53 protein-coding genes (2 of these 53 cut by a window edge) are annotated in these 55499 nt (G+C 62.1%); 31 read left to right on the forward strand and 22 right to left on the reverse strand.

From position 1 onward, the window contains the following. The 3 genes from fecA to ydfG all read left to right on the forward strand — a co-directional run. Positions 1-1997: the 3' portion of a TonB-dependent Fe(3+) dicitrate receptor FecA gene (gene fecA / locus AC4PR2_RS08580; protein ID WP_492175027.1), read on the forward strand. It extends 355 nt beyond the left edge of the window; only the last 1997 of its 2352 coding nucleotides appear in the window; the start codon falls outside the window, past its left edge; it ends in the stop codon at positions 1995-1997. Between the two features lie 199 nt (positions 1998-2196). Beyond that, a complete protein-coding gene (locus tag AC4PR2_RS08585) occupies positions 2197-2718 on the forward strand; it encodes a GNAT family N-acetyltransferase (protein WP_141959119.1) in 522 nt (173 codons plus the stop codon). 125 nt (positions 2719-2843) lie between these two features. Beyond that, positions 2844-3593, forward strand: a complete 750-nt coding sequence (ydfG, locus tag AC4PR2_RS08590) for a bifunctional NADP-dependent 3-hydroxy acid dehydrogenase/3-hydroxypropionate dehydrogenase YdfG (RefSeq protein ID WP_016927858.1) — start codon at positions 2844-2846, stop codon at positions 3591-3593. Between the two features lie 36 nt (positions 3594-3629). On the opposite strand, the gene AC4PR2_RS08595 is transcribed toward ydfG, so the two are convergent. After that, complete coding sequence (locus AC4PR2_RS08595) at positions 3630-3956, reverse strand: YnfA family protein (RefSeq protein WP_025302721.1); 327 nt, start codon at positions 3954-3956, stop codon at positions 3630-3632. Between the two features lie 148 nt (positions 3957-4104). Between AC4PR2_RS08595 and AC4PR2_RS08600 the strand changes: the two genes are divergently transcribed. Beyond that, positions 4105-4473, forward strand: coding sequence for a DUF1283 family protein (locus AC4PR2_RS08600; protein WP_038873959.1), 369 nt, complete (start codon positions 4105-4107; stop codon positions 4471-4473). Between the two features lie 89 nt (positions 4474-4562). Further along, positions 4563-4862 carry a DUF1161 domain-containing protein gene (locus AC4PR2_RS08605; protein WP_049199199.1) on the forward strand — a complete coding sequence of 100 codons (300 nt, stop codon included), beginning with the start codon at positions 4563-4565 and terminating at the stop codon, positions 4860-4862. A gap of 50 nt (positions 4863-4912) precedes the next feature. Here AC4PR2_RS08605 and AC4PR2_RS08610 read toward each other — a convergent pair whose 3' ends face one another. Further along, entirely contained in the window at positions 4913-6400 is a 1488-nt protein-coding gene (locus AC4PR2_RS08610) for an MDR family MFS transporter (RefSeq protein WP_055312384.1), read from the reverse strand. 509 nt (positions 6401-6909) lie between these two features. Between AC4PR2_RS08610 and AC4PR2_RS08615 the strand changes: the two genes are divergently transcribed. The 5 genes from AC4PR2_RS08615 to clcB all read left to right on the forward strand — a co-directional run bounded on the left by AC4PR2_RS08615 (position 6910) and on the right by clcB (position 11773). After that, a complete protein-coding gene (locus AC4PR2_RS08615) occupies positions 6910-7626 on the forward strand; it encodes an ABC transporter permease (RefSeq protein WP_004938551.1) in 717 nt (238 codons plus the stop codon). A gap of 64 nt (positions 7627-7690) precedes the next feature. Next, positions 7691-8548, forward strand: coding sequence for a glycine betaine ABC transporter substrate-binding protein (locus tag AC4PR2_RS08620; protein ID WP_204275976.1), 858 nt, complete (start codon positions 7691-7693; stop codon positions 8546-8548). Positions 8549-8559: 11 nt separating this feature from the next. Continuing rightward, complete coding sequence (gene osmW, locus AC4PR2_RS08625; protein ID WP_049199194.1) at positions 8560-9210, forward strand: osmoprotectant ABC transporter permease OsmW; 651 nt, start codon at positions 8560-8562, stop codon at positions 9208-9210. Next, a complete protein-coding gene (osmV, locus tag AC4PR2_RS08630; RefSeq protein WP_047727625.1) occupies positions 9207-10346 on the forward strand; it encodes an osmoprotectant ABC transporter ATP-binding protein OsmV in 1140 nt (379 codons plus the stop codon). Before osmW ends, osmV begins: the two co-directional genes overlap by 4 nt. A 125-nt stretch (positions 10347-10471) precedes the next feature. Further along, on the forward strand, positions 10472-11773 hold the full coding sequence (gene clcB / locus AC4PR2_RS08635) for a voltage-gated ClC-type chloride channel ClcB (protein ID WP_038873948.1): 1302 nt from the start codon (positions 10472-10474) through the stop codon (positions 11771-11773). Here clcB and AC4PR2_RS08640 read toward each other — a convergent pair. After that, positions 11770-12162 carry a helix-turn-helix domain-containing protein gene (locus AC4PR2_RS08640; protein WP_087763471.1) on the reverse strand — a complete coding sequence of 131 codons (393 nt, stop codon included), beginning with the start codon at positions 12160-12162 and terminating at the stop codon, positions 11770-11772. The two genes, clcB and AC4PR2_RS08640, sit on opposite strands and share 4 nt — an antisense overlap. 69 nt (positions 12163-12231) lie before the next feature. Here AC4PR2_RS08640 and AC4PR2_RS08645 point away from each other — a divergent pair, with 69 nt between their 5' ends. Continuing rightward, complete coding sequence (locus AC4PR2_RS08645; RefSeq protein WP_060419099.1) at positions 12232-12726, forward strand: DUF2938 family protein; 495 nt, start codon at positions 12232-12234, stop codon at positions 12724-12726. 6 nt (positions 12727-12732) lie between these two features. Here the strand turns inward: AC4PR2_RS08645 and bioD are convergent, their stop codons facing one another. From bioD to AC4PR2_RS08660, 3 genes are all read right to left on the reverse strand, one after another. Beyond that, entirely contained in the window at positions 12733-13398 is a 666-nt protein-coding gene (gene bioD, locus AC4PR2_RS08650) for a dethiobiotin synthase (RefSeq protein ID WP_197804098.1), read from the reverse strand. A 144-nt stretch (positions 13399-13542) separates the two neighbouring features. Continuing rightward, complete coding sequence (gene mlc, locus AC4PR2_RS08655) at positions 13543-14760, reverse strand: sugar metabolism global transcriptional regulator Mlc (RefSeq protein WP_102984748.1); 1218 nt, start codon at positions 14758-14760, stop codon at positions 13543-13545. Positions 14761-14919: 159 nt separating this feature from the next. Next, positions 14920-15810 (reverse strand): LysR family transcriptional regulator, encoded by an 891-nt coding sequence (locus tag AC4PR2_RS08660; RefSeq protein ID WP_047727629.1) that lies wholly within the window; start codon positions 15808-15810, stop codon positions 14920-14922. Between the two features lie 147 nt (positions 15811-15957). Here AC4PR2_RS08660 and AC4PR2_RS08665 point away from each other — a divergent pair, with 147 nt between their 5' ends. Continuing rightward, positions 15958-17226, forward strand: a complete 1269-nt coding sequence (locus AC4PR2_RS08665; protein WP_492175067.1) for an MFS transporter — start codon at positions 15958-15960, stop codon at positions 17224-17226. A gap of 51 nt (positions 17227-17277) precedes the next feature. On the opposite strand, the gene AC4PR2_RS08670 is transcribed toward AC4PR2_RS08665, so the two are convergent. Together AC4PR2_RS08670 and AC4PR2_RS08675 are read right to left on the reverse strand one after the other, a co-directional pair. Continuing rightward, on the reverse strand, positions 17278-18564 hold the full coding sequence (locus tag AC4PR2_RS08670; protein ID WP_197804096.1) for a glycoside hydrolase family 10-like protein: 1287 nt from the start codon (positions 18562-18564) through the stop codon (positions 17278-17280). A gap of 129 nt (positions 18565-18693) precedes the next feature. Then, on the reverse strand, positions 18694-20490 hold the full coding sequence (locus AC4PR2_RS08675; protein WP_197804095.1) for a glycoside hydrolase family 3 N-terminal domain-containing protein: 1797 nt from the start codon (positions 20488-20490) through the stop codon (positions 18694-18696). Positions 20491-20821: 331 nt separating this feature from the next. Between AC4PR2_RS08675 and tus the strand changes: the two genes are divergently transcribed. After that, positions 20822-21760, forward strand: coding sequence for a DNA replication terminus site-binding protein (gene tus, locus AC4PR2_RS08680; RefSeq protein ID WP_337046719.1), 939 nt, complete (start codon positions 20822-20824; stop codon positions 21758-21760). Here tus and AC4PR2_RS08685 read toward each other — a convergent pair. From AC4PR2_RS08685 to AC4PR2_RS08705, 5 genes are all read right to left on the reverse strand, one after another. After that, on the reverse strand, positions 21750-22118 hold the full coding sequence (locus tag AC4PR2_RS08685) for a VOC family protein (RefSeq protein ID WP_060419106.1): 369 nt from the start codon (positions 22116-22118) through the stop codon (positions 21750-21752). The genes tus and AC4PR2_RS08685 overlap by 11 nt on opposite strands. Before the next feature lie 90 nt (positions 22119-22208). After that, positions 22209-22898, reverse strand: coding sequence for a helix-turn-helix transcriptional regulator (locus AC4PR2_RS08690; protein WP_197804093.1), 690 nt, complete (start codon positions 22896-22898; stop codon positions 22209-22211). A gap of 61 nt (positions 22899-22959) precedes the next feature. After that, positions 22960-24357, reverse strand: a complete 1398-nt coding sequence (fumC, locus tag AC4PR2_RS08695; RefSeq protein ID WP_492175029.1) for a class II fumarate hydratase — start codon at positions 24355-24357, stop codon at positions 22960-22962. 229 nt (positions 24358-24586) lie between these two features. Continuing rightward, a complete protein-coding gene (locus AC4PR2_RS08700; protein ID WP_102984751.1) occupies positions 24587-24919 on the reverse strand; it encodes a hypothetical protein in 333 nt (110 codons plus the stop codon). A gap of 237 nt (positions 24920-25156) precedes the next feature. Next, positions 25157-25279, reverse strand: a complete 123-nt coding sequence (locus tag AC4PR2_RS08705; RefSeq protein WP_337046720.1) for a hypothetical protein — start codon at positions 25277-25279, stop codon at positions 25157-25159. Positions 25280-25396: 117 nt separating this feature from the next. On the opposite strand from AC4PR2_RS08705, the gene manA reads away from it, so the two are divergent. Next, positions 25397-26575 carry a mannose-6-phosphate isomerase gene (gene manA, locus AC4PR2_RS08710; RefSeq protein ID WP_060419119.1) on the forward strand — a complete coding sequence of 393 codons (1179 nt, stop codon included), beginning with the start codon at positions 25397-25399 and terminating at the stop codon, positions 26573-26575. Positions 26576-26715: 140 nt separating this feature from the next. Continuing rightward, positions 26716-28248 (forward strand): YdgA family protein, encoded by a 1533-nt coding sequence (locus AC4PR2_RS08715; protein WP_443014469.1) that lies wholly within the window; start codon positions 26716-26718, stop codon positions 28246-28248. A gap of 44 nt (positions 28249-28292) precedes the next feature. On the opposite strand, the gene AC4PR2_RS08720 is transcribed toward AC4PR2_RS08715, so the two are convergent. Then, complete coding sequence (locus AC4PR2_RS08720; RefSeq protein WP_492175031.1) at positions 28293-29447, reverse strand: serine hydrolase domain-containing protein; 1155 nt, start codon at positions 29445-29447, stop codon at positions 28293-28295. Between the two features lie 102 nt (positions 29448-29549). Between AC4PR2_RS08720 and AC4PR2_RS08725 the strand changes: the two genes are divergently transcribed. Next, entirely contained in the window at positions 29550-30458 is a 909-nt protein-coding gene (locus AC4PR2_RS08725) for a LysR family transcriptional regulator (protein WP_100396350.1), read from the forward strand. Positions 30459-30484: 26 nt separating this feature from the next. Here the strand turns inward: AC4PR2_RS08725 and blaSRT are convergent, their stop codons facing one another. After that, complete coding sequence (gene blaSRT / locus AC4PR2_RS08730; protein ID WP_060440035.1) at positions 30485-31621, reverse strand: SRT/SST family class C beta-lactamase; 1137 nt, start codon at positions 31619-31621, stop codon at positions 30485-30487. Positions 31622-31827: 206 nt separating this feature from the next. Here blaSRT and AC4PR2_RS08735 point away from each other — a divergent pair, with 206 nt between their 5' ends. Continuing rightward, complete coding sequence (locus tag AC4PR2_RS08735; protein WP_492175032.1) at positions 31828-32709, forward strand: LysR substrate-binding domain-containing protein; 882 nt, start codon at positions 31828-31830, stop codon at positions 32707-32709. Here the strand turns inward: AC4PR2_RS08735 and AC4PR2_RS08740 are convergent. Beyond that, positions 32706-33737 (reverse strand): Mal regulon transcriptional regulator MalI, encoded by a 1032-nt coding sequence (locus AC4PR2_RS08740; protein WP_033648213.1) that lies wholly within the window; start codon positions 33735-33737, stop codon positions 32706-32708. The genes AC4PR2_RS08735 and AC4PR2_RS08740 overlap by 4 nt on opposite strands. 221 nt (positions 33738-33958) lie before the next feature. Between AC4PR2_RS08740 and malX the strand changes: the two genes are divergently transcribed. Continuing rightward, on the forward strand, positions 33959-35578 hold the full coding sequence (gene malX / locus AC4PR2_RS08745; protein ID WP_049201912.1) for a maltose/glucose-specific PTS transporter subunit IIBC: 1620 nt from the start codon (positions 33959-33961) through the stop codon (positions 35576-35578). Further along, positions 35571-36752, forward strand: a complete 1182-nt coding sequence (locus AC4PR2_RS08750; RefSeq protein WP_197804089.1) for a PatB family C-S lyase — start codon at positions 35571-35573, stop codon at positions 36750-36752. The genes malX and AC4PR2_RS08750 overlap by 8 nt, the downstream gene beginning before the upstream one ends. 32 nt (positions 36753-36784) lie before the next feature. On the opposite strand, the gene AC4PR2_RS08755 is transcribed toward AC4PR2_RS08750, so the two are convergent. Together AC4PR2_RS08755 and AC4PR2_RS08760 are read right to left on the reverse strand one after the other, a co-directional pair. Further along, positions 36785-37153, reverse strand: a complete 369-nt coding sequence (locus AC4PR2_RS08755) for a hypothetical protein (RefSeq protein ID WP_060419134.1) — start codon at positions 37151-37153, stop codon at positions 36785-36787. Beyond that, complete coding sequence (locus AC4PR2_RS08760; protein WP_492175033.1) at positions 37150-37746, reverse strand: GDP-mannose pyrophosphatase; 597 nt, start codon at positions 37744-37746, stop codon at positions 37150-37152. The genes AC4PR2_RS08755 and AC4PR2_RS08760 overlap by 4 nt, the downstream gene beginning before the upstream one ends. 97 nt (positions 37747-37843) lie before the next feature. On the opposite strand from AC4PR2_RS08760, the gene AC4PR2_RS08765 reads away from it, so the two are divergent. The 3 genes from AC4PR2_RS08765 to AC4PR2_RS08775 all read left to right on the forward strand — a co-directional run bounded on the left by AC4PR2_RS08765 (position 37844) and on the right by AC4PR2_RS08775 (position 40390). Then, positions 37844-38599 (forward strand): DeoR/GlpR family DNA-binding transcription regulator, encoded by a 756-nt coding sequence (locus tag AC4PR2_RS08765; RefSeq protein ID WP_049201919.1) that lies wholly within the window; start codon positions 37844-37846, stop codon positions 38597-38599. Between the two features lie 136 nt (positions 38600-38735). After that, positions 38736-39734, forward strand: a complete 999-nt coding sequence (add, locus tag AC4PR2_RS08770) for an adenosine deaminase (protein WP_492175035.1) — start codon at positions 38736-38738, stop codon at positions 39732-39734. Positions 39735-39844: 110 nt separating this feature from the next. Then, positions 39845-40390 (forward strand): AAA family ATPase, encoded by a 546-nt coding sequence (locus AC4PR2_RS08775; protein WP_070914928.1) that lies wholly within the window; start codon positions 39845-39847, stop codon positions 40388-40390. Between the two features lie 11 nt (positions 40391-40401). On the opposite strand, the gene AC4PR2_RS08780 is transcribed toward AC4PR2_RS08775, so the two are convergent. Then, positions 40402-41406: a bile acid:sodium symporter family protein gene (locus AC4PR2_RS08780; RefSeq protein WP_038873888.1), complete on the reverse strand. Its 1005-nt coding sequence runs from the start codon at positions 41404-41406 to the stop codon at positions 40402-40404. A gap of 74 nt (positions 41407-41480) precedes the next feature. Next, positions 41481-42521, reverse strand: coding sequence for an oxidoreductase (locus AC4PR2_RS08785; protein WP_060419140.1), 1041 nt, complete (start codon positions 42519-42521; stop codon positions 41481-41483). 231 nt (positions 42522-42752) lie between these two features. Between AC4PR2_RS08785 and AC4PR2_RS08790 the strand changes: the two genes are divergently transcribed. The 4 genes from AC4PR2_RS08790 (at position 42753) to rsxC (ending at position 46901) form a co-directional block, all read left to right on the forward strand. Beyond that, a complete protein-coding gene (locus tag AC4PR2_RS08790) occupies positions 42753-43193 on the forward strand; it encodes a DUF2569 domain-containing protein (protein WP_492175037.1) in 441 nt (146 codons plus the stop codon). A 135-nt stretch (positions 43194-43328) separates the two neighbouring features. Then, positions 43329-43910 (forward strand): electron transport complex subunit RsxA, encoded by a 582-nt coding sequence (rsxA, locus tag AC4PR2_RS08795; RefSeq protein WP_492175038.1) that lies wholly within the window; start codon positions 43329-43331, stop codon positions 43908-43910. Beyond that, positions 43910-44482 (forward strand): electron transport complex subunit RsxB, encoded by a 573-nt coding sequence (gene rsxB / locus AC4PR2_RS08800; protein ID WP_492175039.1) that lies wholly within the window; start codon positions 43910-43912, stop codon positions 44480-44482. Before rsxA ends, rsxB begins: the two co-directional genes overlap by 1 nt. Further along, entirely contained in the window at positions 44475-46901 is a 2427-nt protein-coding gene (gene rsxC, locus AC4PR2_RS08805) for an electron transport complex subunit RsxC (protein ID WP_337046721.1), read from the forward strand. The genes rsxB and rsxC overlap by 8 nt, the downstream gene beginning before the upstream one ends. A gap of 34 nt (positions 46902-46935) precedes the next feature. Here the strand turns inward: rsxC and AC4PR2_RS08810 are convergent, their stop codons facing one another. Then, positions 46936-47829 carry a helix-turn-helix domain-containing protein gene (locus tag AC4PR2_RS08810; protein WP_060419143.1) on the reverse strand — a complete coding sequence of 298 codons (894 nt, stop codon included), beginning with the start codon at positions 47827-47829 and terminating at the stop codon, positions 46936-46938. Positions 47830-48193: 364 nt separating this feature from the next. On the opposite strand from AC4PR2_RS08810, the gene rsxD reads away from it, so the two are divergent. From rsxD to dtpA, 5 genes are all read left to right on the forward strand, one after another. Continuing rightward, on the forward strand, positions 48194-49279 hold the full coding sequence (gene rsxD / locus AC4PR2_RS08815; RefSeq protein ID WP_048233608.1) for an electron transport complex subunit RsxD: 1086 nt from the start codon (positions 48194-48196) through the stop codon (positions 49277-49279). Positions 49280-49288: 9 nt separating this feature from the next. Beyond that, positions 49289-49918, forward strand: coding sequence for an electron transport complex subunit RsxG (rsxG, locus tag AC4PR2_RS08820; RefSeq protein WP_033652583.1), 630 nt, complete (start codon positions 49289-49291; stop codon positions 49916-49918). Continuing rightward, positions 49915-50613 (forward strand): electron transport complex subunit E, encoded by a 699-nt coding sequence (locus AC4PR2_RS08825; protein WP_038873082.1) that lies wholly within the window; start codon positions 49915-49917, stop codon positions 50611-50613. The genes rsxG and AC4PR2_RS08825 overlap by 4 nt, the downstream gene beginning before the upstream one ends. Continuing rightward, entirely contained in the window at positions 50613-51254 is a 642-nt protein-coding gene (gene nth, locus AC4PR2_RS08830; protein WP_019455952.1) for an endonuclease III, read from the forward strand. Before AC4PR2_RS08825 ends, nth begins: the two co-directional genes overlap by 1 nt. A 604-nt stretch (positions 51255-51858) precedes the next feature. Then, positions 51859-53373, forward strand: coding sequence for a dipeptide/tripeptide permease DtpA (gene dtpA / locus AC4PR2_RS08835; RefSeq protein ID WP_149572359.1), 1515 nt, complete (start codon positions 51859-51861; stop codon positions 53371-53373). A 76-nt stretch (positions 53374-53449) separates the two neighbouring features. Here the strand turns inward: dtpA and AC4PR2_RS08840 are convergent, their stop codons facing one another. After that, positions 53450-55499: the 3' portion of a prolyl oligopeptidase family serine peptidase gene (locus AC4PR2_RS08840; protein ID WP_084826311.1), read on the reverse strand. 44 nt of this gene lie beyond the right edge of the window; only the last 2050 of its 2094 coding nucleotides appear in the window; the start codon falls outside the window, past its right edge; its stop codon occupies positions 53450-53452.

Consider the following 55499-nt stretch of genomic DNA (forward strand, 5'->3'; position numbering starts at 1 on the left):
AGAAGGAAGAAGACATCACCGTGGTCGGTGACTGGCTGGCGGAAGGCCGTCAGGTAGACGTGTTCGAACATCCCGGCGCGCGCGACGTGGTGCGCCGCGAAGAATTCGCCAAAACCGGCACCACCACCGTGCGCGAAGCGTTGAACCGCGTGCCGGGCGTGGTGGCACCTGAGAACAACGGCACCGGCAGCCATGACATGGCGCTGAACTTCGGCATTCGCGGCCTCAACCCACGCCTCGCCAGCCGCTCCACCGTGTTGATGGACGGCATCCCGGTGCCCTTCGCCCCTTACGGCCAGCCGCAGCTGTCGCTGGCGCCGGTCTCGCTCGGCAATATGGATGCGATTGACGTGGTGCGCGGCGGCGGCGCGGTGCGTTACGGGCCACAGAGCGTCGGCGGCGTCGTCAACTTCGTCACCCGTGCCATCCCGAAAACCTTCGGCATGGAGGCCGGCATGCAGGGGCAGCTCAGCCCAACCTCGCGCCAGGATCACCCGAAAGGCACCGGTAACCTGATGATCGGCGGCACCGCCGACAACGGCCTCGGCGCGGCGCTGCTCTACTCCGGCACCCGCGGCAGCGACTGGCGCGAACACAGCGCGACCAAAATTGACGATGTGATGCTGAAAAGCCGTTACGCCCCGAACGAAGTGCACACCTTCAACAGCCTGCTGCAATACTACGAAGGCGAAGCGGACATGCCGGGCGGCCTGAGCCGGGCGGACTACAACGCCAACCCGTTCCAGTCGACGCGCCCGTACGACAAGTTCTGGGGCCGGCGCCAGCTGGCGAACTTCGGCTACCAGTATCAGCCGGATCAGCAGCACAAGTTCGACGTGCAGAGCTTCTACACCTACACCCTGCGCAGCGGCTATCTCGATCAGGGCAAAAACCTGACGCTGTCGCCGCGCGAATACTGGGTGCGCGGCGTGGAACCGCGCTACAGCCAGAGCTTCCGCTGGGGCGATTCGGCCCATGAAGTGGGCGTCGGCTACCGCTACGTCAGCGAATCCACCCACGAGCTGCGCTACACCAGCAAGGCCAGCACCGGCCGGCTGCCGTCCACCGCCAGCCCGTACGATCGCGACACCCAGTCCGGCACCGAGGCGCACGCCTTCTATATCGACGATCGCATCGATATCGGCGACTGGACCATTACGCCGGGCATGCGCTACGAGTACATCAAGTCGTATCCGAACAACTACATCAAGAACAACCGCCTCGACGTTAGCTATAACGCGCCGCTGCCGGCGTTGAACGTGATGTATCACCTGAACGAATACTGGAACCTGTACGCCAACACCGAAGGCTCCTTCGGCACCGTACAGTACAGCCAGATGGGCAAAGCGGTCGACAGCGGCAAGATTGAACCCGAGAAGGCGCGCACCTGGGAGCTGGGCACCCGCTACGCCGGCGATGCGCTGACCGGTGAGATCGGGCTGTTCCTGATCAACTTCAACAACCAGTACGACTCCAACCAGGTGACCGACAGCGTGACCGCGCGCGGCAAAACCCGCCACGCCGGGCTGGAAGGCAGCCTGCGTTACGATCTGTCGCAGCTGACGCCGAAACTGGACGACCTGACCGCCTACGCCAGCTACGCCTACGTCAACGCCACCATCCGTGAAGACGGCGGCTACAAGGGCAATCAGGTGCCGTTCTCGCCGAAGCATAAAGGCACGCTGGGGCTGGACTACACGCCGGGCAACTGGGCGTTTAACCTTAACGGCGAGTTCCAATCCAGCCAGTTCGCCGACAACGCCAACACCGTGGCGGAAAGCGCCGACGGCAGCACCGGCCGCATTCCCGGCTATATGCTGTGGGGCGTGCGCGCCGCCTATGATTTCGGCCCGGAAATGGCCGGTCTGAATCTGGGCGTCGGCGTGAAAAACCTGTTCAACCACGAGTATTTCACCCGCGCCTATGACGACAATAACAAAGGTCTGTACGTCGGCCAGCCGCGCACGATCTATCTGCAAGGCTCGGTGAAGTTCTGACCCCCGGCGGCGGGCGCACCTATCGCGCTCGCCGCCTCACTTATAGCGTGACATTGTCACCAAACCCGTTCTTTCCATCTTGCCCAAGCGACGAAAAATAAGTCGCTTCTGCCGCCAATGCGCGTAATATCGACGATCCGCCCTAATTTATAGGCGCGGATTTTTTGCCGTTCTGGCCTGAAAAGCGAGGGAAAATAAGATGAATCATAATGACCTTTCTCAGTGCCGCGTGGACACCGACCGTTTGTTGATTGCCCCCTTTACCGCAGCAGACGCCGACGATGTTTACCAGGCGATCACCCCCACTCTGACACGCTTTATGGCCTTTGAGCCGGAGGCGTCGCCGGAAGATTTCGCCAACGTCTGGCAAGGCTGGCTGCCGCTGATGCGCGAAGGCGAAGAAGTGATCTTCGTCGCCCGCCGGCGCGAAGACCGACAGTTCGTCGGCGTCGGCGGCGCGCACAACCTGCGCAGCCACACCCCGGAGCTGGGCATCTGGGTGAAAGAGGGCCTGCACGGCCAGGGCTACGGCCGCGAAATAGTGCAAGGTATCGCGCGTTGGGCCAGCGAACGCTTCCAGCCGCCGCACTTTCTCTACCCGGTGGCCGAACAGAATACCGCCAGCCGCCGCCTCGTCGAGTCGCTGGGCGGCGTGCTGGCCGGCCGCTGCGAACGCGTCAAGTACGACGCCGTGGTATACCACCTGCCGCCTCAGCGCTAATCAGCATCGGGCCGCCGGCCCGGTGTGACCTTTTTTGCTTTCCGCCGTGATAACCGCTGCCACTGCCTGCAGGTTTGTGCTAATGATAGAGACATGTAGGGTAAAAACAGTTGAGGAACAGCAACATGATTATTTTTGTTACCGGCGCCACCTCCGGTTTCGGCGAGGCCATTGCGCGCCGTTTTATCCGTGAAGGCCACCAGGTGATCGCCGCCGGGCGCCGCCTTGAGCGTCTCGAAGAGCTGCAGGAAGAACTCGGCCAAGCCCTGCACATCGTGCGGCTCGACGTGCGCAACCGCGCCGCCATTCAGCAGGCGATCGAAGCACTGCCGGCCGAGCTGCGCCAGATCGACGTGCTGGTGAACAACGCCGGGCTGGCGCTGGGGCTGGAGCCGGCGCACAAAGCCAACGCCGATGACTGGGAAACCATGATCGACACCAACGCCAAAGGGCTGGTGAACATGACGCGCGCGCTGCTGCCGGCCATGGTCGAGCGCAACGTCGGCCATGTGATCAACATCGGCTCCACCGCCGCCAACTGGCCTTACGCCGGCGGCAACGTGTACGGCGCCACCAAGGCGTTCGTCAAACAGTTTAGCCTGGGCCTGCGCGCCGATCTGCACGGCACGCGCATCCGCGTGACCGATATCGAGCCAGGCCTGGTGGGCGGCACCGAATTCTCCAACGTGCGCTTCAAGGGCGATGACGGCAAGGTCAACAAAACCTACGAAGGCGCCGATGCGCTGACGCCGGAAGACATCGCCGAGTCGGTGTTCTGGGTCGCAACGCTGCCGGCGCGCGTCAACATCAACACGCTGGAAATGATGCCGGTCAGCCAGTCCTTCGCCGGGCTGAACATCCACCGCGGCGCCTGATCTCCATCGGCGGGAGGCGACTCCCGCCCTGTTTCCTCAGGCCGCACGCCAGCCGGAAACGATGATCAGCATGCCCACCAGCGCCACCCCGGCGCCCACCCAGTCCAGCGCGGACAGCTTCACCCCGTCCACCACCCGCAGCCACAGCAGCGCCGTCGCTACATACACGCCGCCGTAGGCGGCGTAAACCCGCCCGCTGGCCGCCGGATGCAGCGTCAACAGCCAGACAAACAGCATCAGGCTCAATGCCGCCGGCAGCAATAGCCAGGCGCTGCCCTGCTTCTTGAGCCAGAGATAAGGCAGGAAACAGCCGATAATTTCGGCGAGCGCAGTGGCGAAAAACAACAGCGTGGTTTTTAACATCGGTCGCAGTTTTCTCTCGGTAAATTAAACGAATCGGCGCTTGGCTGGTGAATTCCAGGAACGCAGTGGTATATTTGTCACCACGCCTGCGGGCGAGGTAACGCCAGTGTCGCCATCATCAGGCGCACTCACTCATAAGGATGAAACGATGAAAACATTTTCGACCCAACGACTGCTACGCGGGATGCTGCCGGTCGCCATGCTGGCCGTCATGGGCGCCTGGCAGGCGCCGGCGCTGGCCGCCACCTGCACTCAGGGCAGCACCTGCGTCACCGTCGATGGCAAAGGCAGCGGCGCGATGAGCACCGAAGAAGCGCGCCAGAGCAAAGAGCAGTGGAATGATACCAAAACCCTGCGCCACAAGGTTAACACTCGCGTCGAGAAAGAGTTCGACAAGGCCGATCGCGCGGCGGATGACGAAGACCGCTGCAACGACAGCAACAACGTCAACGCGTACTGGGAGCCGGACACCCGTAAATGCCTGGATCGCCAGACCGGGCGTCGGATTATTCCTTAATCCGCCTGCGGCGGGCGGGCAAGCGTGAAACCCGGCCGCCGTTACTGCTATCCTGTTACAGGAAGTCCATTGTCTAAAAGGATGACGTGATGAAAAAAACGCTGATATTAACCGCTGTATTGCTGGCCGGCGCGCCGTTGGCGGCCCTGGCCTCCTGCGAAAGCGTGAAAGCGGACATTTCGCAAAAAATCATCAATAACGGCGTTCCGGAGTCCGGCTTCAAACTGGAGATCGTGCCTAACGATCAGGCCGATCAAGCCGGCGGCCAAGTGGTCGGCCACTGCGAAAACGACACCCAGAAGATCGTCTATACCCGCCTGAACAACGGCGACGATCGCGGTGACGCGGCGCAGACCGGCACCAGCCAGGACACCTCCAACACGCAGTAAGCCGCTTCGGCTACCCAGGGCGCGCAACAGCCGCGCCCTTTACTTTTCCCTTAAGCCTGTTCCGCCTCTTCCTCTTCGCCCTGCGGTCGACAACGCGCCGGGATCAGCATGGCTGCCGCCAGCGCCAGCAACGACACCAGCGCCGACACCAGGAACACCCAATGCAGCGAAGCCGCCACCTGCTGGATAAGCTGCGCCAGCGCTTCGCTCCCCATGCTCTGCCGCACCGCCGGCTCCATCAGCCGCTGCACCGGATCGTCGATTTCCGGCAAGCGCCACTGCAGGTTGAGGTTCAGCGTGGCGCCCAGAATGGCGGTGCCGATGGCCGACCCCACCATGCGGGTAAATACCGTACAGGCGGTGGCGATGCCGCGAATGCTGTAATGCGCCGCGTTCTGCACCGACACTAAAAACGTGGTGTTGCACAGCCCCATGCCGGCGCCGACCATAAACGCCGCCACCCGGCCCCACAGCAGGCCGCCGTTCGGCTGCAGCATCAGCAGGATCAGGCCGCCCGCCACCAACAGCAGCGCCCCCAGCAGCGCCGTCGCGCGATACGAGGTCATCAGCATCAAACGGCCGCTCAGCGTGCTGGCCAGCGGCCAACCGATCGACATCAGCGCCAGCGTGGTGCCCGCCTCCAGCGGCGAGCCGCCCATTACGCCCTGAATGAAAGTCGGCAGGAAGGCGCTGATGCCCATCATCGCCGCGCCGATCACCAGCCCGCCGATGTTACCGGCAACGATCACCCGGCTTTGCCACAGCGCCAGTGGGAACAGCGGTTCGACCGCGCGCCGCTCCTGGCGGACAAGCAAAGCCAGCGAAGCCGCCGCCAGCGCGAGCAACGGCGCCACCCACCATCCCAGGCTTTCCATCTGCAACAGCGCCAGCAGCAGCGCCGAAACGAACAGCGTCAGCCAGGCGGTGCCCGCCAGATCCAGCGCGTGCCGCCGCAGCTGCTGATGCGCAGGCAGATAGCGCCAGAGGAAGAACATCGCCAGCAGGCCGATCGGCAGGTTGACCCAGAACACCAGCGCCCACGGCAGATGCTGGACGATAAACGCGCCCAGCAGCGGGCCGATGATCGCCGACACGCCCCACACGCTCGACAGGTAGCCCATCACCTTCGGCCGCTCGGTGGCGCTGTAAATATCGCCGATGATGGTGGAGGCGATCGGCATGATGGCGCCGGCGCCCAACCCTTGCAGCAGACGGAAGCCGATCAGCCAATACATGTCGGGGGCGAAGCCGCACAGCACCGATCCCAGCAGGAACAGCGTAGCGCCGAAGAAGAACACCCGCTTGCGGCCGTAGAGATCCGCCAAGCGGCCGTAGATGGGAATGGTGATCGCCTGCGCCAGCAAATAGACCGCGAACACCCACCCCAGCAGCGAGAAGCCGCCGAGATCGCCGATGATGGTCGGCATGGCAGTGGCGACGATGGTGGCTTCGATCGCCGACATGAACATCGCCAGCATGCAGGCGATCAGAATCAATGGGCGGTGGGCGATGGGTGCGGGTGAAACGTTATTTGTCATGGCGTTATGCAGGTTTCCTGGCGTTTTTATTTTCCCTGAGTATATCAGCAAGCGCCTGCGCCAAGTCTATCCGCCCTCACATCCTGTCTTTGCCGGCGGCGAATCGCACCATTTGGACCTATTGTTACGGCGTAACGTTTTGCTGCGGATTTTTTTCACTTTCCGCGCATCCCAGCGCTGACGCGGGCTGAGGCGCCGATCCGCGTAATCTCAATCAACTGATTTTGTTCATAAAACTTGGCATGGCCAACGACAGGGTGCTATACCTTCCCTAGCCGGGGTCATTGGGCTTCGTGCTTTCTCTAGTTTAAATATCAGTATCTTATACTGATTAACTCACGTATTGAGCCACCGTTCAGCACGCTATGCCGAACACACCCTTCGCTCAATGTCGCTAACCTCATGCGAAACGCCCGTTTTGTACCGCCACGCCCGCCGGGCAGTGGGTAACAATCAGAGCGGAATGCGCCGTCTCGTCGGCCGCTCCGCGCAACGGAGGACGCAACATCATGCACAAGTCAGCGCCATACCGGCGCCTGCTCCTCGGGAGCCTGCTGTTTATCGCCGTCATCGCGCTGCTGGTTTACGGCATCGGTTGGGAAACCCTTAAGTCGCGCCGGGAAGATTTGATTTACCTCGGCCAGCAGCACATGTTCCTGGTGGTGTGTTCCATGCTGCTGTCGCTGCTGGTCGGCATTCCCAGCGGCATCCTGCTGAGCCGCCCCTTCGCCCGCCGCTGGGCGGAGCACGTGATGCAGATCTTTAACGTCGGCAACACCCTGCCGCCGCTGGCGGTGCTGGCGCTGGCGATGGTGATTATCGGCATCGGCGACCGGCCGGCGGTGGTGGCGCTGTTCCTCGCCTCGCTGCTGCCCATCGTGCGCAATACCTATGCCGGCCTGCGTTCGGTGCCGCCGGCGCTGGTCGAGGCCGCCAACGGTATTGGCATGACCGCCGGGCAGCGGCTGCGCCAGGTCGAACTGCCCAACGCGCTGCCGGTGATCTTCGCCGGGGTGCGCATCGCGATGGCGATCAACGTCGGCACCGCGCCGCTGGCGTTTTTGATCGGCGCCAGCAGCTACGGCGAGCTGATCTTCCCCGGCATCTACCTGAACGACTTCCCGACGCTGATCCTCGGCGCCGCCGCCACCGCGCTGATCGCCCTGCTGCTGGATCTGGCGCTGGCCGGTCTCGGCCGCCGGCTCAGCCCGCACACCGCATCCTGATGGGAGAAACGCGATGACTCGATGGTTACAACGCCTCCGCCACGCGCTGCTGTTCTCTTTGCTGATGACCGGCGCGGCCGCCTGGGCCGCCCCGCTCACGCTGGCGAGCAAGAACTTTACCGAACAGCGCATTCTGTCGGCGATCACCGTGCAATACCTGCGGGCCAAAGGTTTTCAGGTCGAACCCAAGACCAATCTGGCCACGGTGATCACCCGCAACGCCATGATCAACAAACAGATCGACATGACCTGGGAATACACCGGCACCTCGCTAATCATCTTTAACCACATCAATAAGCGCATGACGCCGCAGGAAACTTACGACACGGTGAAAAAGCTCGACGCCAAACTCGGCCTGGTGTGGCTGCAGCCGGCGGACATGAACAACACCTACGCCTTCGCCATGCAGCGCCAGCGCGCGGAAAAAGAGCAGATTCGCACCATGTCGCAGTTGGTGGCCAAAGTGGAACAGGTGCGTAAAACCGACCCAAAACACAACTGGCTACTGGGGCTGGATCTGGAGTTTGCCGGCCGCTCGGACGGCCTGAAGCCGATGCAGGCGCTGTACGACATGCCGCTCGATCGCCCGCAAATCCGCCAAATGGACCCCGGCCTGGTTTACAACGCCATCCGCGACGGCTTCGTCGATGCCGGGCTGGTGTACACCACCGACGGCCGGGTGAAAGGCTTCGATCTGCAGGTGCTCGAAGACGACAAGGGCTATTTCCCGAGCTATGCGGTCACGCCGGTGGTGCGTGCCGACGTGTTGCAAAACACGCCGGGGCTGGAAGCGGCGCTGAACACGCTGTCGAAACAGTTCAACAATCAGGTGATCACCGAGCTTAACGCCAGGGTGGATATCGACTACCAGACGCCGCAACAGGTCGCCGACGCGTTCCTCAAGCAGCGCGGCCTGATTTAGGGAGGCATGTGATGAATACTGTACTTTACGCCTGGCAAAACTGGGCCTATATCGCCGGATTGACGCTGGAGCACCTGCTGCTGGTCGGCGTCGCCGTCGGCCTGGCGATCCTGATCGGCGTACCGCTCGGCGTGCTGATCGTCCGCCACAAATGGCTGGCGACGCCGGTGCTGAGCCTGGCCACGCTGGTGCTGACCGTGCCCTCCATCGCCCTGTTCGGGCTGATGATCCCGCTGTTTTCCTTAATCGGCCACGGCATCGGCTACGTGCCGGCGATCACCGCGGTGTTCCTTTATTCGCTGCTGCCGATCGTGCGCAACACCCACACCGCGCTCGACAATCTGCCCGGTGGGCTGCGCGAAGCCGGCCGCGGCATCGGCATGACGTTCTGGCAACGCCTGCGCTGGGTAGAGATCCCGGTGGCGCTGCCGGTGATTTTCGGCGGCATTCGTACCGCCGTGGTGATGAATATCGGCGTGATGGCGATCGCCGCAGTGATCGGCGCCGGCGGCCTCGGCCTGCTGCTGCTCAACGGCATCAGCAGCAGCGACATCCGCCAGTTGATTACCGGCGCCGTGATGATCAGCCTGCTGGCGATCGTCCTCGATTGGTTATTGCACCGCTTGCAAATTGCGCTTACGCCCAAGGGGATCCGCTCATGATTAAATTGGAAAATCTGACCAAACAGTTCATGCAGAAGAACGGCACGCCGTTCAACGCCGTCGACAACATCAATCTGGACGTGCCGGAAGGCGAAATCTGCGTGCTGCTCGGCCCTTCCGGCTGCGGCAAAACCACCACGCTGAAGATGATCAACCGCCTGATCGAACCCACCGGCGGCACCATCCTGATCAACGGCGAAGATACCAGCGCGCTGGATACCGTCAGCCTGCGCCGCAAAATCGGCTACGTCATCCAGCAGATCGGTCTGTTCCCCAACATGACCATCGAAGAGAACATCACCGTGGTGCCGCGCATGCTGGGCTGGGACAAAAAACGCTGCCACGATCGCGCCGAGGAGCTGATGAGCATGGTGGCGCTGGATCCCAAGCGCTTTTTGCACCGCTACCCGAAAGAGATGTCCGGCGGGCAGCAGCAGCGCATCGGCGTGATCCGAGCGCTGGCGGCCGATCCGCCGGTGCTGCTGATGGATGAACCCTTCGGCGCGGTGGACCCGATCAACCGCGAAACCATCCAGAACGAGTTTCTCGACATGCAGCGCCAGCTGAAAAAGACCGTGATGCTGGTGAGCCACGACATCGATGAAGCGCTGAAGCTCGGCGATCGCATCGCGGTGTTCCGCCAGGGCAAAATCGTACAGAACGCCAGCGCCGATGAGCTGCTGGCGCGGCCGGCGAACGAGTTCGTCGCCTCCTTTGTCGGCCAGGACCGCACGCTGAAGCGCCTGCTGCTGGTGCAGGCCGGCGACGTAGCCGATCGGCAGGAAACGGTGACGGTGCGGCGGGAGACGCCGCTAGTGGAAGCGTTCGGGCTGATGGACGATATCGACGCCCGCTCGGTGACGGTGGTGGACGCCGACGGCAAGCCGCTGGGGTACGTCAAACGCCGTGAAGCGCGCGGCGCACCGGGCGTCTGCGCCGACAGTCTGCACCGTTTCCGCGTCACCGCGCGTGCGGAGGAGAACCTGCGCGTGGTGCTGTCGAAACTGTACGAGCACAACACCTCCTGGATGCCGATCGTCGATGAAGACGGCCGCTACAGCGGCGAAATCTCGCAGGATTACATCGCCGACTACCTCAGCTCCGGCCGCACGCGCCGGGTGCTGACGCCGCAATAACTCACTCAGGGGCGCTCACCGCCCCGCCCACGCCGCAGTTTGCTAAAGATTCACTGGTCATCGGCCGGAGCGCCAAGCACAATGCGCTGATGACCCTTTGATTTCTCTCACGACGCCGCCCACGCATGAAAAGATTGGTCCACCTGCACCACTATCGCGCCCTGTTGCGCAGCCTGTTTATCGCCGTGTTCATCGGCGTCGCCGCCGCTCTGGCGGTGTGGCTGTTCCACCGTTCGATGATTGGCCTCGAGTGGCTGCTGCTCGGCAATGCCGACGGCAGCCTGGTGGCCGCCGCCGCCGCGCTGCCCGGCTGGCGGCGCGCCCTCACTCCGGCGCTGGGCGGCCTGGCGGCAGGCCTGCTGCTGTATATTCACCAGCGCTACCGCCACCAGCGCCCGGCGGCGCCCACCGACTATATGGAAGCGATCGAGACCGGCAACGGCAAGCTGGACACCGGCGCCAGCCTGGTGAAGTGCCTGGCGTCGCTGCTGGTGGTGTCGAGCGGCAGCGCCATCGGCCGCGAAGGCGCGATGATCCTGCTGGCGGCGCTGGTGGGCTCGCTGTTCGCTCAGCGCTTTACGCACGAGAAAGAGTGGAAACTGTGGGTGGCCTGCGCCGCCGCCGCCGGGATGGCCAGCGCCTATCATGCGCCGCTGGCGGGCAGCCTGTTTATCGCCGAGATCCTGTTCGGCACCCTGATGCTGGCCTCGCTCGGCCCGGTGGTGATCGCCGCGGTCAGCGCTCTGCTGATGACCAACCTGCTCAACGGCGGCCAGGCGCCGCTCTATCTGGTGACGCCGCTCGCGGCTCCCTTGCCGACGCAATACCTGCTGATGGCGCTGGTCGGCGTGGTGGCCGGCGCCGGCGGGCCGCTGTTTTTATGGCTGATGACCGCCACCGGCCATGCCTTCCGCTCGCTGCGGTTGAAGCCGCCGTTGCAGCTGGCGCTGGGCGGCCTGATCGTCGGGCTGCTTTCGCTGCTGTTCCCGCAGGTATGGGGCAACGGTTACAGCGTGGTGCAGGCGCTGCTGATCGCGCCGCCGGGGGTGCTGCTGCTGGGGGCGATCCTGGTGTGCAAACTGTTGGCGATCCTTGCCAGCAGCGGGTCGGGCGCGCCGGGCGGGGTCTTCACCCCGACGCTGTTCGTCGGCGCCGCGCTCGGTTCGATCATCGGTCAGCTGTTTGGCCTGTGGCCGGGCATGGATACGGCGGTGCCGTTGCTGCTGGCGCTGACCGGCATGGCTACCCTGCTGGCCGCCACCACCCATGCGCCGATCATGGCGGCGCTGATGGTATTTGAAATGACCGGCGAATACGCGCTGCTGCCCGGCATTCTGCTCTCGTGCGTGATCGCCACCACCGTGTCGCGCGGCCTGCGGCCGGTGTCGGTGTATCATTCGGCGCCGCCGCCCAAACGCGAGGCTTAGAACTCGCCCTGCTGCAGGATTTTCCTGAACTGCGGGCACTGCAGGTGCTCGGGCTCAGGGCAATCAACCAGGTGGCGCAACCCGTCGCGCACCTGCACCAGGCGCTGGATATGGCTATCCAGCTCATCCGCTCGTGCAGCCAGCAGCCCGCGATCGAGCGCTATCTTGCCCCGTTCGTCAAACAAGGCGCTCATCTCGTCCAGCGTAAAACCGGCCAGGCGCGCCAGCGCGATCAGCCGCAGTTGGTCAAGCACGCCGGCGGCGTATTGGCGACGCAAACCGTGGCGGCCTATCGACGCGATCAGCCCTTTCTTCTCGTAATGCCGCAGCGCGGAAGGCGCGATCCCGCTCAGGCGCGCCACCGCGCCGATATCCAGTTCTTTTGCCATTGACTTGAAGCCGACTTTAAGTTGCACACTGTGCGCACATTATCACGTCACTGAGCCAAGGACACCCCAATGACCCCCGATCTGTTAGTGCGCATCCTGTTAACCGGCGTTGGCGCCACCCTCTGCATGGATCTGTGGGCGCTGCTGCTGAGGCGGCGCTTCGGCATCCCTTCCCTCAATTATGCGCTGGTGGGCCGCTGGTTTCTCGGCATGTTCGACGGCCGCTGGTTTCACGCCACCATCGTTACGGCGCCGCCGCGCCGGGGAGAGAGAGAAATCGGCTGGATATTGCATTACGCCATCGGCATCGCGTTTGCCTTTATCCCGATCGGTTTGGCGGGCATCGGGTGGTATGCGGCGCCGGAGCCGCTCATCGCGCTGTTGAGCGGCTGGCTGAGCCTGGCGGCGCCGTTTCTGGTGATGCAGCCCGCGCTGGGCTTTGGCGTGGCGGCGGCGAAAACCGCCTACCCGCGAAAAGCGCGGCTCCTTAGCCTGCTCACCCACACGGTGTATGGGCTGGGCCTGCTGATTGCCGCCCGGCTGTTGGCGGCGCTGTGCGCTTGAGCGAGCTTACAGCAGCGTGGAAATATCGAGGTAGTGCGCCAGCTCGCGCTGCTCTGCGCGTGGCAAATAGGGAATCTCACCCAGCAGCGGCGCGGGAATGCGCTGCTGCAGCGCCGCGATGGTTTCGGCATAGTGCGCCAACCCCGGGTTGATGCGGTTGGCCACCCAACCCAACAGCGGCAGGCCGTCGTTGATGATCGACTGCGCGGTCAGCAGTGCGTGGCTGACGCAGCCCAGCTTGATGCCCACCACCAGCACCACCGGCAGCTGTTCCTGCACCACCCACTCGGCGTAAGGCCGCAGATCGTTCATCAGCACCCGCCAACCGCCGCTGCCTTCCACCACCACCGTGTCGGCTTTGGCGGACAGATCCCGCAGACCGCTGCTCATCACGCCATAGTTGATGTCCTCGGTCGCATGCGCGTGAAACACCTCATCCAGGCAGGTGATGGGATTGATCTCCTCGTAGGACAGCGGCACGGTTGACGATGCCTGCAACACCAAAGCGTCTTTATTGCGGATGCCCTCGCTGGTTTCCTGGCAGCGTGCGGCGATCGGCTTGTAGCCGGCCACCGAACGGCCCTCGGCGGCCAGCGCCTGCATCAACCCGCGGGAAACCACGGTTTTACCGACGTCGGTATCCGTGCCTGTCACAAATAAACGCTTCAACATGAATAAAATGCCCCAGAATGCCCCGTTAACAATGTGTCGCCGCATCGGCGGCGAAGAAGTCTTTCGGAAAAATTCTAGGGGATGCGCCCCCATAGGGGCTTGAGGTAGCTCAATCTTTTGCGGAATTAATAAGAAGTTCTGATGTTAGCCCTGCAGCAGCTGTACCAGCAACGAACCGTTGTACAGCGCCTCTTTCACCAGCGCCGCGCCGGGCATGGTGCCCTTATTGAAGAACTGCGTGGATTCGACCTTGACCTGCTCGCTGTAGGCCGGCAGCGCCTGCTGGCGAATGCAGGAGGCGATGGCCGGGTGCAGGATCTCCGCCGCGCGGTTGAGCGGCGAGCCCACCAGGATCTTCTCCGGATTGAACAGATTGACCATGATTGCCAGAATGCGCCCCACGCTGTGCCCAACGCCGAGAATGATGTCCCGCGCCAGCTGATCGCCCGCCAGCGCGGCGTCGCACAGCGATTCGACGGTCAGCGGCGCGCCGTGCAGGCTGGAGCTCATCGAGCCGCTCAGCCGCTGCTGGGCGATCTCCAGCATGTTTTCGATGCTGGCCACGGTTTCGAGACAGCCGTGGTTGCCGCAGTAGCAGCGTTTGCCGTAGGGATCGACCTGGGTGTGGCCGATCTCCACCACGCTGTGGCTGCCGGCGTGCAGCACATGGCCGCCGGTGATCACCCCGGCACCGACGTTGTGGTCGATCACCACCTGAATGACGTTCTGGCTGCCGCGCGAGGCGCCGTACAGCGCCTCGGCCATGGTCCAGGCGCTGATATCGTGCTGCAGGTAAACCGGCAGGCCGGTGCGGGTTTCCAATGCCGGACCGAGCGGCATCTCCAGCGCGTCGTAAAACGGCATGCGATGCACCACGCCAGACTGCACGTCGATCATACCCGGCAGCGTGATGGCGATCGCCGTCAGCCGCTCCAGCTTGCTTTGGTGGCGGATAAAGAATTGGTCGACTTCGGTCAGGATGCGTTTCAGCAACGGTTCAGGGTGTTCGGCCGCCAGCGGCAGCTGCTCCTCAACCACCAGTTTGCTGCTGAGATCGCGCAGCGCCAGCGTGATGCTGCCGCGGCTGATGCGGGCGGACAGGTAGTGCCAGGCCTCGGTGTCCAGCACCAGCCCCACCGCCGGGCGGCCCCGGCTGCCGATTTCCTGGTACTCGGTTTCCTTGACCAGATGGGCTTCCAGCAGTTCGCGCACGATCTTGGTGATGCTGGCGGGCGCCAGCTGCGCGCGTTTTGACAGTTCGATGCGCGAAATCGGGCCCAGTTGATCGATTAGCCGATAAACCGCCCCCGCATTGGTCTGTTTGATTTGATCGATATGCCCAGGCTGCCCAACCGCAATCACAAACCTGCTCCTACTATTTTTCGCGCTTCTAAATAAAGACTAGGGGTTATGGTGGGGCTTTTGTCATACAGCGTCAACTATTTGATTCGTTATGTGATTTGCTGCACAAATTCCTCGCAATTTCAGCGTGAATTGATTTTTATTTGCCCAAGCTCAACGTCATTTCAGCATCAACGCCATCAGCGCCTGCGCGGCGGCGGTCAGCGGCCGCCGGCGGTGATGCACCAGCCACACTTCGGTGGTGGCGTCCGGCTCCGCCAGCGGCAAATAGCGCACGCCGTCCACCCGCACCCGGGCAAATGAGGCCGGCAGAATCGACACCCCCAACCCGGCGGAGACCAGCCCGATGATGGTCATCGCTTCCCCCACTTCCTGGGTGATGTACGGGGTAATGCCGGCCTTGCCGAGCAACAGCAGTATTTCGTCGTACAGCGCGGTGCCCACTTCGCGCGAGAAGAACACGAACGGCTCCTGCGCCAGATGTTGGAAACGCAGCGCGCCGCCGGGCGTTTCCGCCAGCGGATGCCCTTCCGGCACCACCGCCACCAGCGGTTCGCGCAGCAGCAGCTGGTAGTGGAGCGCCTCCGGCAGCCGCGTGTTGCGCATTACCCCCAGATCCAGCTCACCGTTCAGCAACGGCTCGATCTGCTGTTTGGTGTTGATTTCGCGCATTTTGATATGCACCTGCGGAGACTGCTGACGGAAAGCGCGCAGGCTGCGCGACACCACGCCGATGAAGGGCGCGGAAGAGGTAAAGCCGATGGTCATTTCCCCCAGCTCGCCGCGATCCAGACGCGCCGCCTTTTCCGCCGCCCGCCCGACCTGATCGAGCACCTGATAGGCTTCTTTGAGGAACATCTCCCCGGCCTGGGTCAAACTGACGTTGCGGTTGTTACGCGCCAGCAGCCGCGCGCCGACCATCTCTTCCAACGCCTGGATTTGCTGGCTGAGCGGCGGCTGGGAGATCCGCAGCCGTTCGGCGGCGCGGCCAAAATGCAGCTCTTCCGCCACGGCGATAAAGTAACGCAGGTGTCTCAATTCGATATTCATATTTAAAACATCTTAATTTTAATTATTAATATATTAGACAAAAAATTCGCCGCTCCCTATCATTTTGTTATCTGTAAAGTGTCTGTTTATCTCCCCGAAGTTCGGTAAGGAAACGCTGTGACAACCCCTGTGCGTTCTGCGGCCGCGATGCCGTCGACGCTGGCCGCCAACGATGACGCGGCCGCTGCGCCAAAAGTAAAACGCTCCACCCTCAACAACAAACTCCCCTATATCGAACGCGGCACGCCGCAGTTTATGCGCGTGACGCTGGCGCTGTTTTCCGCCGGGCTGGCGACCTTCGCGCTGCTCTACTGCGTGCAGCCGATTCTGCTGGTGCTGTCGCAAGATTTCGGCGTATCGCCGGCGGAAAGCAGCCTGTCGCTTTCGGTCTCCACCGGTCTGCTGGCGATCGGCCTGATGTTCACCGGGCCGCTGTCCGACGCCATTGGCCGCAAGTCGGTGATGGTGGTAGCGCTGCTGCTGGCGGCGGTCTGCACGCTGATCTGCGCCTTTATGACCAGCTGGCACGGCATTTTGCTGATGCGCGCGCTGATCGGCCTGTCGCTGAGCGGCGTGGCGGCGGTCGGCATGACCTACCTCAGCGAAGAGATCCACCCCAGCTTCGTCGCCTTCTCAATGGGGCTGTACATCAGCGGCAACTCGATCGGCGGCATGAGCGGCCGCCTGGTGACCGGGGTGTTGACCGACTTCTTCTCCTGGCGCGTATCGCTCGGGGTCATCGGCCTGTTCGCCCTCGCCGCCGCCTGCATGTTCTGGCGCATCCTGCCCGCCTCGCGGCATTTTCGCGCCAGCTCGCTGCGCCCGCGCACCCTGCTGATCAACTTCAAGCTGCATTGGCACGATAAGGGCCTGCCGCTGCTGTTCGCGGAAGGGTTCCTGCTGATGGGCAGCTTCGTCACCCTGTTCAACTACATCGGCTATCGCCTGCTGGCGGATCCTTACCACCTGAGCCAGGCGATTGTCGGCCTGCTGTCGGTGGTATACCTCACCGGCTCCTACAGCTCGCCCAAGGCCGGCGCGCTCACCTCACGCTTCGGGCGCGGCCCGGTGCTGCTGGCCTCGATCGTGATTATGCTGATCGGGATTCTGATTACCGCGCTGCCGCAGGTGCCGGCGATCTTTATCGGCATGATGCTGTTCACCGCCGGTTTCTTCGCCGCCCACTCGGTGGCCAGCAGCTGGATCGGCCGCCGTGCGCGCCGCGCCAAAGGCCAGGCGTCGTCGCTGTATCTGTTCTGCTATTACGTTGGCTCCAGCGTGGCCGGCACCCTCGGCGGCGTGTTCTGGCACAGCTTCGGTTGGAATGGCGTGGCGGCGTTCATCAGCCTGATGCTGCTGCTGGCGCTGCTGGTGGTGCATTACCTGAAACGCCTGCCGGAAGCGGCCCGCCTCTGAAAAGAAAAAGCCGCGGTGGTTTGCCGCGGCTCGTCATGCCAGTGCCTGTGATTATTGACCGGTTTTCCAGCGGGTGCGCAGGTACTCCACCGCCTTGTCCGTTTGCGGCTCAGTCAAATAACGTTGCCGGAACAGAATGGTTCCCCCCATTCCCGGCAGGCTCTCGTTGAGATCCAGCTGCCTTTTCAGCTCGGGAACGCCGCCGTCGACGGTCCAGGCCGGCTCGCTGGCGGCAGGTGTACCCACTTTATACAACGCCACCCCGGCATAGAGCCGAACCGGCGTGCCTTTCACCACCTCGGCCCACCAGTGGGCCAGCACGTCGTAGCGGACAATTTCACGATCAAAAGGCCAATACAGCTGCGGCGCGATGTAATCGAGCAGCCCCAGTTTGACCCACTGGCGCGTATCGGCATAGGCCGTATCGTACGATGGCGCGCCGGCCCGCGTCGCCGAGCCGGCAGGATCGTCCGCCTGGTTTCGCCATACGCCCGCCGGGCTGACGCCAAACGCCACCGCGGGCTTCAAGGCTCGGACGCTGGCTGAAACCTGTTTTATCAATTGCAGCGTGTTGTCCCTGCGCCAGGCGGCTTTGTCTGCAAACCCTTTGCCGTAGGCGCGATACGTTCGTTCATCATCCAGCGGCGATTGCGGCGTTTCGTAATAGAAATAGTCGTCAAACTGAATGCCGTCGACCTCATAGTTTTTGACAATTTCGGTCACCACGCCGGTGATCCAGTTGCGCACGTCGGGCAGACCGGGATCGAGCACGAAGCGCTCGTTGGCGGTGCGAATCCAGTCGGGATGCAGCGCATAGACGCTGGCCGGCGGCGACTGCAGCGTATGATTAAGTGCGTCAATCGTTTGTGGGCGGGTATTCATAGAAACCCGATAGGGATTCAGCCAGGCATGCACTTTGATGCCGCGGCGGTGCGCTTCTTGCAGCATAAAGGCCAGCGGATCGTAACCCGGATCCTGGCCCACGGTGCCGGTCAAGACTTCTGACCAGGGCAAGATATTTGAGCGCCACAGGGCCGTGCCGTCCGGTTTAACCTGAAAATACACCGCGTTAATCCCGGTTTTCACCATCTCGTCCAGCGCGTCCGTCAGCCCCTGTTTCTGCAGGCGAACCCGCTCTTGCGCGGTTTCCGCTTTCAGGGAGGCCGCCGGCGGCCAATCCAGGCCAATGACCGTGGCCAGCCAGATGCCCCGCATCGGTGTTATCGGCGGCGTCGGTTGCGGGGGCTTCTCCGGTTCGGGCGGCTTGGCGCACCCGCTCACGCCCAGCATGGCGGCCATCAACAGCCATCCGCCTAATTTTGTTGCGCCTGTCGGCATTCTGGTTCTCCTTCCGTGAGTGACGGTTATCCCATGTCGTTGCGTGCAGAGCAAGAAACGCCCCGATTTGTCAGTGTTATTTCGCTGCCGGCGTCGCCCTGTTCAGACGACGCCGGTGTCCTTATCCCATTACCAGCTCAGCCCCGTGCCGCGAGGGAACGCCACCTTGCCCGTATTGGTTTCCACATCGTAGTCATGCCAGGTGTTGACCGGCAGTTTGCCCTGCGGTTTGATTTTGCCCGTCAGCACCTGCGCCAAAGAGACCATCGAAGGGCCACGCCACACGCCGCTGTCATAACCGTAGTAGGAGTAGGTGGCGACGGCCGCCTCCACCTCGGCGGCATAGTTCACGATATCGTAAGGTGCGCGCAGTGAGAGGTGAACGCGTTTCTTCCCCTGCTCGGCGGCGTATTTCAACCAGCCCGGATAAGGGCTGCTGTCATTGCTCGCTCCGGTTGCGGAGGTAACGACCCCATCCTGTTCAGCCGGCGTAAAGCGGGTTGAGAGGGTTCCGAGCAAGAACACGTCGCAGCCGGCAATATGTTCCCTAACCTGGGCGTCGCTCAGCTCCGTTTCCTTCGCGGCAACGACGTTCTGATACCCCTCCTGCGCCATCACGCGCGCAATGCCGTTCGCCTGCTCGCCCCACGGCGTCAGAATAAAGTAGCGCAGCGCCTTGTCCTTTAACGGCAACAGGCTGTGGCGGTTGATCACCACGGTAATGGAACGATCGGCGATGCATTTTTCCAGCTTGTGCGCTGACGACGCAACGTCGTTGGAACACGGCCTATCGCTATGGTCCATCAGGCTATGGCGTAATTTCAGGCGCAAAATTCGCTCGACCGAGGCATCGATATCGGCCTCGCTGAGATGCCCCGTTTTCACTCTGTCCGCAAGGTACCGGATCAACGCCGGTAGCAGGCTCGCCTGGGCCGGCGAGGCGATGCTGACAGGCATCAAAGCAATATCCACCCCGGCGGCAAAGACGTTTTCAGCCGCCGCTTGCTGGCTGAAATGCTCGGCAATCGCGCCCATATCCAGCGCATCTGAAATCGTTACGCCCGCATACCCCAATTCATTGCGCAGGATCTGGGTCTGAATTTCATGCGACATGGTGGCCGGCACCGTGATTTTTTCACCGCTGCGGGTATCTATCTGGCGGTTATCCAATGCCGGATACTGAATATGCGCGGTCATGACCATGTCCGGCGCCGCGCAGCGATCGATGGCCTGCTTGTAAGGGGCGATATCGATGGCAAAAGCCTCTTCCCGCGTGCGATCGACGCGCGGCAAACCGGTATGCGAGTCGGTGGAGGTGCTGCCATGGCCGGGGAAGTGTTTATATGCGGTGATCAGCCCCTGGTGCTTCATGCCCGCCACCATTTTCTCTGCCAGACGAGAAACGGTATTCTTATCATCGCTGAAGGCGCGAACGTTAATCACCGGGTTGAACGGGTTGGTGTTGACGTCCACGACCGGGGCAAAGTTGGTATTGATATGCAACGCGCGCATATCCTGGGCCATCAGCTTGCCCTGTTCAACGGCGAGCTGTTTATCCGCACCGCCCTCAATCGCCGCCGCCAGCGCCATATTGCCGGGGAAAGAGGCATAGTCGCCGCGCGGCAGCCGAAAAACGTTACCGCCTTCGTTATCCGTGCCGATAAACAGGCGAATGCCGGCGTGCGTTTTCATCGCGGCATACCAGGCCGTCAACGTGTTGATCTGCTGCTTGTCTTTCAGATTATTGGCGAACAGGATCACCCCACCCACGTGGTTATCGGCGATCAGCTTGCCAATGGCTTCATCGGGGACGGTCATATCCTGATTGCTGCTACCGTTCCGATCCCAGTAGCGAAAATCCAGCATGATTTTTTGCCCGATCTTCTCTTCCAGCGTCATGTTTTTGACTTTCTGTTTAATATCCACAGTGAACCTCCGTTTAAAGCACCCGTTAATGACAGAAGAAAAGATAACCCCAAGGGCTCATAGCGTCCTGCCATTCTGTTTGTTCCAGTGATTGGACAACGGCGATCGGAAAATGGATTAAACAAAACGCAAACAAATAGGAGAAAATCCATCAATGAATCAAAACACTACGCATACCGGGTGTATTACGTGCCCTGCCGTAGAGGCTGCTATGGCGCATTTTCCGCTGGTAAGCCGGGTGGCCGGTGAAGCTGCCGTCGGCTCAGGGGCCGATGTTGCCCCCAGTCTGCCACTCTTCTATAGTATGTTGTAACTAATATAGGAGCATGCGATGAGCAGATACGATGTAATTGGCCGGATGAACGCCTGCTTTACCGAGCTGGAGCAGGCGCTCGGCGCGCTGCAGCAGCAGATCGCCCCGCTGCGGTTGCTGGCGGCGCGGGTGTTCAGCCTGCCGGAGGTTGAAAAAGGTCAGGAGCATCAGGCTATCTCGCATATCGCGGTCGAACAACATGTGGGGCAAGCGGCGCGCGATCTGGCGCTGGAGCATTATCAGCGGCTATTCATCCACCATAACCGGGAGAATGTCAGCAGCAAGGCCGCCGTGCGCCTGCCCGGCGTCATCTGCCTGGCGGTGGAACAGCCGGAGTATCAGGCGCTGCAAACGCAGCTGGCGCTCATCAACCGACTGAAGGGCGAACTGGAACAGATTATCACCGTCGATTCCGGCCTGGCGCCGGAGCAGCGTTTCGAGTTCGTGCACACCCATCTGCACGGGCTGATTACCCTCAGCGCCTATCGCACCCTCACCGCCCTGACCAATCCCGACTCCGTGCGCTTCGGCTGGGCCAACAAGCACATCATCAAAAACGTCAAGCGGGACGACACCCTGGCGCAGCTGGAGAAAAGCCTGAAAGCCGGCCGTGCAGTGCCGCCGCACAGCCGTGAACAGTGGGCTGCCCTGGTCAGCCGCGAGATAGACGACGTCAGCCGCCTGCCGCAACACGCGACGCTGAAAATCAAGCGGCCGGTCAAAGTGCAGCCAATCGCCCGAGTGTGGTATCAGCAGCAGCAAAAACAGGTGCAACACCCCTGCCCGCTGCCGCTGATCGCCCTGTGTCAGGCCGAGAGCGGCGCCACAGTGCCGAAGATTGGCGAGCTGCTCAACTACGACGTCGACGCGGTGAAACACCGCTACAAACCCGACGCCCGGCCGCTGCGGCTGCTGGTGCCGCGCCTGCACCTGTATACCGACGACGCTACTCGCTGAGGGCATACACCCGCAGGCGATGGCCGTCCGGATCTCGCGCCACGAAGGTGTAACCGAACTCCATCTCGGTCGGCGTTTGCTCAATCGGCAGCCCGAGTTCGCGCCACTGGTTATAGCGCGCCTCGACCTCTTGCGGATCCTGGCACAAAAAGCCCAGTTCACCGCCGCCGCCGGTCAGGGTCGCCGTAGGTTTTACCCCCTGTTTGGCCCACATCCCCAGCTTGAAGCCGTTGTTGAGCACGAACAGGGCGAAGCCGGGGGAAAGCTCTACCGGCGCCTGTCCCAGTAAACGTTGATAAAAGGCAGCGCTGTTCAGCGGGTTGTCGACGTAAAGCAGGGTCATGCTGGGAAGGGTCATCGGTCTGTCCTCTGGGTGATGGGAACCGGCCGGTTCCCGATAGGCACAGACTAAGGGGTGCGACTGACAGTTTATGGCAGCAGCGTGCCGCTATTGCTCCGCAATGCCCTCGCTGAGGCGCCACTCTTTCAGCAGCAGCCGCCGGCCGCGCGGATAGCGCTGTTCCAAAGGTGTAGCGGCCTGAATGCGATCGAGGCGAAAATGGCGAAACGCCTGGCGTAGCTCGCACCAGGCAACCAGCATCTGGAACTGGTCGAAAAAACCCAGCGCAAAGGGCCACAGCAGGCGTTCGCTGCGCTGCCCCGCCAGATCGAGATAGTCGATATGCAGCTTGCGCTCGCGGCGGATGGTGTCACGGATCAGCACCCGCATCACATCCGCCACCGGCGGCGCCTGAACCGGCGCGATCAACAGCGTGTTGGCCTCCAGCTCCTCCCGCAGCGCCGGCGGCAGCACGTCGGCGATCTTGGCCAGCGCCTGGCCCGCCGCACTCGCCAGCTGGCTGTCGCCGCGGCGGCTGACCCAGCGCATCCCCAGCACCAGCGCCTCTGTCTCTGCCTGCGAGAACATCAGCGGCGGCAGCATAAAGCCGGGCCGCAGCACATAGCCGACGCCCGCCTCGCCGACGATCTCCGCCCCCTGCTGCTGCAGCGTAGCGATATCGCGGTACAGCGTGCGCATGCTGATGCCCAGCGTTTGCGCCAGCGCATGGCCCGCCACCGGATAACGGTGGCTGCGCAGCAGCTGCATCAGATCGAGTAAACGTTGTGTGCGCGACATCTTGATTTCTCCATAAAAAAGGGGCTTACCTCAGTAAGCCCCCGGTTGCCTCACAGATCAATCATTTCTGCATGCTGCCGACCATCGCTTCCGGCCGCACCCACTCGTCGAACTGCGCGTCGGTCAGGTAGCCGAGCTTCAGCGCCGCGGCTTTCAGCGTCAGCCCTTCCTTGTGCGCTTTCTTGGCGATTTCCGCCGCCTTGTCGTAGCCGATGTGGGTGTTGAGCGCCGTCACCAGCATCAGCGATTCGTTCAGCAGCTGGGTGATGCGATCGCGGTTCGGTTCGATGCCCACCGCGCAGTGCTCGTTGAAGCCCTGCATGCCGTCGGCCAGCAGGCGAATCGACTGCAGGTAGTTGTGGATCACCATCGGGCGGAACACGTTCAGCTCGAAGTTGCCGGAAGCGCCGCCGATGTTCATCGCCACGTCATTGCCCAGCACCTGGGCGCACAGCATGGTCATCGCCTCGCACTGGGTCGGGTTAACTTTGCCCGGCATGATGGAGCTGCCCGGTTCGTTCTCCGGGATCGAAATCTCGCCGATGCCGCAGCGCGGGCCGGACGCCAGCCAGCGCACGTCGTTGGCGATCTTCATCAGCGAAGCCGCCAGCCCTTTCAGCGCGCCATGTCCTTGCACCAGCGCGTCGCAGGTCGCCAGCGCTTCGAACTTGTTCGGGGCGGTGACGAACGGCTGATGGGTCAACTCCGCCAGCGCTTTGGCCACGCGCACCGCGTACTCAGGATGGGTGTTCAGGCCGGTGCCAACCGCCGTGCCGCCCAGCGCCAGCTCGGCGATGTGCGGGATACTGTCTTCGATGTGCTTCAGGTTGTGCGCCAGCATCGCCGCCCAGCCGGAGATCTCCTGCCCCAGGGTCAGCGGCGTGGCGTCCTGCAGGTGGGTGCGGCCGATTTTGACGATGTCGCGGTAGGCTTCGGCCTTGTCGCTCAGCGTCTTGTGCAGCACTTTCAGCTCGGGGATCAGGTGCTCGCGCAGCGCAATCACCGCCGCCACGTGCATCGCGGTGGGAAACACGTCGTTGGAGCTCTGGCTTTTATTGACGTCGTCGTTCGGGTGCACCTTGCGCTCTTCACCGCGCACGCCGCCCAGCAGCTCGCTGGCGCGGTTGGCCAACACTTCGTTCATGTTCATGTTGGTCTGGGTACCGGAACCGGTTTGCCAGATGGACAGCGGGAACTGATCGGCATGGCTGTCCGCCAGCACTTCGTCGGCGGCGTTGATGATGGCGGCGCCCCGCTCGGCCGGCAGCAGCCCCAGATCCACGTTCACCTGCGCAGCGGCGCGCTTGGTCAACGCCAGCGCATGGATCAGCGCGGTCGGCATCTTTTCGGAGGAAATGCGGAAATGCGCCAACGAGCGCTGGGTCTGCGCGCCCCACAGCTTGTCGGCCGGTACTTCGATGGGGCCCATAGAGTCTTTTTCGATACGAACGCCTGCCATCATTGTCTCCTTAGCATAATTCCTAAAATTGTAGGGTTAGGCCGACGCGCTCCCCCCCGTCGGCACGCACTCCCAGTATAGTGACATAATAACTATTCGCATTAAGAGAGTTATCTCACAGCACGTTTCATCTCTTTTACTCCTGCATGACGCGGTTATTTGCCGCCGGTTAACCCGCGCCAAAATAAACGGCCGGGCATGCCCCGGAGAATACAAGCGTGGGTCACGATTAACGCGGATGACGCGAATTAAAATTATTGATGCGCTGGGCCTGTAAATGATTGAGCTCATCGATGCGTTGCTGCTGCAGATGATTGATTTCGTCGTAGGCGTCCTGCCGTTCATTATGGCGATAGGCCCCGGTCGCCACCGCGCCGGCGGTGAGCGCCAGCGGATGGGCCACGGGCGCGATCGCGGCGGGAAGCACGACCGGCGCGGGTGCAACGACAATCGGCGCCGGCGCGATCACCACGGTGCGCGGCGCGGCGTAAGGATAGGTGACAATCACCGCCGCCTGGGCTGCGCCGGTGCAAAGCCCCAACAGCAACAACAGTTTTTTCATGCAACAGACCTCTGGTTTCGTTAAATCGACTCGTTAGCCCTTACGGTAAAGAGGTCTGGCGCGCCGGTTTAAGCTCGGCGTGTGATCGCCCCGCGCAGCGCGAAAATAATAATAAGGGAATGGCTCAGACGGTAAAAAATAAATTCAGCCGACATATTTTGACATGCTGAAAAATAAATAATGAGGCAGGATGCCCGGGCTATCGGCAATAACCCCATTGCCCCAAAGAATAATCGATTAGCGGCTTTTGACGGCCGCCTTGAGGCCCAGTGCGCCATTTGAGGCGCCGATCGTTATCACGTTATACTTTGGCCCGTTGCTGGGCGCGACGTTATCCGGCGTTATTTTGATCGCGCCCATGATTTTTCCCGCCGACGCGGGCGTATGATGGTCGTCGGCATAGATTAAGTTAATCTTATAAAATCAGTGAGTTATTGCTATGCAGTGCGGCAATGACGCAGAAGGACGTTTATCGACATGCAAAAAATGACCAACGCGGTACAGAATTACGCCTGGGGCAGCCACGATGCGCTGACCCGTCTTTACGGCATCGCCAACCCCGATAATCAGCCGATGGCCGAACTGTGGATGGGCGCCCATCCCAAGAGCCCTTCCCGCGTGCCGGGCGCCGATGGCGCACTGCGTTCGCTGCGCGAGCTGATCGATGAAGACCAGCCAAAGCAACTGGGCGCCGACGTCGCCAGCCGCTTTGGCGAGTTGCCGTTCCTGTTTAAAGTGCTGTGCGCCGATCAACCGCTGTCGATCCAGGTCCACCCGAGCAAAGCGGCGGCCGAGATCGGCTTCGCGAAAGAGAACGCTGCCGGCATCCCGCTGAGCGCCGCCGAACGCAATTACAAAGACCCCAATCACAAGCCCGAGCTGGTGTTCGCCCTGACGCCGTTCCTGGCGATGAACGGCTTTCGCGAACTGACCGATATCGTTTCCCTGCTGCAGCCGATCGCCGGCGCGCACCACGACATCGCCACCTTCCTGCAGCAGCCGGACACCGCGCATCTGTCCACCCTGTTCGCCAGCCTGTTGACCATGAGCGGCGAGCAAAAGTCGCTGGCGCTCGGCGTGCTGAAAGCCGCGCTCAACAACCAGCAGGGCGAGCCCTGGGATACCGTGCGCTTTATCGCCGGCTTTTATCCGGACGACAGCGGCCTGTTCTCACCGCTGCTGCTGAACGTGGTGCAGCTCGCGCCGGGCGAAGCGATGTTCCTGTACGCGGAAACGCCGCACGCCTACCTGAAAGGGGTGGCGCTGGAGGTGATGGCCAACTCGGATAACGTGCTGCGCGCGGGCCTGACGCCGAAATTCATCGACGTGCCTGAGCTGCTGGCCAACCTGCAGTTCCGCCCACAGCCGGCGTCCGGCCTGCTGACCCAGCCGGAGCAACGCGGCAACGAGCTGTTCTTCCCGATCCCGGTGGAGGATTTCGCCTTCTCGCTGCACGATTTGACCGCCGCACCGCAGGCGCTGGCGCAGCGAAGCGCGGCCATCGTGTTCTGCGTCGCCGGCGAAGCGACGCTGGAAAAATCCGGGCAGCGCCTGACGCTCAAACCGGGCGAATCCTGCTTTATCGGGGCTTTCGAATCCCCGGTCAACGTCAGCGGCAGCGGCCGCATCGCCAGGGTTTATAACCAGCTGACCTAACCGTTGATAAATTTCAGCAAATTGCTTGCTGAAAGCGAGAGCTACCCCCACAATTAAACGCCTGCGGGCGTTGTTTGTCGGCCCCTATTTGCCCCTCCCGCGCAACGGAGGGTGATAAGAAAAAAGGATGAAACAGAGCTATGAAAAAATCGTTAGTCGCTGTCAGCGTCATTGTGGTTCTTGGCGCAGCATGGACCGGGGCATCCTGGTACACCGGGAAACTGATCGAGCAGCACATGGGCGAAGTCGTCGACAACGCCAACGGCCAGCTGAAAGCTTACCTGCCGAAAGCCGGCGTGAAGCTGAGCTATGAAAATTACCAGCGCGGCCTGTTCAGCAGTAAAGTGCGTTATGTGCTGCGTTCCGACGGCACGGATACCAGTGAAAACGCGGCGCTGAAAGCCGGTGAAGAAGTGGCGTTCCTGGAAACCATCGATCACGGCCCGTTCCCCTTCGCCCAGCTGAAAAAATTCAATCTGCTGCCGAGCATGGCGTCGGTGCATACCGAGCTGGAAAATACCCCGGCGGTGAAAGGTCTGTTTGACACCACCAAAGGCAAATCGCTGTTTACCGCCGATTCGCGCATCTCTTACAGCGGGGACACCTCGTCTGCCATCGACATCATCCCGCTGGACTACCAAAAAGATAAGTCTTCGCTGAAATTCAGCGGCGCCACCATTAACGCTGACGTGTCCAGCGATCTGAAAAAATTCGTGCTGGACGCCAATAGCGACAATATCGTGTTCGCCAGCCCGAACGAATTCGGTCAAAACGAGCAGATCACCTTCCAGGGCTTCAACCTGAAAGGCAACAGCAACGAGAGCAAGTTCGGCGTGAAGCTCGGCGATCAGACGATGACGCTGAAGCAGTTCAAACTGACGATCGACGGTAAAGATACCGTGGCGTTGGACGGTTTCAACCTGGTGAGCAAGTTCGGCGAGCAAGGCAGCAGCAACATCGGCGGCCAGCTCGACTACACCATGGACGCGCTCAAGGTGCAGGGCAACGACTTCGGCGCCGGCAAGCTGGCGCTGAAAATCGACAACGTCGACGGCAAGGCGCTGAAAGACTTCGCCGACAGCTACAACCGCCAGACCATGGCGCTGCTGCAACAGGGCGAGAACCTGGATCCGGCCGTGTATGAGCAGCAAAACGCCGAACTGCTGCAAAAGAACCTGCCGCTGCTGCTGAAAGGCAACCCGAGCCTCAGCATCGCACCGCTGAGCTGGAAAAACAGCAAGGGCGAGAGCACCTTCACGCTGGATCTGGCGCTGACCGATCCGAGCAAGGCCGCTTCCCCGGCACAATCGCCGGATCAGCTGATCGCGCAGGCGGTTAAAAAGCTGGATATCAACCTGACCATTCCGGAAGCGATGGCTACCGAAGTGACCGCGAAAACCGCGCTGTTGCAGGGTTACAACGAGGAAGACGCGCAGAAACTGGCGCAGCAGCAAGTGCAGGGCCTGGCGGCCATGGGCCAGATGTTCAAGCTGACCACCCAGAAAGACGGCGTGATCGCGAGCACGTTCCACTATGCCGACAATCAGGTTGACCTGAACGGCAACAAAATATCGCTGCAGGAGTTCATCAGCCAGTTCGGCCTGCTGGGCGCCCCGGCGGAAGACGGCGAACCGGCGCAGGATGCACAACCTGCTCCGGCACCGGCGCAGTAAGCGTTTGAAAGCCTGATCAAGGGCCCCAATGGGGCCCTTTTTATTTACGTCGCGTAAACCGCATCGCGGATCTGCTGCGGATAGCGGCCGCACATGCCCTCAAACGCGGTGTTGGTCAGTATCACTACGCTCAGCTGCGCCTGTGGATCAAAGAACCAGCTGTGGCCGTAAACCCCGCCCCAGGTCAGCGTGCCGGCATGCTGCGGCGTCTGCGCCGCTTCTGCGTCCACCAGCAGCGCCCCGCCAAAACCGAATCCCCAGCCCGGCCCTTGCGTTTGCGCCTGCGCGCCCACGTGCGGGCTGCGCAGCAACGCCACCGTGTCCGGCTGCAAAATGCCCTGCCCGCCGCTGCGCAATGCCTCCACCAGCTTCAGCACGTCGTCGGCATCGCCGACCATGCCTGCGCCGCCGGAAGGATAGGCCCCGGCGTTGAGCGCCCGCGCGGGTGAAAACAGCACCTCGCCCCCCGCCATCTCCTTCGGCAGCGCCACCCGCAGGCCTTCATGCATGCGCTGCGGCCCTTGCGGGGTGTTGTAATACGGCGTCGCCAGGTTCGCGGCGTCCGTCGCATGGAACGCGGTATTGCCTAGCCCCAGCGGCTGCGCCACCCATTCGACAAACAGCTGCGGCAGCGGCATGCCCGTCACCCGTTCCAGCACCGCACCAAGCACGTCGATCGCCAGCGAATAGTTGAAGCGCTCCCCCGGCGCCGGCAGCAACGGCGCCTGCGCCAGCAGCCGCAGGTTTTGCTCCAGCGTCAGCGTCGACAGCTCCACGCCGTCCTGGATCCCCAACTGATGATAAACGCCCGCCGGTGGTTGGTTCAGCCGGTAGTCCAGCCCCGCGGTATGGCTCAGCAAATGACGAATCTTGATCGTCGGGCGCCGGCCGTCGGCGAGCGCCGGAGTAAACCACGGCAGCCACTCGCTGACCGCGTCGTCCAGGCTCAGCTTGCCCTGTTCGATTAGGCGCAGCGCCGCCAGCGTGGTATAGGGTTTGGAGACCGACGACAGCCGGAACTGCGTTTCTCGCCGCATCGGCCGCCGCGCTTCGCGATCGGCATAGCCGGCCGCCCCGGCGTAACAAATCTCGCCCTGCCGCGCCACCAGCACCACGCTACCCACGATGCGCCCTTCGGCCATCGCCTGTTGATCGATCGCCGCGATCCGTTCTGTTAACGCCCGTTGTTCTGCCGACATGATTTTCATCTCGCGAATGGAAAGTAAAATCAGTCTAAAAGGTTCGTCATAAATTAAAATAAGGCATAATTTAATGAATCATTAAGCACAGGTTATTGATAGATGAGTTCACTCCTGCAGCTGCTGCCCTATTTCGAAGCCGTCGCACGCCTGGGCAACTTTACCCGCGCGGCCAGCCAGCTCGGCGTCACGCCGCCGGCGGTGTCGCAAAACATTCAGGCGCTGGAGAATCAGCTGGGAGTGCGGCTATTTCACCGCACCAGCCGCTCGGTGCGCCTCAGCGACGAGGGCAGGTTGTTCTATCAGAAGGTGTCGCCGGCGATGAGCCAGATCGACGTGGCGGCGGACGACGTGCGCGCCCTGGGCGCACAGCCGGCGGGCCTGCTGCGCATCACGCTGCCGCAGCTGGCCGCCTCGCTGCTGGTGATGCCGCACCTGGCGGAATTTCAACGGCGCTATCCCGACGTGCAGCTGGAGCTGTTTACCGAAGACCGCTTTTCCGATCTGGTGCTGGGCAGTTTCGATGCCGGCATTCGCATGCACGCCATGCTGCAAAAAGACATGATCGCCGTGCCGATCGACAACGGCCAGCGCCGGGTGCTGGTCGCCTCTCCCGACTATCTGGCGCGTTGCGGCGTTCCGGCCACGCCGGACGATCTGCCTGCTCACCACTGCCTGCGCTACCGTTTCCCCGGCAGCGGCAAACTGGAACCCTGGTATTTTAGCCTGGGCGACGATGAACGCGCGCTGGACGTCAGCGGCAGTTTGATTTTTAACGAAGATCGGCTGATCAAAGATGCCGCGTTGGCGGGCCTGGGTATCGCACAGCGTTTTCAGGGCACGGTGTTGCAGGAGCTGGCGCAGGGGCAACTGGTGGAAGTGCTGCCGGGTTACGCCAGCGAAGCGTCGGGCTTTTTCATCTACTTTCCCGCCGGCAAGCATCTGCCGCTCAAGCTGCGCGCCTTTATCGATTTCATGCGCGAGCGGCGTGAACGGCAGCACCGGTGGTAGGGGCGCCTCGCCGGCGCCCCTGACCGTCAGCGCTTCTCCAGCGCCTGGATGATGTGGTAAGCCGCTTCGACGCGATCGTCGTTCGGGAACCACTTGTTGGCCAGCATCACCACGGCGATATTCTTCGCCGGGATAAATACCGCGTAGGTGGAGAAACCGCCGGTGGAGCCGGTTTTGTTATACCAGCCGGCGCGCAATTCCGGCTGCGGCGGCGTGATGGCGGTGGCCGGCGTGCCGTTCATGATCATCCCGGCGTTGTTGCCTTCAATCAAACGCGACAGTTTCACCGGATACGGGTAGTTCTCCCACATCAGATCCTGCGTGAACGCGCCCGCCTTGTAATAACCGACGTGCGTCGCGGCCAGCGCGTCGCGCCACGGCTGCGCTACCTTCACCTGCTGCAGGTTGGCATCCAGATAGCGAATCAGATCGCGGGCGTTGGACTTGATGCCGTAAGACTCGGCGTCCAGCGGGCCGGGGTTGACCCGCACCGGCTTATCGTCCTTGCTGTAACCCTGCGCATAGTTGGCCATCTGCGCCGCCGGCACCTGCACGTAGGTGTGGCTCATGCCCAATGCCGGCAGCATCCCCTGTTCCATCGCCTGGATAAACGGCTGGTCGAGGCTCTTGGCGGCGATCATGCCCAGCATGCCGATGCCGAGGTTGGAATAGACGCGGTAGCTGCCCGCCGGGTGCTTCGGCTGCCAGGCCCGGTAATAGGCCATCAGCTGGGCGTTGTTGGTCACGTCGTCCGGCACAAACAGCGGCAGGCCGGAGGTGTGGGTCGCCAGATTCAGCAGGCTGACGCCGTCGAAGGCGCTGCCGCGCAGCTCGGGCAGATAGTGGCTGGCCGGGTCTTTAAACGACAGTTTGCCCTGCTGCTGCGCATAGACCGCCAGCGTCGCGGTGAAGGTTTTGCTCAGCGAGCCCACTTCAAACAGCGTCTGCTCGGTGATCGGTTTACCGGTCTGCTTCGAGGCGACGCCATACGGGTAAATCTGCTGTTTGCCGTCGACCGACACGGCGATCGCCATGCCCGGCACGCCGTATTTTTTCATCAGCGGCTGAATAACGGCGTCGATATCCTGCTGCTGTGCGGCGTGCGCGGTCGGCAGGATCAGTGCGGCGATCAGCGCGGCCGCCAGGCGGTTCATTTTCGTCATGATAGAAGCTCTTAGGTTGCAGGGCATCGGCCGCGGCCAAAAGTTTTTATTGGCGTTATATACGGCGCTTTCCCTGATTGATGATGTCATTCCTTTACGGCTGCCGTGACACTCTGAGCAGCCGCGCCAAATATCGGATTTTGCCGCCGGGTTGACAAGCGATAATAATTTCAGCCAGCATAAAGAAAAACTTATGGCTATCGACAATGCGCAATCGACTTCCCCTCAACGCCCTGCGGGCGTTCGAATCCTCCGCTCGTCACCTGAACTTCACCCGCGCCGGTCTGGAGCTGCGCGTCACCCAGGCCGCCGTCAGCCAGCAGGTGCGCATGCTGGAAGAACAGCTGGGCATTCAGCTGTTCCGCCGCCTGCCGCGCGGGCTGGATCTGACCGAAGAGGGCCAGGCGCTGCTGCCGGTATTGAGCGACGCCTTCGACCGTATCGAGGCGGTGCTGCAGCAGTTCGAAGGCGGGCATTTCCACGAGGTGCTGACGGTGGCGGTGGTCGGCACCTTCGCCGTCGGCTGGCTGATGCCGCGGCTGGCGGCGTTCCGCACGGCGCACCCGTTTATCGATCTGCGGGTGCTCACCCACAACAACCTGGTCAATCTGTCGGCCGACGGCATGGATTTCGCCATCCGCTTCGGCGAAGGGCTCTGGCCCGCCACCTGCAATATCAAGCTGTTCGACGCGCCGCTGACGGTGCTCTGCCCGCCGGCGGTCGCCGCGCGCCTGCGCACGCCGCAGGATCTGCAGCACGAGCAGCTGATGCGCACCTACCGCAAGGATGAATGGGAGCGCTGGTTCGCGGCGGCACAGGTGACGCCGTGGCGGATCAACGGCCCGGTGTTCGACTCGTCAAGGCTGATGGTGGAAGGCGCTATCCAGTGCGACGGCGTGGCGCTGGCGCCGGTCAGCATGTTCCGCCGCGAACTGGCCGCCGGCGCGCTGCAGCGGCCGTTTGCCGCCGAGACCGCGCTCGGCGCCTATTGGCTGACCCATTTGAAATCGCGGGATCTGACGCCGGCGATGAAAACCTTTATCGGCTGGATCCGCCGGGAGGCGGAAGAGGAACAGCGGCAGGGCTAGGCGGAACCGCGCCGGATCAGCGTCGGCGGCAGAATGACGTTCTGCGCCGGCAGGTCGGCGTCACCGATGCGCTGCAGCAGGCGCGCGGCGGCGCTGCGCCCCACTTCCCGCGCCGAGCTGGAGACGAAGGTCAGCGGCGGCTCGGTCAGTTCGGCCTCCGGCACGTCACCGAAGCCGATCAGCGCCACCTGCCGCCCGTAGTAGGCGTCTACCCCATCCGAACCGATGCTGCGGCCGCTGCGCGCCAGGCCAAAATAGGCGCCGAGCGCCACCGACGCCTTGTGGCAGACGATGGCGGTAATGTTCGGGTAATGGCGCAGCAGTTGCTCCGCCGCTTCCGCCGCCTGGCGCTGCCGGCAATCGCACTCGACGATCCATTCGCTGCGAAACGGCAGGCCGTACTGCACCAGGGTGGCGCAAAAGCCGCCCAGCCGCTCGGCGCGCGTCAATGAATCGCTCTGGCCGCCGAGGTAGGCGATTTGGCTGTGGCCGCGCTTGATCAAAAATTCGGTGGCTAGCTTGGCGGCCTGCATGTTGTCCGGCCGCACCACGTCCACGCCATCGAGACCGCTGGAGCGCGCCACGCAGACCAGCGGTACGCCCTGCTCGGCCGCCTTCTCCTTCAGGCCCGCCGCCGCGCGAATGCCGCCCGCCAGCACGATGCCGTCGACGCCCTGCGCCAGCAGCGCGTCAAACGCCCGCTGCAGGCCCTGGCCGTCGCGCCCGCTCTGCGTTAAAAACAGCAGCTTGTCGTGCGCCTCCAGCGCTTCGCTCAGCCCGGCGGTCATTTCGGCATAGAAGGGTTCGCAGATGTCGCGCAGAATAAGGCCAATCACCCCAGACTCCCCGCCGCGCAGCGTCGCCGCCTGGCGATTGCGTACATAGCCCAGCTGCTCTATCGCCTGATTGACCTTCTCGACGGTGGTCGGCGAAATGCGCCCCTTGCCGCTCAACACCAGGGAAACCGTGGTGACCGACACGCCCGCCTGCTGCGCCACATCGGTGATGGTGATTTTTTTGATGCTCATAGTCTCTGCGAACCCGTTCCTGGGCAACCCGCCGTAATGATCAAGGGTATACCGAATCCGTTAGCTCAGTAAAACGTTTTACTGCCTGCCGCATTGTCGCCAAAAACCGGGCGGCAGATTTGTGATTGGCGGCGCATTTTTGCTAGGTAAAACGTTTTATCTTCTTTTTACCTAATCAGAAGTCCCCTTTTTGCTCGTCTTTTCGCCAGGAGAAGTCGGTTATGTCAGCAGCCAACAAACCAAAAATCACCCTCTGGGAGTTCTTCCAGAGCCTGGGCAAAACCTTCATGTTGCCCGTCGCCTTGCTCTCTTTCTGCGGCATCATGCTGGGGATCGGCAGCTCGCTGAGCAGCCGCGACGTGATCACCCTGATGCCGTTTATCGGCCACCCGATCTTCCAGCTGATCTTTACCTGGATGAGCAAGGTCGGTTCCTTCGCCTTCAGCTTCCTGCCGGTGATGTTCGCCATCGCCATTCCGCTGGGCATGGCGCGCGAAAACAAGGGCGTCGCCGCCTTCTCCGGCTTCGTCGGCTTCGCCGTGCTGAATTTGGGCACCAATTTCTACCTGACCGCCGCCGGCGTGCTGCCCACCAGCGATCCGCTGGTGCTGAAAGCCAACAACATCCAGAACATTCTCGGCATTCAGTCGATCGATACCGGCATCCTCGGCGCGGTGATCGTCGGCATCATCGTCTATCGCCTGCATGAACGTTTCCACACCATCCGCCTGCCGGACGCGCTGGCGTTCTTCGGCGGCACGCGCTTCGTGCCGATCGTCACCACCGTGGTGCTGGGCCTGTGCGGCCTGGTGATCCCGCTGATCTGGCCGTGGTTCGCCGCCGGCATCACCGGGCTGGGCTGGGTGATCAACAGCGCCGGCGCCTTTGGCCCGATGCTGTTCGGCACCGGCGAACGCTTGCTGCTGCCGTTCGGCCTGCAGCACATACTGGTGGCGCTGATCCGCTTTACCGAGGCGGGCGGCACGATGGAAGTGTGCGGCCACAGCGTCAGCGGCGCCCTGACCATCTTCCAGGCGCAGCTCTCCTGCCCAACCACCACCGGCTTCGCCGAGAGCGCCACTCGCTTCCTTTCGCAGGGTAAAATGCCGGCGTTCCTCGGCGGGCTGCCGGGCGCGGCGCTGGCGATGTATCACTGCGCTAAACCTGAGAACCGCCATAAAATCAAAGGGCTGTTGATTTCCGGCGTGGTGGCCTGTGTGGTCGGCGGCACCACCGAGCCGATCGAGTTCCTGTTCCTGTTCGTCGCGCCGTTCCTCTACCTGATCCACGCGCTGCTCACCGGGTTGGGCTTTACCGTGATGGCGCTGCTGGGCGTGACCATCGGCAACACCGACGGCAATATCATCGACTTCGTGGTGTTCGGCATTCTGCACGGCACCGCCACCAAGTGGTATCTGGTGCCGGTGGTGGCCGCCGTCTGGTTTGTCGGCTATTACGCCATTTTCCGCTTCGCCATCCAGCGCTTTAACATCAAAACGCCGGGCCGCGAAAGCGACAGCGCCGTCAGCCAGAGCGCGCCGGCCGGCGCGGTGGGCAAATCCGGCTACAACGTGCCGGCGATTTTGGCGGCGCTCGGCGGCCCGGACAACATCATCACGCTGGACAACTGCATCACCCGCCTGCGCCTGTCGGTCAACGACATGAGCCGGGTGGACGACGCGGCGCTGAAGGCCAACCGCGCCATCGGCGTAGTGCATCTCAACGAGCATAATCTGCAGGTGGTGATCGGCCCACAGGTGCAATCGGTGAAGGATGAATTAGACTCACTGATAGCCACGGCGCAACCTGCCGCGGCGCTGCAGGGAGCCACCCATGTTTGATTTCGCCACCCCGATCGACCGCCACGGCACCTGGTGCACCCAGTGGGACTATATCGCCGATCGCTTCGGCAGCGCCGATCTGCTGCCGTTCACCATCTCCGATATGGATTTCGCCACCGCGCCGTGCATTCTCGAGGCGTTGCAGCAGCGCCTGCAGCACGGCGTGCTGGGCTACAGCCGCTGGCAGCACGAGGATTTTCTCGGCGCGCTGCGCCACTGGTATCAGCAACGTTTCAACGCCGCCATCGACACCGCAACGGCGGTGTACGGCCCTTCCGTTATCTACATGGCGGCGCAGCTGATCCGCCAATGGTCCGTACCGGGCGACTACGTGGTGACCCATACTCCGGCCTACGACGCCTTCTACAAGGTGATCCTCGCCAACCAGCGCCAGCTGTTGGCCTGCCCGCTGCAAAAAGCCGGCTACGACTGGCGCTGCGACATGGCGCACCTTGAGGCCTTGCTGGCGCGGCCGCAGACCAAGATCCTGCTGCTGTGCAGCCCGCATAACCCCACCGGCAAAGTGTGGCGCCGCGACGAGCTGCAGCAGATGGCCGAACTGTGCGAGCGCCACGACGTGCGCGTCATCAGCGATGAGATCCACATGGACATGGTCTGGGGGGAACACCGCCATACGCCGTGGAGCCAGGTGGCGACCGGCGGCTGGGCCCTGCTGACCTCCGGCTCCAAGAGTTTCAATATCCCGGCGCTGACCGGCGCCTACGGCTTCATCAGCGACGACGCCAGCCGCGAAGCCTACTTCCAGCAGCTCAAAGCCCGCGACGGCCTCTCCTCGCCGGCGGTGCTGGCGGTCGCCGCGCACGTGGCCGCCTATCGCCACGGCGAACCCTGGTTGGATTCCCTGCGCGACTATCTGCAGGATAATCTGACCTACGTCGCCGAGCGGTTGGAGCAGGCGTTTCCGGCGCTGGGCTGGCGCCCGCCGCAGGCCACCTACCTGGCCTGGATCGATCTGCGGCCGTTGGCCGTTGACGATCGGGCGCTGCAGCAGGTGCTGATCGAGCGCGAAAAGGTGGCGATCATGCCGGGCTTTACCTACGGCGAGGAAGGTCGCGGGTTCCTGCGCCTCAACGTCGGCTGCCCGCGCAGCAAGTTGGAGGCCGGCATGGACAAGCTGATCGCCGGATTGCGGTTGGTGCTGGGCGAGCAATAGCGCGAGGGGGCGAGCCTCTGCCCGCCCCTCGATTACCCCTGAACAGGCGGAATGTCCTCCAGGCGGCGATAGACCGTCAGGCCCCACTCGTTGGCCAACCGCACGTCGTTATCGGCTCCCGCAGACGCCCCTTCGATGCGATACACCGCCTGACACTGCGCAATCAGCCGATGCGCCACCGGGTAAAGAAACGCCTCACTCACCGCATCGCCAACCTGAGTGGAACCCGCCGCCGCCGCCAAAGGCAGCGCCAGCCACTCTCCGATCACCGGCACGTGCCCCCGCTGGTAAACCGCCAGCGCCGCCTGTTCCAGGCGCGCCAGATTGGCGGCGATACGCTGCGGATCGCCATCGGTGCCGCTGCGATAGGGGCCGGCGATCAGGATTTGTTGGGCTTTCATCGTTCTTCCTCCAATGTCCGGTTCAAGGCGACAAACTGCAGCAGCATGATGGTCTTGGCGTCAACGATCGTGCCCTGGCGAACCGCCTGCAGGGCTTGCGCCAGCGGCAGCTCGAGCACCTCCAGATCTTCCCCCTCCGCCGCCACCCCGCCGCCCTCGTTGATGCGGTCGCCCGCCTGATATTCGCCGACGAAAAAGTGCAGCTTCTCGGTGACCGAGCCTGGGCTCATGTAGGCTTCGAACACCTTTTCCACGCTCTGCACGAAATAGCCGGTTTCCTCTTCCGCTTCGGCGCGGATGCGCGCCTCCGGCGACGCGTTGTCCAGCAAGCCGGCGGCGGCCTCAATCAACATGCCGTCATGGCCGTTGACGAAGACCGGAAAACGGAACTGGCGCGTCAGGATCACCGTTTGCGCCTGCCGGTTGAACAGCAAAATCACCGCGCCGTCGCCGCGATCGTAGGTCTCACGGCTTTGTCGCTGCCAAACGCCATCGCGCCGCAGAAACTCAAAGGTGGTTTTTTTCAGCAGGTACCAGTCATCGGACAACACCCGGGTTTCGACAATGCGAACCCTGTCTTTGGTGGCTATCATCGGTTTACTCCGCCAGAGGAAGGAAATTGATACTATCGTGCAATTTCGTGTATGATCAAGGAATTTCGTGCAACCCAATTTTGAGAGGAAAATGGCCATGTTGACCAGCCAGCGCAAGAAGATCATCCTGGAAAAACTGGCCCAGGACGGCCAGGTGTTGGCCAAGCAGCTCAGCGAAATGTTTGGGTTGTCGGAAGATACTGTCCGGCGCGATCTGCGCGAACTTGACGCCGAGGGGTTGCTGCAGCGGGTACATGGCGGCGCCCTGCCGGTTTCCTCTGCCATTGCCAGCTTCGCCGAGCGCAATCAGTTGGAATCCGGCGCCAAACGCGCGATCGCCAAAGCCGCAGCGGCGCTGATCGCCCCCGGCCAGGTAGTGATTATCGACGGTGGCACCACCTCTGCAGAACTGGTCCGGCAGCTGCCGCTCAACCTGAACGCCACCATCGTCACCCACAGCCCCAGCGTCGCCGTGGGCCTGGTCGATCACCCCACGGTGGAGGTGATCCTGATCGGCGGCCGGCTGTACAAGCATTCGATCGTCAGCGTCGGCGCCGCCGCGGTGGAGGCGATGTCGCATATTCGCGCCGATCTCTATTTTATGGGCGTGACCGGCGTGCACCCCACTGCAGGGCTGAGCACCGGCGATCTGGAAGAGGCCTACATCAAGCGGGCGCTGGCGGCCCGCGCGGCGGAAACCGTGGTGCTGGCTTCCGCCGCCAAGCTTAACGCCGCCTCGCAGTATGCGATCGGTGACATTACGCTGGCGCATACCATCATCGTTGAACGCGCCACCGACGACGCATTGATCGCGCCGTTGCAGCAGGCGGGCGTCAGCGTGTTGAAAGCCTGATTCACGGCGATAATGCGACATACCTCGCATTATTTGTGATGCAAGTCACTTTTTTATGCAACGAGATGGCAAGTTTCATTCATTTGTTTTTATACTGTTCTGCACTTTACCTACGATAAACTAGCGAGTGCCCAGCATGATCGATCCCCGCCTACCGCTTACCGACATTCACCGCCATCTTGACGGCAACATCCGCGCGCAGACCATTCTCGACCTCGGTCGCCAGTTCAATCTCGCCCTGCCGGCCAACGATTTGGAGAGCCTGCGCCCGCACGTGCAGATCACCCACGCCGAACCGGATCTGGTCAGCTTCCTGCAGAAACTGGACTGGGGCGTAGCGGTGCTGGGCGATCTGGACGCCTGCCGCCGCGTGGCCTACGAAAACGTCGAGGACGCCGCCAACGCCGGCCTGCACTACGCCGAGCTGCGTTTTTCCCCTTACTACATGGCGATGAAGCACCAGCTGCCGGTCGCCGGCGTGGTGGAAGCGGTGATCGACGGGATCCGTTCGGGCTGCCGCGATCGTGACATCGACATTCGCCTGATCGGCATCATGAGCCGCACCTTCGGCGAGGCCGCCTGTCTGCAGGAACTGGAAGGATTGCTGGCGCACCGCGACGGCATTACCGCGCTGGATTTGGCGGGCGATGAGCTGGGCTTCCCCGGCAGCCTGTTCCTCAGCCACTTCAACCGCGCCCGCGACGCCGGCCTGCGCATCACCGTGCACGCGGGCGAAGCCGCCGGCCCGGAAAGCATTTGGCAGGCGATCCGCGAACTGGGCGCCGAGCGTATCGGCCACGGGGTGAAAGCGGTCGAAGATCCGGCGCTGATGGACTTCCTGGCGGAACACGGCATCGGCATCGAATCCTGCCTGACCTCCAACATCCAGACCAGCACCGTGCCTTCGCTGGCGCAGCATCCGCTGGCCACCTTCCTGCGCCACGGCGTGCTGGCATCGATCAACACCGACGATCCGGCGGTTCAGGGCATCAAGATCGAGCACGAATACCGCGTCGCCGCGCCGCAGGCCGGGCTGACGCCGGAGGAAATCCGCACCGCACAGGAAAACGGCCTGAAGCTGGCCTTCCTCAGCGAGCAGGAAAAACAGGCGCTGCGCGCCAAAGTTCAGGGTTAAATCTCCCCAAGGCGCCAAACGGCGCCTTCTTCTCACCCCCCATTTTCTTCCGCCTGCTCGTCTTTATCGCTGTTTTCACCCATAGCTCTGCCGCAAGAGAGGAATTCCGTATGTCTGACAAACTACGCCGCATCGTGCTGACCGGCGGCCCGGGTTCGGGCAAAAGCACGCTCATCGACGTTCTTCATCGCCGAGGTTACCCGCATTCGCAGGAGGCGGGCCGGGCGATTATTCAGGATCAGGTGGGTATTGGCGGCAATGCGCTGCCATGGGGCGATCGCCAGGCTTTCGCCGAGCGGATGCTGGATTGGGAGCTGCGCTCATGGCGAGAAGCGACGGGCGCAACATGCTGGTTCTTCGATCGCGGCCTGCCGGATATCGCCGGTTACCTGACGCTGTGCGGGTTGCCGATCCCCGCCCCCTTAACCGCGGCGATCGGCGCTTTTCGCTATGCCGATACGGTGTTCATCGCCCCGCCGTGGCAAGCGATCTACGCGCAGGACAGCGAGAGAAAACAATCTTTCGCCGAAGCCGAGCAGACCTACCAAGCGATGCTGGCCGTCTACCGCCGATCGGGTTATCGGCTGCAGGAACTGCCGCGCGCCTCACCCGACGAGCGCGCCGACTTTCTGCTCGACGCGCTGGGCCGCCGTTAGCGGCCTGTGCTTTATTTGGCCACCAGCGCCTCCGCCTCGGCCCGCTGTTTGGCGGTTTTACGCGCATAGCGCTGCGCCAGCACCGCGCACACCATCAGTTGCACCTGGTGGAAAATCATCAGCGGCAGCACCATGGCGCCCACCGCTGCAGCCGGGAACAGCACGTTGGCCATCGGGATGCCGTTCGCCAGGCTCTTTTTCGAGCCGCAGAAAACGATGGTGATCTCATCGGCGGTATTGAAGCCCAGCCAGCGCGCCGCATAGGTGTTGATCACCAACACCACCGTCAGCAGCACCAGCGACATCACCAGGATGGTCAGCAGCGACCAGCCGTCGATACGGTGCCAAATCCCTTCCACCACCGCCGCGCTGAACGCGGTGTACACCACCAGCAGGATCGACGAGCGGTCGGTCAGGTTGATCAGCTTGCGATGGCGATCGACCCACTTGCCGATCAGCGGCCGCGCCAGATGGCCAACCACGAACGGCACCATCAGCTGCAGAATGATTGAACCGATGGCGTGCAGCACGTCGGTGTTGCCGCCCTGGGTATGCATCAACGCCCCCACCAGCAGCGGCGACAGGAACACGCCGAGAATGCTCGACGCCGAGGCGCTGCAGATCGCCGCCGCCACGTTGCCGCCCGCCGCCGAGGTAAAGGCGATGGCCGATTGCACCGTGGCCGGCAGCGCGCACAGGTAGAGGAAGCCGAGATAGACCGTCGGCGTCATAATGCCCGGCACCAGCAGGTTCATCGCCAGCCCAAGCAGCGGGAACAGCGCAAAGGTACTGAGGAACACCAGCAGATGCAGCTTCCAGTGGCTCATGCCGGCGACGATCGCCTCGCGCGACAGCTTGGCGCCGTGCATAAAGAACAGCAGCGCGATGGCGGCGGTGGTCAGGTGTTCAAAGAAGGTTTTCCAGATGCCTTCGCAGGGGAACAGCGAGGCGACGATCACCACCAAAATCAGAACCAGCAAAAATTTATCAATGCGCAAACGCTGCAACCAGGACATGAAACGGATTTCCTTGCACGTAAAGTCGTAAAAAGGCCCGACGTTGCGCCGGGCCACTGGAGAAACGGGCGGTATCAGGCCACCGGCAGCGCCTGCTGCAGCCGGGCCGACTCCAACCCCAGTTCGATCAATGCCATCACCGCAATGGCGTCGGCGGCCGGCACCGGGTTTTCGCCTGTGCCGGCGATCGCGTCGCGCACCGCGGCGTAATAGGCCGGGTAATTGCCGGGAATGTTGAGCAGCGGTTGCTCCGCCAGCAGATCGCCACGTGACAGCGTCACCACGCCGTCGCGCATGTCATAGCCCCAGTCGGCCTGAGGCAGGCGCTCGCCGGCCTTCAGCCGGTCTTCCTGCGGGTCCAGGCCGTATTTGATATAGCTGCCGCGGGTACCGTGCACCACGTAGCGCGGGCTCTCCGCCGCCGCCAGCATGCTGGCGTGCAGCACCACGCGGCGATTGCCATAGCTCAGCAGCGCGTGGAAATAGTCCACCGCCTGCGCGCCCGGCCGCAGCTCCCCCAAATCGACGAACAGCCGGTCGGGCTTGCCGAATAACTGCAGCGCCTGATCGAGCAGGTGCGGCCCTAAATCGTACCAGATTCCGCTGCCGACGCCGCCTTGTTCGCGCCAGCGCTGGCGCACCTGCGGCCGGTAGCGATCGAAATGCGACTCGAAATAGACCACCTCGCCCAGCGCACCCTCATTCAGCAGCGCTTTCAGGGTAAGGAAGTCGCTGTCCCAGCGGCGGTTGTGAAATACCGACAGCAGCAAACCGCTCTGCTGCGCCTGCTGTTGCAGCGCCTGCGCTTGTGACAATGTCACGGTAAACGGTTTATCCACCACCACGTGCTTGCCGGCGGCCAGCGCCTGCTGCGCCAGCGGGAAATGGGTATCGTTGGGGGTAGGAATCACGATCAGATCGAGGGCCGGATCGGCGAACAGCGCCTGCGCATCGCCCACCACCGCCATCGACGGCCAGTCGGCGTGCACTTTGCCGGCATCGCTGCTGGCGACGGCGGCCAGCTCGAACCCCGGCGTACCGGCGATCAGCGGCGCATGAAAGGTTTTGCCGGCGTAGCCGTAACCGACCAGCCCAACACGAATTTTTTCAGCCATGGGATTTCCTCTTGCAGGCTCACGACAGACCTTTCGATTTGACACCATGCGGCCGGATGGAACAAGAAGTAAATGAGATGTTAATTTGAAGCAGGCTCAATACGGCGTCGAGTAGCTAAACGTGCTGCCACGCGCCGCGATGCCGGGCTATCCGGTTGATAGAGATGACGAAGCCGGTATTACCCGCTAAGCTATGCCGCCTGTGATCCCCGTTTCAATCAGGAAGCCTTTATGTCTCAAGCTGAATACTCTCGTATCGGCGGTTGGTTGCTGGCCCCGATGGCCTATCTGATCGTCACCCTGCTCAGCGCCAGCCTGATGCTGCTCCTGTACGCCATGGCGATCTTTATGCCCGAGTCGCGCGACTACCTGCTGACCAACGCCCAGGCGTTTACCCTGCAATGGTACTTTTCGGTGCTGACCACGCTCTTGATGTGGTGCTTCACCCTGTGGCTGCTGTGGCTGTTTTGCCAGCGCTCGCAGCGCTTCCCCAAGCTGTTCTTGCTGTGGCTGCTGATCACGGTGATCCTGGCGGTGAAAGCCTTCGCCTTCGCGCCGGTACCGGAAGAAGTGGCGGTGCGCAGCCTCGGCTGGCCGCTGCTGATGGCGGCGTTGCTGGTGCCTTACATCAAGCGCTCGCAGCGGGTCAAAGGGACCTTTACCGAACGTTAAAGGCGCTTGCAGCACGTTTTATTGGGTGATTCGTGTAAATTTTCACCAAAAAAGGCAATACCCCTGCGATTCATATGTTGTCGTCCGGCCGCCGATTCCCGATAATAGGCGGCTTTTATTTTTTTAGGCATCGCAATGACCGAATACCTGCTCCTGTTTGTCGGCACCGTACTGGTGAACAACTTCGTTCTGGTGAAGTTTCTTGGCCTGTGCCCGTTCCTCGGCGTTTCCAAGAAGCTGGAAAGCGCCATCGGCATGGGAATGGCCACCACCTTCGTCATGACGCTGGCCCCCGTCAGCGCCTGGGTGATCAACACCTTTATTCTGGTTCCGCTGGATCTGGTGTATCTGCGCACGCTCTCCTTCATTCTGGTGATCGCCGTCGTCGTGCAGTTCACCGAGATGGTGGTGCGCAAAACCAGCCCGGCGCTCTACCGCCTGCTGGGCATCTTCCTGCCGTTGATCACCACCAACTGCGCGGTGCTGGGCGTAGCGTTGCTTAACGTCAACCTCGGCTACAACTTCCTGCAGTCCGCCGTTTACGGCTTTAGCGCCGCCGCCGGTTTCTCGCTGGTCATGGTGCTGTTCGCCGCCATTCGCGAACGCCTGGCGGTCGCCGACGTGCCGGCGCCGTTCCGCGGCTCCTCGATCGCGCTGATCACCGCCGGGCTGATGTCGCTGGCCTTTATGGGCTTTACCGGGCTGGTGAAATTCTAATGACTGCGTTGTGGATAGCTATCGCGGCTTTAAGCGCGCTCGGGCTGCTGTTCGGACTGGTGCTGGGCTATGCCGCGCGCCGTTTTGAGGTGGAAGAGGATCCGGTCGCCGAGCAGGTCGACGCGATCCTGCCGCAGAGCCAGTGCGGCCAGTGCGGCTACCCCGGTTGCCGCCCCTACGCCGAGGCGGTGGCCAACGGCGAGATGATCAACAAATGCGCGCCGGGCGGCGAACAGGTGATGCTGAAACTGGCGGAGCTGCTCAACGTCGAGCCGCAGCCGCTGGGCAGCGAAGCCGCCGCCGAGCCGGAGCGTAAAGTGGCCTATATCGACGAGGCCAACTGTATCGGCTGTACCAAGTGCATTCAGGCCTGCCCGGTGGACGCCATCGTCGGCGCCACCCGCGCCATGCACACCGTCATCACCGACCTCTGCACCGGCTGCGATCTGTGCGTCGCCCCTTGCCCTACCGACTGTATTGAAATGAGACCGGTCGCCACCACCACTGCCAACTGGAAGTGGGACATGAAGACGATCCCGGTGCAAGTGATCCACGTGGAGCAATATGCTTAATCTGTTCGCCGCCTTTAAAAAAGACCGGATCTGGGATTTCGACGGCGGGATCCATCCACCGGAAATGAAAACGCAGTCCAGCGGTGCGCCGCTGCGTGTCGCTCCCCTGCCCAAGACCTTTATCATTCCGCTGCAGCAGCATCTGGGGCCGGAAGGCGAGCTGTGCGTCAACGCCGGCGATCGGGTGTTGAAAGGCCAGCCGCTGACCGTCGGCCGTGGCCGCACCGTGCCGGTACACGCCCCAACCTCGGGCACCGTCAGCGCCATCACGCCGCACATCACCGCTCACCCTTCCGGGCTGACGGAACTGTGCGTGATTATCGAGGCGGACGGGGAAGACCGCTGGTGCGAGCGCGATCCGGTGGCGGACTATCGCCAGGCGCCCGCCGCAGAGCTGATTCAACGTATTCATCAGGCCGGCATCGCCGGTCTGGGCGGCGCCGGTTTCCCGACCGCCAGCAAACTGCAGGGCGGCATGAGCGGCGTGGAAACGCTGATCCTCAACGCCGCCGAGTGCGAACCTTACATCACCGCCGACGATCGCCTGATGCAGGAACATGCCGACCAGATCATCGAAGGCACGCAGATCCTGCAACACATTCTGCAGCCCAAGGTCACGCTGATCGGCATCGAAGACAATAAACCGGAGGCGATCGCGGCGCTGAAGCAGGCGCTTCGCGGCCAGTCCGGCATTGGGCTGCGCGTTATCCCCACCAAATACCCGTCCGGCGGCGCCAAGCAGCTGACCAAGATCCTGACCGGCAAGGAAGTGCCGCACGGCAAGCACTCCTCCGCCATCGGCGTGCTGATGCAGAACGTCGGCACCGCCTTCGCCATCAAACGAGCGATCGTCGACGGCGAACCGCTGATTGAGCGCGTGGTGACCCTGACCGGCGAGGCTATCGAGCGCCCGGGCAACCTGTGGGCGCGCATCGGCACGCCGGTGCAGCACCTGCTCGACTTCGCCGGTTTCCGCCCGCAGGCGCAGCAGATGGTAGTCATGGGCGGCCCGCTGATGGGCTTCACCCTGCCCGCGCTGAATGTGCCGATCGTCAAGATCAGCAACTGCATTCTGGCGCCGACGGTCGATGAAATGACGCCGCAGGAGCCGGAGCAGTCCTGCATCCGCTGTGGCCTGTGCGTAGACGCATGCCCTGCCGGGCTGCTGCCGCAGCAGCTGTACTGGTTCAGCCGCGGACAAGAGCACGACAAGGCGCGCAACCATAACCTGTTCGACTGCATCGAATGCGGCGCCTGCGCGTTCGTCTGCCCCAGCAACATCCCGCTGGTGCAGTACTACCGTCAGGAAAAGGCCGAGATCAAGGCTATCGATCTGGAGGCGGCGCGCACCGCCGAGGCCAAGGCGCGTTACGAAGCCAAACTGGCCCGTCTGGAACGCGAGAAGCTGGCGCGCGAAGAGCGGCACAAAAAAGCCGCCGTCAAACTGACCGACGACGATCAGGGCGCGGTGCAGGCCGCGTTGGCGCGCGTGCGCAGCAAAAATGCCGAAGCGGCGGTCACGCCGGTCGACGGCCAGCAGCCGGATAACAGCGAGATGATCGCCGCCCGCGAAGCGCGTAAAGCGCAGGCGCGCGAACGCCGAGCCCAGTTGGCGGCCGAAGCAGAGCAAGCCTCACCGGCCGTTTCCGGCGACGACGCGCGCAAAGCCGCCGTGGCCGCAGCGCTGGCCCGCGTGAAAGCACGCAAAGAAGCGCCGGCCGCAGATGGCACTGCTCCTGCCGTAACAGAGGACGATCCGCGTAAGGCGGCGGTCGCTGCCGACCTGGCGCGCGTCAAAGCCAAAAAAGCAGAGCAGCAGGCGGACGTTCCTGCTCCAGCGGAAACGACGCCGGCAACCACCGAGGAAGACCCGCGCAAGGCCGCGGTCGCTGACGCTCTGGCGCGTGTAAAGGCCAAGAAAGCGGCACAGCAGGCGGACGTTCCTGCTCCAGCGGAAACGACGCCGGCAACCGCCGAGGAAGACCCGCGCAAGGCGGCGGTGGCAGCGGCTATCGCGCGCGCCAAAGCCAAGAAAGCGGCGCAGCAGGCGGACGCCCCTGCACCGGCGGAAACGGCGCCGGCTGCAGCCGAAGAAGATCCGCGCAAGGCGGCGGTCGCGGCGGCACTGGCGCGCGTAAAAGCCAAGAAAGCCGCGCAACAGGCGGATGCCTCTGCACCGGCAGAACCGGCGCCGGCTGCAGCCGAAGAAGACCCACGCAAGGCGGCGGTCGCGGTGGCTATCGCCCGCGCCAAAGCCAAGAAAGCGGCGCAGCAGGCGGACGCCCCTGCACCGGCGGAAACGGCACCGGCGACCGCCGAGGAAGATCCGCGAAAGGCGGCGGTGGCAGCGGCTATCGCCCGCGCCAAAGCGAAGAAAGCCGCCAGAGAATCGCTGGCGGCCGAAACGGAAGAAAAATGATCGATAGCGGCGCCGGGCCTACGCCGGGCGCCGTTTAATCGATAGAGATCAGGTAGGTGTAATCCACCTCAATCTGACGCAGTTTAGATTCCGGATTCCACTCTTTGGTCTGAATGATCTCCATTTCCATACTGCCGCGCACCTCATCCTTCAGCCCTGGCATCACATGCGACATCAGGTAACCGAAAAACTGCAGACACTCTTTCGCCGTGCCCTTATGGTTGATGGAGATAAACTCGCGGCTCGGCAAATGGAAGGTGTCTATCTGATGGTTGGAAAGAATATCCTTTTTGTGTTCAGGATCGACCGCCATCACCAGCGTGGATGACAGCTCGTCGCCTTCCCCGGCCTGGGGGGAATAGATGCTGTAAATCCGCCGGCAGTCGACGTGCAGCCCCTTGAAGAAGTCGTTGAAAATCTCGTCCTTCATCGCCATGCAGGAAGAGTACTCCAGCTCCTGCTCGGAGGCGAAATCCAGCCGGCGCGTGAAGCCGACCAGCTGCATCTCGGGCAGCGTCAGCCGCTTCACCTCCGGATAATAACCGGCGCCGTAGCTGGCTTCGAAGTTAAAGCGTGGCATCAGGTTTTTCACATCCCAGTGCTCCATCGCGCGGTAGCGATTGGGGGTGATGTTGAAGCGCTGCTTGAACATGCGGGTAAAGGTCTGCTGCGAGTCGAAGCCCAGCTCATCGGAAATGTCGATGATCGAGCGACGGGTGATGCGCAGCGCCACCGCGGCGCGCGTCAGGATGCGCGAACGGATATAGGTGGCGAGTTGAATGCCGGTAATACGCTTGAATTTACGCTGCAGATGCCACTTGGAATAGCCCGAAATACGCGCGACTTCATCCAGGTTTGGCCGCTTCTCCAGATGTATCTCCACCCACTCAATTAGCTCTTCAATAAAAAAAATGTCTTCATTTGTCATTATTATGGATTCACTAACTCAATAATGTCGCGATAGTAACCTACACAGATTATGTGAAAGTTGTTATTTTGTGCGAAAACTTGGAGAAAAATCATATCTCATTCATACAGTTACCCGGTTTCTTGCGGTCGCTAGCGGCACAAGTTCCACTGACAATTCCTCACGTTAGCCCATTTTCCGGCCAAAAAAAAATCAAATTGCATTGCCCCGATCGCCGCGAATGCGAAAAGCTGAATACCCCTATTATTAAGGCGTATTACCCTCGCATCGAATCAGGTAGAATGCTCGGCTATCATTTTTGCCGCGCCTTCAGAACGGCGCATCGAAACTGCCGCAGGCGCGGCGCAGAAGGTATCGTTACTCTATGAAGTTCAGGCCGGTATCACCCACAGCCGCCAAAGGCTTACACATCGCCAGCTCGCCTTTCACCCACAACCAGCAAAGCACCAGCCGCATCATGCTGTGGGTCATGTTGGCGTGCATTCCCGGCATCGCGGCACAGATTTGGTTCTTCGGCTACGGCGTATTGATTCAAGTGGCGCTGGCGGCGATCGTCGCGCTGGCGGCGGAAGGCGCGATCCTCAAGCTGCGCAAGCTGCCGGTGCGCAGCCGGCTGGCGGATAACTCCGCCCTGCTCACCGCGCTGCTGCTCGGCATCAGCCTGCCGCCGCTGGCCCCCTGGTGGATGATCGTCATCGGTACTTTCTTCGCCATCGTCATCGCCAAGCAGCTGTACGGCGGCCTCGGGCAGAACCCGTTCAACCCGGCAATGGTCGGTTACGTGGTGCTGCTGATCTCCTTCCCGGTACAGATGACCAGCTGGCTGCCGCCGGATGAGCTGCGCGCCACCGCGCTGTCGCTCCACGACACGCTGCTGGCCATTTTCAGCGGCCATACCTCGCAAGGCGCGACGCTGCACGAACTGCAGATGGGCGTGGACGGCATCAGCCAGGCCACGCCGCTCGACGGCTTCAAAACCGGCCTGCGCAGCGGCCACAGCGTGGAACAGGTGCTGCAGCAGCCGCTGTTTGGCGGCGCCCTGGCCGGCATCGGCTGGCAGTGGGTCAACCTCGGCTTCCTGGCCGGCGGCCTGTTTATGCTGGCGCGCCGCCTGATCCATTGGCAGATCCCTTTCAGCATGTTGGCCGCCATCGCCTTCTGTTCCGGCCTGGCCTGGTGGATCGATCCGGCGCATCAGGCTTCGCCGCTGATCCACCTGTTCTCCGGCGCCAGCATGCTGGGCGCGTTCTTTATCGCCACCGATCCTGTCAGCGCCTCTACTACGCCGAAGGGCCGTTTGATCTACGGCGCGCTGATCGGCGTGCTGGTGTGGCTGATCCGCGTCTATGGCGGCTACCCTGACGGCGTAGCCTTCGCCGTGCTGCTCGCCAACATCACCGTCCCGTTAATCGACCACTACACGCAGCCGCGCGTGTACGGCCATCGCTAAGGAGCCGCCATGCTGAATTCCATGAGAAAGCACGGCACCACGCTGGCGGTGTTCGCGGCGGTCACCACCGGCCTGACCGCCGTGGTCTACGCCCTGACGAAAACCACCATCGCCCATCAGGCGGCGCTGCAACAAAAAGCGCTGCTCGATCAGGTGGTGCCGCCGGAAAACTACGACAACGTCATGCAGAACGAATGCTTCCTGGTCAGCGACCCGGCGCTGGGCGACGGCGCGCCGCACCGCTTGTACCTGGCGCGCAAAAACGGGCAGCCGACCGCCGCCGCGCTGGAAACCACCGCGCCGGACGGCTACTCCGGCGCCATCAAGCTGCTGGTCGGCGCCGATTTCAACGGCACGGTGCTCGGTACCCGAGTCATTGAGCACCACGAAACCCCGGGGCTGGGGGACAAAATCGAACTGCGCATTTCCGACTGGATTTCCTTCTTCAGCGGCAAGAAAATCGAAGGCCCGGACGATAAGCGCTGGGCGGTGAAGAAAGACGGCGGCATGTTCGACCAGTTCACCGGCGCCACCATCACCCCGCGAGCGGTGGTCAATGCGGTACGCCGCACGGCGTTGTATATGGAAACGCTGCCGCCTAAACTTGAAAGCTTACCTGCGTGTGGAGCCAGCGAATGAGTGAAGCCAAAGAATTGATCGTCCAGGGGCTGTGGAAAAACAACTCCGCCCTGGTACAACTGCTGGGCATGTGTCCGCTGCTGGCGGTGACCTCCACCGTCACCAATGCGCTCGGCCTGGGGCTGGCTACCACGCTGGTGCTGACGCTGACCAACGCCTCCATCTCCGCGGTGCGCCGCTGGGTGCCGAGCGAGGTGCGCATTCCTATCTACGTGATGATCATCGCCGCCGTGGTGAGCATCGTGCAGATGCTGATCAACGCCTATGCCTTCGGCCTGTATCAGTCGCTCGGCATCTTTATTCCGTTGATCGTGACCAACTGCATCGTGGTGGGCCGCGCCGAAGCGGTGGCCGCCAAGAAGCCGGTCGGCCTCTCGGCGCTGGACGGCATGGCCATCGGCCTCGGCGCTACCGGCGTGATGGTGACGCTGGGCTCAATGCGCGAACTGTTGGGCAACGGCACGCTGTTCGACGGCGCCGATCAGTTGCTGGGCGGCTGGGCCAAGTCGCTGCGCATCGAAGTGGTGCATTTCGACAGCCCCTTCCTGCTGGCGATGCTGCCGCCGGGCGCCTTTATCGGCCTGGGGCTGCTGCTGGCGGTCAAATATCTGATCGACGAAAAAATGAAGGCGCGCAAAGCCCGCGCCGTGGCGGTGGAACCGCTGCTGGAACAAGGACGTGCTGAGAAGGCCTGATGAACAAGCAGAAGCGACTCGAAATTCTGACCCGGCTGCGCGACAACAATCCGCACCCGACCACCGAGCTGGTGTATACCACGCCGTTTGAACTGCTGATTGCGGTGCTGCTGTCTGCGCAAGCCACCGACGTGAGCGTCAACAAGGCGACCGCCAAGCTTTATCCGGTCGCCAACACTCCCGCCGCCATGCTGGCGCTGGGGGTTGATGGCGTCAAGGAGTACATCAAGACCATCGGCCTGTTCAACAGCAAGGCCGAAAACGTGATCAAAACCTGCCGCATGCTGCTGGAGCTGCACGGTGGCGAAGTGCCGGAAGACCGTGCCGCGCTGGAAGCGTTGCCCGGCGTCGGCCGCAAGACCGCCAACGTGGTGCTCAACACCGCCTTCGGCTGGGCGACCATCGCCGTCGACACCCATATCTTCCGGGTGTGCAATCGCACCCACTTCGCGCCGGGCAAGAACGTCGATCAGGTGGAAGAGAAGCTGTTGAAGGTGGTGCCCGCCGAATTCAAGGTCGATTGCCACCACTGGCTGATCCTGCACGGCCGCTATACCTGCATCGCGCGCAAACCGCGCTGCGGCTCCTGCATTATCGAAGACCTGTGCGAGTATAAAGAAAAGGTTTATCCGGAATCCTGAGTTTGTGGGGTGCGACAAACCGTACCCCACCGCGTCCTTTCCCCCGCCAACGCCTCTTTTTTATCGGAAATGTGATATCGCGCAGCAGTAACCCCGGCGTTATCGCGGTTTTCAGTGAAAAACTCAGTGCCGTGTTATTTTCAAGCGAAAAATTAGTCGAAAATTGCGGTGAACGTCACGCTTTCGGGATCACAAGACGTTCACAAATGCCAGTCCCGTTTTCCTAAATTTCTATAATTTTACAAAACGCGCCATATACACAACATTCCAACGGATTAATAACCGTACATACACTGATGCGCTAAAAAATAGCAATTCAGCAGAATATATCCCTGTTTAAAATCCGTATAGCTTTTAATCAAAACAAAAAATCGGCAAACCATTAAAACCCGAAAGTTAATACTGCATAACATTTGCAACATCGCGGCATAATCCTGCGGGCGTTAAATGTAACCGAATATGACAAACTGCTTGCCACGTTGACAAAGATAGTGAACATTAACCGCCGTCCCCATCCTATAACAACGCAAAAGGATGCCGTTCCGCATCAACTTTTGTACTTTCCCGTCCTCCAAAGACGGGCTGTGAAAAAACAGAGGTACCAGTGTCAACAGCAAACAACCAACACCCGGAGAGCGTTAGCCTTAACGCGTTCAAACAACCGAAAGCGTTCTATCTGATCTTCTCGATCGAACTGTGGGAGCGTTTCGGCTATTACGGCCTGCAGGGCATCATGGCGGTTTATCTGGTCAAGATGCTCGGCATGAGCGAAGCCGACTCCATCACCCTGTTCTCTTCCTTCAGCGCCTTGGTATACGGCTTCGTCGCCATCGGCGGCTGGCTGGGCGACAAGGTGCTGGGCGCCAAACGCGTGATCGTGCTCGGCGCGCTGGTGCTGGCCGCCGGTTACGCCATGGTGGCCTACTCCGGCCACGACATCTTCTGGGTCTACATGGGTATGGCGACCATCGCCGTGGGCAGCGGCCTGTTCAAGGCCAACCCATCCTCCCTGCTGTCCACCTGCTATGAGAAAGACGATCCGCGTATCGACGGCGCCTTCACCATGTACTACATGTCGGTGAACATCGGTTCCTTCTTCTCCATGCTGGCGACTCCGTGGCTGGCGGCAAAATACGGCTGGAGCGTGGCGTTCTCCCTGAGCGTGGTCGGCATGCTGATCACCCTGGTCAACTTTATGATGTGCCACAAGTGGGTGAAGGAAAACGGTTCCAAGCCTGACTTCAAGCCGCTGCATCTGCCGAAACTGCTGATGGTGCTGGTCGGCATCGTGGCGCTGATCGCCGTGTCCAGCTGGCTGCTGCACAACCAGGTGATCGCGCGCTGGGCGCTGGCCCTGGTTTCCGCCGGCATCGTATTGGTGTTCGCCAAGGAAACCTTCGCCCTGCACGGCGCCGCACGCCGCAAGATGATCGTCGCCTTCCTGCTGATGCTGGAAGCGGTGGTGTTCTTCGTGCTGTACAGCCAGATGCCAACCTCGCTGAACTTCTTCGCCATTCATAACGTGGAACACAGCATCTTCGGCGTTGCCTTCGAGCCGGAGCAGTATCAGGCGCTGAACCCGTTCTGGATCATGCTCGCCAGCCCGATTCTGGCCGCGCTGTATAACAAAATGGGCGATCGCCTGCCGATGCCGCACAAGTTCGCTTTCGGCATGATCCTCTGCTCCTGCGCCTTCCTGGTGCTGCCATGGGGCGCCAGCTTCGCCAACGAACAGGGCATCGTGTCGGTCAACTGGCTGATTCTGAGCTACGCGCTGCAGAGCATCGGCGAGCTGATGATTTCCGGCCTGGGTCTGGCGATGGTGGCACAGCTGGTGCCACAGCGTCTGATGGGCTTCATCATGGGCTCCTGGTTCCTGACCACCGCCGCCGCCGCGCTGATCGCCGGTAAGGTTGCCGGTCTGACCGCCGTCCCGAGCGACATCAACGACGCGCACGCTTCGCTGGCCATCTACAGCCATGTGTTTATGCAGATCGGCATCGTCACCGCCGTCATCGCTATCCTGATGATGCTGACCGCGCCGAAGCTGTACCGCATGACGCTGGACACCACCGAAGACGCCAATCAGAAAGCGCAGGAAGCCAGCGCGGCTCGCTGATCGCCGGCAGATTGAGCGTAAATAGAAACACCGGGGTTAACGCCCCGGTGTTTTTTTATGCCTGCAAGAAAAAGGCTTACGCTGACTTGGGTTTGCCGCTCAGGTTGGCCCACATGAATTCGCTTACCAGCGCGCTGTGGAACGCCGCCTGTTGCTTGTCGGCGGCGGCGCTGTGCCCACCTTCGGTATTTTCATAGAAATAGGCCTGCTGATACCCCATCGCCTGCATGCGCGCAGCCATTTTGCGGGCGTGGGCCGGGTTGACCCGATCGTCGCTGGTCGCGGTATAGAACAGCACCGGCGGATAGGCCGTCTGCGCCTGAATATTGTGGTACGGCGAGAAGGTCTTGATGTAGGCCCACTCCTCCGGCTTGCTCGGGTCACCGTATTCGGCGATCCACGACGCGCCGGCGGAAAGCTGGGTATAACGCTGCATGTCCAGCAGCGGCACTTCGCAGACGATGCAGCCGAACAGCTGTGGATACAGCGTCAGCATATTGCCCACCAACAGGCCGCCGTTGCTGCCGCCGCGTGCTCCCAGATGCGGCGCCGAGGTCACCTTGCGGGCGATGAGATCTTCGGCCACGGCGGCGAAATCCTCGTAGGCGCGATGGCGGTTCTGCTTGAGCGCCGCCTGGTGCCAGGCCGGGCCGTATTCGCCGCCGCCGCGGATGTTGGCCACCACGTACACCCCACCGCGTTCCAACCAGGCCGGCGCCTTGCCGCCGAGATAGCCCGGCAGCAGCGGCACTTCAAACCCGCCGTAGCCATACAACAGCGTCGGTGTGCTGCCGTCCGGTTTGAGATCTTTGGCGGCAATCTGGAAATACGGCACGCGGGTGCCGTCCTTGGAACGCGCAAAATGCTGGCTCACCTGGTAGCCTGACGCGTCAAAATCCTGCGGCGCCTGTTTCAGCAGCGTCGCCTCACCGCCGTCGAGATTGCCCATGTACAGCGAGGTCGGCTGCAGGAACCCGCTGACGGTCAGGAAATAGGCGTTGCTCTCTTCGTCGATGCCGCCGGCGGAAAGGGTGCTGATGGCGCCGGGGTTGCCCAGCGGGCGACGTTGCCAGCTGCCGCCCTGCGGCGTCAGCACTTCCAGCCGGTTGACCACGTTATCCATGATGCTGAGGATCAGATGATCGCGGGTGCCGCTGTAGCCGCTCAGCGCCTGCTCCGCCGTCGGGGTAAACAACAGCTGCAGCTCGCGCTTGCCCGCCAGATAGTCATCGAAGTTGGCCGCCAGCAGCGCGCCGGACGGATAACGCTTGCCGCCCACCTCCCAGTCGCTGCTCGGTTTGATCAGCAGCCATTCCCGATGCGTGTCCAGCTCGGCGTCGGCCGGGATATCGATTTTTTTCTGCCGGCCGTCCTGCATCAGCAGGAAATAGTCGCGGCGATAGAAATCCAGGCTGCGGCCGACGAAATCGCGCTCAAAGCCCGGCGTGCGATCGTGATAGGCGAAGACCGCCATGTCCTCGGGCTGCGCTTCGTACAGCGTTTCGGCGGCGCTCAGCGGCGTGCCGCGCCGCCAGCGTTTGGCGATGCGCGCGTAACCGGACTGGGTCATCGATCCGGGGCCGAAATCGGTGGCGATGAACAGCGTGTCCCGATCGACCCAGGAGACCCGGCTTTTCGCCACCGGCACGTTGAAGCCGTCCTTGACGAAGCGCTTGGCCACCAGATCGAATTCGCGGATTTCGGTGGCGTCACCGCCGTCCGGCGACAGCTGCATCAGGCAATAGCGGTATTCAGGCGCCAGCGGTTGCGAGCCCTGATAGACCCAATCCTTGCCTTCCGCCTTGCCCAACGCATCGATATCCAGCACCGTCTCCCAGGCCGGTTTGGCCTTGCGGTACTCGTCCAGCGTGGTGCGCCGCAGCAGGCCGCGCGGGTTGGCCTGATCCTGCCAGAAGTTGTAATAGTACTCGCCGCGCTTGCTCACCCACGGGATTTGGGTGTCTTTATTGAGGATATCCAGCACCTCGCGCTCAATGCGCTGAAAGTCTTCGCCCTGGCCGAAACGCGCCACGGTGCGCTGATTTTCCTGCTGCACCCATTGCAGCGCTTTTTTACCCTGCAGCTCTTCCAGCCACAGGAATTCATCGCCGGCGGCCGCGCCGCCT

It is taken from the genome of Serratia sp. A07, from assembly GCF_058725505.1.

What these genes read in the sequence shown, in the direction of transcription:
- AC4PR2_RS08585 (WP_141959119.1), top strand. Translation starts at nt 2,197, where the DNA reads ATGAATCATAATGACCTTTCTCAGTGCCGCGTGGACACCGACCGTTTG.
- ydfG (WP_016927858.1), top strand. Translation starts at nt 2,844, where the DNA reads ATGATTATTTTTGTTACCGGCGCCACCTCCGGTTTCGGCGAGGCCATT.
- AC4PR2_RS08595 (WP_025302721.1), bottom strand. Translation starts at nt 3,956, where the DNA reads ATGTTAAAAACCACGCTGTTGTTTTTCGCCACTGCGCTCGCCGAAATT.
- AC4PR2_RS08600 (WP_038873959.1), top strand. Translation starts at nt 4,105, where the DNA reads ATGAAAACATTTTCGACCCAACGACTGCTACGCGGGATGCTGCCGGTC.
- AC4PR2_RS08605 (WP_049199199.1), top strand. Translation starts at nt 4,563, where the DNA reads ATGAAAAAAACGCTGATATTAACCGCTGTATTGCTGGCCGGCGCGCCG.
- AC4PR2_RS08610 (WP_055312384.1), bottom strand. Translation starts at nt 6,400, where the DNA reads ATGACAAATAACGTTTCACCCGCACCCATCGCCCACCGCCCATTGATT.
- AC4PR2_RS08615 (WP_004938551.1), top strand. Translation starts at nt 6,910, where the DNA reads ATGCACAAGTCAGCGCCATACCGGCGCCTGCTCCTCGGGAGCCTGCTG.
- AC4PR2_RS08620 (WP_204275976.1), top strand. Translation starts at nt 7,691, where the DNA reads ATGACCGGCGCGGCCGCCTGGGCCGCCCCGCTCACGCTGGCGAGCAAG.
- osmW (WP_049199194.1), top strand. Translation starts at nt 8,560, where the DNA reads ATGAATACTGTACTTTACGCCTGGCAAAACTGGGCCTATATCGCCGGA.
- osmV (WP_047727625.1), top strand. Translation starts at nt 9,207, where the DNA reads ATGATTAAATTGGAAAATCTGACCAAACAGTTCATGCAGAAGAACGGC.
- clcB (WP_038873948.1), top strand. Translation starts at nt 10,472, where the DNA reads ATGAAAAGATTGGTCCACCTGCACCACTATCGCGCCCTGTTGCGCAGC.
- AC4PR2_RS08640 (WP_087763471.1), bottom strand. Translation starts at nt 12,162, where the DNA reads ATGGCAAAAGAACTGGATATCGGCGCGGTGGCGCGCCTGAGCGGGATC.
- AC4PR2_RS08645 (WP_060419099.1), top strand. Translation starts at nt 12,232, where the DNA reads ATGACCCCCGATCTGTTAGTGCGCATCCTGTTAACCGGCGTTGGCGCC.
- bioD (WP_197804098.1), bottom strand. Translation starts at nt 13,398, where the DNA reads ATGTTGAAGCGTTTATTTGTGACAGGCACGGATACCGACGTCGGTAAA.
- AC4PR2_RS08660 (WP_047727629.1), bottom strand. Translation starts at nt 15,810, where the DNA reads ATGAATATCGAATTGAGACACCTGCGTTACTTTATCGCCGTGGCGGAA.
- AC4PR2_RS08665 (WP_492175067.1), top strand. Translation starts at nt 15,958, where the DNA reads ATGCCGTCGACGCTGGCCGCCAACGATGACGCGGCCGCTGCGCCAAAA.
- AC4PR2_RS08670 (WP_197804096.1), bottom strand. Translation starts at nt 18,564, where the DNA reads ATGCCGACAGGCGCAACAAAATTAGGCGGATGGCTGTTGATGGCCGCC.
- tus (WP_337046719.1), top strand. Translation starts at nt 20,822, where the DNA reads ATGAGCAGATACGATGTAATTGGCCGGATGAACGCCTGCTTTACCGAG.
- AC4PR2_RS08685 (WP_060419106.1), bottom strand. Translation starts at nt 22,118, where the DNA reads ATGACCCTTCCCAGCATGACCCTGCTTTACGTCGACAACCCGCTGAAC.
- AC4PR2_RS08690 (WP_197804093.1), bottom strand. Translation starts at nt 22,898, where the DNA reads ATGTCGCGCACACAACGTTTACTCGATCTGATGCAGCTGCTGCGCAGC.
- fumC (WP_492175029.1), bottom strand. Translation starts at nt 24,357, where the DNA reads ATGGCAGGCGTTCGTATCGAAAAAGACTCTATGGGCCCCATCGAAGTA.
- AC4PR2_RS08700 (WP_102984751.1), bottom strand. Translation starts at nt 24,919, where the DNA reads ATGAAAAAACTGTTGTTGCTGTTGGGGCTTTGCACCGGCGCAGCCCAG.
- AC4PR2_RS08705 (WP_337046720.1), bottom strand. Translation starts at nt 25,279, where the DNA reads ATGGGCGCGATCAAAATAACGCCGGATAACGTCGCGCCCAGCAACGGG.
- manA (WP_060419119.1), top strand. Translation starts at nt 25,397, where the DNA reads ATGCAAAAAATGACCAACGCGGTACAGAATTACGCCTGGGGCAGCCAC.
- AC4PR2_RS08715 (WP_443014469.1), top strand. Translation starts at nt 26,716, where the DNA reads ATGAAAAAATCGTTAGTCGCTGTCAGCGTCATTGTGGTTCTTGGCGCA.
- AC4PR2_RS08720 (WP_492175031.1), bottom strand. Translation starts at nt 29,447, where the DNA reads ATGTCGGCAGAACAACGGGCGTTAACAGAACGGATCGCGGCGATCGAT.
- AC4PR2_RS08725 (WP_100396350.1), top strand. Translation starts at nt 29,550, where the DNA reads ATGAGTTCACTCCTGCAGCTGCTGCCCTATTTCGAAGCCGTCGCACGC.
- blaSRT (WP_060440035.1), bottom strand. Translation starts at nt 31,621, where the DNA reads ATGACGAAAATGAACCGCCTGGCGGCCGCGCTGATCGCCGCACTGATC.
- AC4PR2_RS08735 (WP_492175032.1), top strand. Translation starts at nt 31,828, where the DNA reads ATGCGCAATCGACTTCCCCTCAACGCCCTGCGGGCGTTCGAATCCTCC.
- AC4PR2_RS08740 (WP_033648213.1), bottom strand. Translation starts at nt 33,737, where the DNA reads ATGAGCATCAAAAAAATCACCATCACCGATGTGGCGCAGCAGGCGGGC.
- malX (WP_049201912.1), top strand. Translation starts at nt 33,959, where the DNA reads ATGTCAGCAGCCAACAAACCAAAAATCACCCTCTGGGAGTTCTTCCAG.
- AC4PR2_RS08750 (WP_197804089.1), top strand. Translation starts at nt 35,571, where the DNA reads ATGTTTGATTTCGCCACCCCGATCGACCGCCACGGCACCTGGTGCACC.
- AC4PR2_RS08755 (WP_060419134.1), bottom strand. Translation starts at nt 37,153, where the DNA reads ATGAAAGCCCAACAAATCCTGATCGCCGGCCCCTATCGCAGCGGCACC.
- AC4PR2_RS08760 (WP_492175033.1), bottom strand. Translation starts at nt 37,746, where the DNA reads ATGATAGCCACCAAAGACAGGGTTCGCATTGTCGAAACCCGGGTGTTG.
- AC4PR2_RS08765 (WP_049201919.1), top strand. Translation starts at nt 37,844, where the DNA reads ATGTTGACCAGCCAGCGCAAGAAGATCATCCTGGAAAAACTGGCCCAG.
- add (WP_492175035.1), top strand. Translation starts at nt 38,736, where the DNA reads ATGATCGATCCCCGCCTACCGCTTACCGACATTCACCGCCATCTTGAC.
- AC4PR2_RS08775 (WP_070914928.1), top strand. Translation starts at nt 39,845, where the DNA reads ATGTCTGACAAACTACGCCGCATCGTGCTGACCGGCGGCCCGGGTTCG.
- AC4PR2_RS08780 (WP_038873888.1), bottom strand. Translation starts at nt 41,406, where the DNA reads ATGTCCTGGTTGCAGCGTTTGCGCATTGATAAATTTTTGCTGGTTCTG.
- AC4PR2_RS08785 (WP_060419140.1), bottom strand. Translation starts at nt 42,521, where the DNA reads ATGGCTGAAAAAATTCGTGTTGGGCTGGTCGGTTACGGCTACGCCGGC.
- AC4PR2_RS08790 (WP_492175037.1), top strand. Translation starts at nt 42,753, where the DNA reads ATGTCTCAAGCTGAATACTCTCGTATCGGCGGTTGGTTGCTGGCCCCG.
- rsxA (WP_492175038.1), top strand. Translation starts at nt 43,329, where the DNA reads ATGACCGAATACCTGCTCCTGTTTGTCGGCACCGTACTGGTGAACAAC.
- rsxB (WP_492175039.1), top strand. Translation starts at nt 43,910, where the DNA reads ATGACTGCGTTGTGGATAGCTATCGCGGCTTTAAGCGCGCTCGGGCTG.
- rsxC (WP_337046721.1), top strand. Translation starts at nt 44,475, where the DNA reads ATGCTTAATCTGTTCGCCGCCTTTAAAAAAGACCGGATCTGGGATTTC.
- AC4PR2_RS08810 (WP_060419143.1), bottom strand. Translation starts at nt 47,829, where the DNA reads ATGACAAATGAAGACATTTTTTTTATTGAAGAGCTAATTGAGTGGGTG.
- rsxD (WP_048233608.1), top strand. Translation starts at nt 48,194, where the DNA reads ATGAAGTTCAGGCCGGTATCACCCACAGCCGCCAAAGGCTTACACATC.
- rsxG (WP_033652583.1), top strand. Translation starts at nt 49,289, where the DNA reads ATGCTGAATTCCATGAGAAAGCACGGCACCACGCTGGCGGTGTTCGCG.
- AC4PR2_RS08825 (WP_038873082.1), top strand. Translation starts at nt 49,915, where the DNA reads ATGAGTGAAGCCAAAGAATTGATCGTCCAGGGGCTGTGGAAAAACAAC.
- nth (WP_019455952.1), top strand. Translation starts at nt 50,613, where the DNA reads ATGAACAAGCAGAAGCGACTCGAAATTCTGACCCGGCTGCGCGACAAC.